This window comes from Actinokineospora baliensis, from assembly GCF_016907695.1.
In the GTDB taxonomy this organism is placed as follows: Bacteria; Actinomycetota; Actinomycetes; order Mycobacteriales; family Pseudonocardiaceae; genus Actinokineospora; species Actinokineospora baliensis.
In genome coordinates, this window is sequence record NZ_JAFBCK010000001.1 from 3,382,501 (window position 1) to 3,440,171 (window position 57,671).

Genomic DNA, 57,671 nt, shown 5'->3' on the forward strand with positions numbered 1-57,671 from the left:
AGGCTAAACCGTCGTCGTGTGATACCCGGCAGGGGTTGCGGCGGCGGGGTCGTGGGACCTTTCAGTCAGTTCTGCCGGACTGGCGCAGAGTAAGAAAATGCTGTTGTTAGTTGAACGCCTTGGGATGGGCGGCCGTAGAGGGTGAGAGCCCCGTAAGCGAAAACATGGCATCTCTGGAGAGTGTTCCCAAGTAGCAGCGTACTCGTGAAATTCGCTGTGAATCTGGCGGGACCACCCGCTAAGCCTGAATACTTCCTGATGACCGATAGCGGACTAGTACCGTGAGGGAAAGATGAAAAGTACCCCGGGAGGGGAGTGAAAGAGTACCTGAAACCGTGTGCCTACAAGCCGTCAGAGCCTTGAGGGGTGATGGCGTGCCTTTTGAAGAATGAGCCTGCGAGTTAGTGCTACGTGGCGAGGTTAACCCGTGTGGGGTAGCCGTAGCGAAAGCGAGTCTGAATAGGGCGCTTGAGTCGCGTGGTCTAGACCCGAAGCGGAGTGATCTACCCATGGCCAGGGTGAAGCGACGGTAAGACGTCGTGGAGGCCCGAACCCACCAGGGTTGAAAACCTGGGGGATGAGCTGTGGGTAGGGGTGAAAGGCCAATCAAACTCCGTGATAGCTGGTTCTCCCCGAAATGCATTTAGGTGCAGCGTCGCATGTTTCTTGCCGGGGGTAGAGCACTGGATGGTCTAGGGGGCCTACAAGCTTACCGAAATCAACCAAACTCCGAATACCGGTAAGTGAGAGTGCGGCAGTGAGACTGCGGGCGATAAGGTTCGTAGTCGAGAGGGAAACAGCCCAGAACACCAGCTAAGGCCCCTAAGTGTGCGCTAAGTGGGAAAGGATGTGGGGTCGCCCAGACAACCAGGAGGTTGGCTTAGAAGCAGCCACCCTTGAAAGAGTGCGTAATAGCTCACTGGTCAAGTGGTCCTGCGCCGACAATGTAGCGGGGCTGAAGCGCACCGCCGAAGCTGTGTCATTCACGCAATACATCCGCATGATCCTTGAGGTCGTGTGCAGTGGTGTGGATGGGTAGGGGAGCGTCGTGTCACCGGGGAAGCGGCGGAGTGATCCAGTCGTGGAGGTGACGCGAGTGAGAATGCAGGCATGAGTAGCGATAGGCGAGTGAGAATCTCGTCCGCCGAATGACCAAGGGTTCCTGGGCCAGGCTGTTCCGCCCAGGGTAAGTCGGGACCTAAGGCGAGGCCGACAGGCGTAGTCGATGGACAACGGGTTGATATTCCCGTACCCGTGTGGACGCGTCCCTGGTGAGGTCGGTGATACTAACCGCCCAAAGCCCTGAGGTTCTTCGGAACCAAGGGGTGGAGCGCGGGATCTGATCCGGTAGTAGCCAAACGATGGGGTGACGCAGGAGGGTAGCTCCGCCAGCTGTTGGTGTCTGGTGTAAGCGTGTGGCCCGAGCGATAGGCAAATCCGTCGCTCATATAGGGTGAGGCGTGATGCATAGCCGATTGAGGCGAAGTAGAGTGATCCCATGCTGCCGAGAAAAGCCTCTAGTGAGTGTCCGTGCGGCCCGTACCCCAAACCGACACAGGTGGTCAGGTAGAGTATACCGAGGCGTTCGGGTGAACTGTGGTCAAGGAACTCGGCAAAATGCCCCCGTAACTTCGGGAGAAGGGGGGCCGCAGCGTTTGAAGCCCTTCGCGGGCTAGGGCGAGGCGGCCGCAGAGACCAGCGAGAAGCGACTGTTTACTAAAAACACAGGTCCGTGCGAAGTCGCAAGACGATGTATACGGACTGACGCCTGCCCGGTGCTGGAACGTTAAGAGGACGGGTTAGTGCGTAAGCGCGAAGCTCAGAATTTAAGCGCCAGTAAACGGCGGTGGTAACTATAACCATCCTAAGGTAGCGAAATTCCTTGTCGGGTAAGTTCCGACCTGCACGAATGGCGTAACGACTTCTCGACTGTCTCGACCACAGGCCCGGCGAAATTGCACTACGAGTAAAGATGCTCGTTACGCGCGGCAGGACGGAAAGACCCCGGGACCTTTACTATAGCTTGGTATTGGTGCTTGGTTCGGTTTGTGTAGGATAGGTGGGAGACTGTGAAGCGCTCACGCCAGTGGGTGTGGAGTCATTGTTGAAATACCACTCTGATCGTACTGAGTGTCTAACTTCGGACCGTGATCCGGTTCAGGGACAGTGCCTGGTGGGTAGTTTAACTGGGGCGGTTGCCTCCCAAAGGGTAACGGAGGCGCCCAAAGGTTCCCTCAGCCTGGTTGGCAATCAGGTGTTGAGTGCAAGTGCACAAGGGGGCTTGACTGTGAGACTGACAGGTCGAGCAGGGACGAAAGTCGGGACTAGTGATCCGGCCATGGCTTGTGGAAGCGTGGTCGCTCAACGGATAAAAGGTACCCCGGGGATAACAGGCTGATCTTGCCCAAGAGTCCATATCGACGGCATGGTTTGGCACCTCGATGTCGGCTCGTCGCATCCTGGGGCTGGAGTAGGTCCCAAGGGTTGGGCTGTTCGCCCATTAAAGCGGTACGCGAGCTGGGTTTAGAACGTCGTGAGACAGTTCGGTCCCTATCCGCCGCGCGCGTTGGAGACTTGAGGAAGGCTGTCCCTAGTACGAGAGGACCGGGACGGACGAACCTCTGGTGTGCCAGTTGTCCTGCCAGGGGCATGGCTGGTTGGCTACGTTCGGAAGGGATAACCGCTGAAGGCATCTAAGCGGGAAGCTCGTTCCAAGATGAGGTCTCCCTCCACCTTTGAGTGGTTAAGGCTCCCAGTAGACGACTGGGTTGATAGGCTGGAGATGGAAGCCCTGTGAGGGGTGGAGTCGACCGGTACTAATAGGCCGAGGGCTTACAACGAAGAGGCTACGCATCCACTGTACGGTGTCTGAGACACCAACCACCCCACCAGGGGCAGACCACACGGTACAAGTGTGGGCGCCTAGGTGGGTTGAGGTTGATTGTTTCATAGTGTTTCGGCGGTCATAGCGGTGGGGAAACGCCCGGTCCCATTCCGAACCCGGAAGCTAAGCCCACCTGCGCCGATGGTACTGCACTCGTGAGGGTGTGGGAGAGTAGGACGCCGCCGGACAATCATTCCCGAAAGGGCCTGTGGTGAGGCACGTGTAACGTGCGTCAGACCACAGGCCCTTTTCGGTGTTGTCGGAGCAAGGTGCGGGTAGCCCGCATGCGGGAGGATCAGGTGTCCGAGTTCGGTCGAGGCAGCGGCGCTGACCGCGGCGACAGAGAACCAGGTCGTCGGCGCGACGCGGGCGACGCCCCCCGACGCGACACGGACCGGGGCGGCGATCGCCGCGACAACAAGCGGGACGACCGGGGTGGATTCCGCTCAGGCGGATCCGACCGGGGCGGGTACCGCCCCACCAGCGGTGCAGGTGGCTACCGCACCAGCGACCGCGACTCCCGCCCAGGCAGTTCCGACCGCGGCGGCTTCCGTTCCGGTGGCCGCTCCGACGACCGAGGTGGTTACCGCTCGGGCAGTTCGGACCGCAGTGGCTACCGCCCCGGCGGGCCCCGCTCGGACGACCGCGATGGTCAGCGTTCCGGCGGTTCCGACCGCGGTGGTTATCGCTCTGGCGGTTCCGACCGTGGCGGCTACAAGTCTGACGACCGCGGCGGTTACCGCTCCGGCGGTTCCGATCGCGGCGGCCGGTCCGATGACCGCGGCGGATTCCGTTCCGGTGGTTCGGACCGCGGCGGCTACCGCTCGAGCGGCTCTGATCGCGGTGGCTACAAGTCCGATGACCGTGGTGGCTACCGCTCGAGCGGTCCTGATCGTGGTGAGCGGTCGAACGACCGTGGCGGATTCCGATCCGGCGGTTCCGATCGCGGTGCCCGGTCCGATGACCGTGGTGGATTCCGGTCTGGTGGTTCCGATCGCGGTGCCCGGTCTGACGACCGTGGTGGATTCCGTTCCGGCGGCTCGGACCGTGGCGGCTACAAGTCCGATGACCGTGGTGGCTACCGGTCGGGTGGTCCTGATCGCGGTGCCCGGTCGGATGACCGGGGCGGATTCCGCTCTGGGGGCTCGGACCGTGGCGGTTATCGTCCCAGCGGGTCGCGCTCCGACGATCGTGGCGGCCAGCGTTCCGGTGGGTCCGACCGCGGCGGGTTCCGCTCGGATGACCGGGGTGGTTCCCGCTCGGGCAGCTCGGACCGCGGTGGCTATAAGTCTGACGATCGTGGTGGTTTCCGGTCGGGCGGCTCTGATCGCGGCGGCCGTTCTGACGACCGGGGCGGTTACCGGTCTGGTGGTTCCGATCGTGGCGGCTACAAGTCCGATGACCGTGGCGGGTTCCGCTCGGATCGTGGTGAGCGGTCGAACGACCGCGGGGGTTTCCGCTCTGGCGGTTCCGACCGCGGCGGCCGGTCTGATGACCGCGGTGGTTTCCGTTCCGGTGCTTCGGACCGTGGCGGTCGGTCTGACGAGCGTGGGGGTTTCCGCTCGGACCGCGGCGCCAGGTCTGATGACCGTGGTGGTTCCCGGTCGGCTGGTTCCGACCGTGGCGGCTATAAGTCCGATGACCGGGGCGGTGCCCGTTCCGGTGGTTCGGACCGCGGGGGTTTCCGGTCTGATCGCGGTGAGCGGTCGAACGACCGGGGCGGGTTCCGCTCCGACGACCGCGGGTCCCGGTTCACCGAGTCCGGTGACCGCGCGGGTTCCCGTGGTGGCAGCCGCACGGATGACCGTGGTGGCTCGCGGTCCGAGGAGCGGGGCGGGTTCCGGTCGTCCGGGCGCGGGCACTTCCGTGCCGACGACGCCGAGAAGCCGAAGGTCGAGAGCACTGATGCGGTCGACACGCCGTCGGTGGAGTCCGATGACGCTGGGCAGGACCGCCGCGTCGTCGAGGTGACCGGGCGGCGGGAGCCGCGGGCGCGGGCCGACGAGCGGGATGTGGAGCCGGTCGAGTTCGGGCCGAAGCTGCCCGAGGGCGCCGACTATTCCGCGCTCGACGTGGAGGCCAGGGCCGGGCTGCGCAGCCTGCCCAAGTCGCTGGCCGAACTGGTCGGCAAGCACCTTGTGGCGGCCGGGATGCTCATCGACGAGGACCCGGAGCGGGCGCTTGTGCACGCCAGGTTCGCGCGTGAGCGGGCGTCCCGGGTCGCCATCGTGCGCGAGGCCGCCGGGCTGACCGCCTACCACGCGGGGGAGTGGGCCGAGGCCCTCTCCGAGCTGCGCGCGGTCCGGCGGATGAGCGGCGGCGACACCCACATCGCGATCATGGCCGACTGCGAACGCGCGCTGGGCAGGCCGGAGCGGGCCTTGGAGCTCGCCAAGGAAGCCGGGCGCGACCTGCCGCCGGACGTGGCCGTCGAGCTGCGGATCGTCAGCGCCGGTGCGCGCCGCGACATGGGCCAGTTGGACGCCGCGGTCGTGGGTCTGCAGGGCCCCGACCTCGAGCCCAAGCGGCGGGACCCGTGGAGCGCGCGGCTGTTCTACGCCTACGCCGACAACCTTGCCGCCGCCGGGCGCACCGAGGAAGCCATCCGCTGGTTCCTCAACGCCGCCCAGGCCGATGACGACGAGGACACCGACGCCGCCGAGCGCGCCTTCGAACTCGGTGCCGACGAGTCCGAGATCGCCGCCGCCCTCCCCGCGGAGACCGTCGAGGTCGACGACTCCGACGAATCTGATGAGGATTCCGCGGAAGCACCCGACGCCGCGGCTGAGAAGTCGTCGAACGGGGTCGCGCTGGATGGGTGATCGACTGCTCGACGGTTACGACGCCCTGCTGTTCGACCTCGACGGCACCGTGTACCGCGGTGGCGAGGCGATCAGCGGGGCGGCCGGGGCCATCGCGGCGGCCAGGGCGGACGGCACCACCGTCCGCTTCGTCACCAACAACGCCTCCCGCTCACCGGCCCAGGTCGCCGACCACCTGGTCCAGTTGGGTGTTCCGGCCGAACCGGGCGAGGTGAGCACCAGCGCCCAAGCGGCTGCCGCCGTGCTCGCCGCTCGGTTGAGCCCCGGCGAGCACGTCCTGGTCCTCGGCACCTCCGCGCTCGCCGCGGAGGTCACCGCCGTTGGCCTGGTCCCCGTCCGCACCGCCGACGGGGTCGCCGCTGTGGTGCAGGGCCTGTCGCCTGACCTGAGTTGGCGCGACCTGGCCGAGGCGGCGGTGGCGATCAACGCGGGCGCGCTGTGGGTCGCCTGCAACGTCGACCGGACCCTGCCCACCGAGCGCGGCCTGCTGCCCGGTAACGGGTCCCTCGTGCACACGCTGCGGTACGCGACCGACCACGAGCCCGAGGTGGCGGGCAAACCCGCGACCCCGCTGATGGCCGAGTCCGTCCGCGCCGCCGACGCCCGGCGCCCGCTGGTGATCGGCGACCGGCTCGACACCGACATCGAGGGTGCCGTGGCTGCGGGCCTGGACTCCCTCCTGGTCCTCACCGGCGTCTGCACCGCAGCCGACCTGCTCGCCGCGGGCCCCGAGGCCAGGCCCACCTACCTCGCCGCCGACCTCACCGCGATCACCGCCCCCGTCGCCGACCTCGAGATCGGCCCCAAACCCGGGTGGCACCTGCGCGAGGAGAACGCCACCCTCACCCCCACCGGCGACGGCGACCCGCTCGACCTCCTCCGCGCCCTCTGCGCCGCCACGTGGGCCGCCCCCACCCCACCCCAAATCCTCGGCGACCACCCCGCCCTCGCCGCCCTCGGCCTCACCCCCCGCTGAGCCTGCTCGACTTGACCCGGCGCAACGCAGCCCAGGCCAACATCGAGAGCGCCTTGTCCGCTGGCGCCGACTCCCCACAGTGCCAGCGCGTCCACCAAGGCCATCGCGGCCCCACCTTCTGCGCGCTGTCCCCACCACGCGCCCCCAGTGGGGCGGCACACACCTGAGCGCGTACACCAAGCCATTTGCGCGGTCCACCGCCGACCACAAGCCCTCCCGCACGCTGCCCCACCACCGCCTTTCACACCCTCATCCACAACCCCCCACCCCATCCACAGCACACCCACACCCCTCTTGACACCCCCTCCCATCGGATAGGCTCGAACAAGGGCACCCAGACCCCGGGTGGGTGGGCGCCACCACGCGAGTTGATCTTGGGCAGTGGTCACCCGTCGGATAGCGTGCAGGAGTGCAGGTGGAGTTCACCCCTACCCCGGGGCCCGTGCCAGGGCCGCCGCGGGAACCGGCTCGGGACGAGGCCATTGACGCGGCGGTGGCCGGGCTCGAGGGGCTCGGGTCGGTGCCGGTGGCCGAGCACGTCGAGCGGTTCGACGCGGTGCACATCGCCTTGACGGCCGCTCTGGCCAGCATCGACAAGGTCTGAGACGGTGCCCAGGAGGGCGCGCTTGGACGCCGAACTGGTCCGCAGGGGCTTGGCCCGTTCCCGCGACCACGCCAGTGAGCTGATCGCCGCGGGGCGGGTCACCATCCGCGGCACCGTCGCCAGCAAGGCCGCGACCGGGGTGGAGACCGACGCCGCCGTGGTGGTCAAGGATGTCGACGACGACCCCAACTGGGCTTCCCGGGGGGCGCACAAGCTGATCGGCGCGCTCGACGCCTTCGCCGTGCCGGTCGAGGGGCGTCGCTGCCTGGACGCGGGGGCGTCCACCGGGGGGTTCACCGACGTGCTGCTGCGCCGCGGGGCCGCCCAGGTCGTGGCCGCCGACGTGGGCCGGGGGCAGTTGGTGTGGCGGCTGCAGAACGACGAACGGGTCGTGGTCAAGGACCGCACCAACGTCCGCGCGATCACCGCCGAGGACATCGACGGGCCGGTGGACCTGGTCGTCGCCGATCTATCGTTCATCTCCGCGCGCCTGGTCATGCCCGCGCTGCACAGCTGCCTGCGCGACGGCGGCGACCTGCTGCCGATGATCAAACCGCAGTTCGAGGTCGGCAAGGAGCGCCTCGGCGCGGGCGGTGTCGTGCGGCAGCCCGAGCTGCGGGTCGAGGTCGTGTCCCGGGTGCTGGTGGCCGCCGGTGAGCTGGGGCTGCGGCTGCACGGCGTGGTGGCCAGCCCGCTGCCGGGGCCCTCGGGCAACGTCGAGTACTTCGCCTGGCTGCGCCGGGGGGAGCCCGTCGCGGACACCGAGGTGACCGCCCTGGTCGAGACCGCCGTGCAGGAGGGACCGCAGTGACGGCACAGCGCGAGATCCTGCTGGTCGTGCACACCGGCCGGGCGGACAACCGGCGGGTGGCCGAGAAGGTGGCCAGCTGCTTCGCCGCGGCCGGGGTGCGGCTGCGGGTGGTCGACGACGAAGCCCCCGACCTGGACCCGTCCTGCTACACGCGGGTCGTGCCGCTGGGCCCGGACGCCGCCGTGGGCACGGAGCTGGTGTTCGTCCTCGGCGGGGACGGGACGCTGCTGCGCGCCGCCGAGCTGGCCCACCCGGCCGGGGTGCCGGTGCTGGGCGTCAACCTGGGCCGGGTCGGGTTCCTGGCCGAGGCCGAGTCCGACGCGCTCGAGGAGACCGTGCGGCTGGTCGTCGAACAGGGTTACCTGGTCGAGGACCGGATGACCGTCGACGTCACCGCGCGGCTGGGTGACGAGGTCCTCGCCGACACCTGGGCGCTCAACGAGGCCAGCGTGGAGAAGAGCAGTCGCGAGCGGATCCTGGACGTGCGCATCGACGTCGACGGCCGCCCGGTGTCGTCCTTCGGCTGCGACGGCGTGCTGTGCGCCACACCGACCGGGTCCACCGCCTACGCCTACTCCGCGGGCGGACCCATCGTGTGGCCGGACGTGCAGGCCATGCTGGTGGTCCCCAGCAACGCGCACGCCATGTTCGCCCGGCCGCTGGCGGTGTCCTCCCGTTCGGTGGTCGGCATCGAGGTCGACCCCGACGGCCAGCCCGCTGTGCTGTGCTGCGACGGGCGGCGGACCTTCGGCATCCCGCCGGGCGCGCGCATCGAGGTGCGCGGCGGTCACCAGCCGATCCGGCTGGCCAGGCTGCGCGACGAGACCTTCACCGAGCGCCTCGTGGACAAGTTCGACCTGCCCGTGCACGGGTGGCGCAGCCGATGATCCTGTGGACGGCCGCTTACCGCTGTCGCCGCGAGCCGCTAGGGTGCGCCCTGTGCTAGCCGAGATGCGCATCCAGGACCTCGGCGTGATCGACGAGGCCACGCTCGAACTGCACCCGGGGTTCACCGTCGTCACGGGTGAGACCGGCGCGGGCAAGACGATGGTGGTCACCGGCCTGCACCTGCTCTCCGGGGGCAGGGGCGAGGCCTCGCGGGTCCGCAGTGGGAAGCCCAAGGCCGTGGTCGAGGGCCGCTTCGAGGAGCTGACCGGTACTCCGGCGGCCGTCGTGGCGACCGAGGCGGGCGCCGAACCCGACGACGACGGCAGTCTGATCACCCTGCGCAGCGTCAGCACCGACGGCCGCTCCCGCGCCCACGTCGGGGGCCGCTCGGTCCCGGTCGGGGTGCTGCAGGACCTGGCCGAGCAGCTGATCGCGGTGCACGGGCAGAACGACCAGCTGCGGCTGCTGCGGCCTGCCGAGCAGCGCGCCGTGATCGACCGGTTCGCCGGTACCGAGATCTCGGGCGTGCTCGCCGAGTACCGGTCGGTGCGCGAGCAGTGGCTCGCGGTCACCGCCGAGCTCGACGACCGCACCAAGCGGGCGCGGGAACTGGCCCGCGAGGCCGAGATCCTGCGGATGGGCCTCGACGAGATCACCGCCGTCGACCCGCAGCCGGGCGAGGACACCGAGCTGGTCGAGCAGGCCCGCAGGCTGGCCGACGCCGACCAGCTGCGCGAGGCCGCGACCGGCGCGAGCTACGCGGTCTCCGGGTCCCCCGACGGCGACCCGGACGTGCCGGGCGCGCTCGGGCTGATCGGCGAAGCGCAGCGGCGGGTGTCCTCCTCGGAAGACCCGAGGCTGCGCGAGCTGGAGTCGCGGCTGACCGAGGCCGCCGTGCTGCTCACCGACGTGGGCGCCGAGCTGACCGCCTACCTCGACGGCCTCGACGCCGACCCGGCCGCGCTGGAGCGGGTGCTGGCGCGCCAGGCCGAACTCAAGTCGCTGACCCGCAAGTACGCCGCCGACGCCGACGGCGTGCTGGCCTGGGCGCGCGACGCGGTCGACAAGCTGTCCGGGCTCGACACCTCCGAGGAGGCGCTCGGCGAGCTGGCCGCGCGCAAGAAGGAGTTGGCTGTCCGGCTCGGTGAGCTGGCCGCGGCGCTGACCGAGGCCAGGTCCGTGGCCGCGGAAGCGCTGGCCAAGGCCGTCACCGACGAGCTCGGCGGCCTGGCGATGGGCCAGTCCAGCGTGCAGATCTCGGTGCGGCCCCGCCCGGCCGAGGCGGGTGACCCGGTGGCGATCGAGGTCAACGGGGTAGCCATGCACGCCGGAGCCGACGGCGTCGACGACGTGGAACTGCTGCTGGTCGCCCACGACGGCGCGCAGCCGCTGCCGGTGCACAAGGGCGCCTCCGGCGGTGAGCTCTCGCGGGTCATGCTGGCCATCGAGGTCGTGCTCGCGCACACCGACCCGGTGCCAACGCTGGTGTTCGACGAGGTCGACGCGGGCGTCGGCGGCCGCGCGGCGGTGGAGATCGGCCGCAGACTGGCCCGGCTCGCCCGCAGCCACCAGGTGATCGTGGTGACCCACCTGGCCCAGGTCGCCGCCTTCGCCGACCGCCACCTCATCGTCGACAAGGGCATCCACGGCGGCGTCACCCGAAGCGACGTCCGCACCCTCGGCGACGACGAACGCGTGGTGGAACTCGCCAGGATGCTGGCGGGCATGGAGTCCACCGAGACCGGCCGAGCCCACGCCGAAGAACTCCTAGGCCTAGCCGACGGCGAAAAACACGACTGGAAACTCACCGGCAAACCCAGGCCACAGCGCAAGAAGCGCCAGTCCTAGCACGGGGCCCAGCCAACGCGAAGAACCAGCCTCGGCCGCTGCTCTCGGAGGCCGCTGCCTCTAACTGCTTGATGGGGCGGACTTGTTTGTGCGGGGCCCCTGCGCCAGTCGTGGCAGGACCGCAAAGCTGGGGCCGAAGAGCGTGGCCCTGCAGCGAGGCAAGGCTACGACTGGCGCTCCCCCGCGCAAAACAAGTCCGCCCCATCGAGCCGCCGCGCCCAGCCCCCCGGGCTGGCCCGCCTCCCGAGTTGGCCCGCCCAGCCCGGCCGCCCGGGCCGGCCCTGCCTGCCTCACCGCTGCTCTCGGAGGCCGCTCGCTCTAACTGCTCGATGGGGCGAACTTGTTTTGCGCGGGGCCCCTGCGCCAGCCGTGGCAGGACCGCAAAGCTGGGGCCGAAAAGCATGGCCCTGCAGCGCGCAACGCTACGACTGCCGCTCCCCCACGCAAAACAAGTCCGCCCCATCGAGCCGTCACACTTAGCCCTCGAGCTGGCCCGCTCAAACCAGCCCCCGAGCCAGCCCGCCCAACTCAGCCCCCCGAGTCAGCCGCGCCAGCCCCGCCACTGCTCTCAGAGGCCGCTCACTCCAACTGCTCGATGGGGCGAACTTGTTTTGCGCGGGGCCCCTGCGCCAGCCGTGGCAGGACCGCAAAGCTGGGGCCGAAAAGCATGGCCCTGTCCGCGCAGAACGCTACGACTGCCGCCACCCCACGCAAAACAAGTCCGCCCCATCGAGCCGCCGCGCCCAGCCCCCTGAGCTGGCCCACCCAACCCAGCCCCCCGAGTTGGCCCGCCTGGCCCAGCCTCCCGAGCCAGCCCGCCCAACTCAGCCCCCCGAGCCGACCCCGCCAGCCTCACCACCGCTCCTCGGAGGCCGCCCGCATGCTCTGCTCGATGGGGTGGACCTGTTTTGTGTGGGGGAGCGGCACCCGTAGCCTGACCGGCGGCTGGCTGGGCCGTCCCTTTGGCCCCCAGCTTTTCAGGCCCAGCATGGGTGTCGCAGGGGCCCCGCACAAAACAGGTCCACCCCATCGAGCCCACCCACACCACCGCGATCCAGAGCAATGCCGCAGGCGAGCCGACCCCCGAAGCCGCCAACGCTGCTCCATTCAGGCGCACCCGGCGTGGCGTTCGGACTATCGCCCGCCGGTTTGTCACCATCGGCCGCATGAGATTCCCGGGATTGCTCAGCCGCTCCCAGTCGCCGCGGCCGGGGATCACCGGTCCAGCCAGGGTCGACCGGCGCACCGGTGACCTGCTGCGACGGCTGTCCCCCGGTGACGTCGTGGTGCTTGACCACCTCGACCTCGACCGGGCCACGGCCGACGCGTTGCTGCGCGCCGAGGTGGCGGGTGTGGTCAACGCGTCGCCGTCGATCTCGGGGCGCTTCCCGAACCTGGGGCCCGAATTGCTGGTCAACGCCGGGGTCCCGCTGATCGACGCGGTGGGGCAGGAGGCGCTGCACACGATCAAGGAGGGCAGCAAGCTCCGGCTGCACGAGGGCGCGGTCTACCACGGTGACCGGGAGGTGGCCAGCGGCACCAGGCAGACCCCGGAGACCATCGCCGACCAGATGATCGAGGCCAAGGCCGGGATGTCGGCGCAGTTGGAGGCGTTCTCGGCCAACACCATCGAGTTCCTCCGCCGCGAGCGCACCATGATCCTCGACGGGATCGGCGTGCCGCAGGTGCCGGTGGCCATGCGCGGCAGGCAGGTCGTGGTGGTCGCCCCCGGGGTGGACCACGTCGAGGACCTGCGCGGCCTGCGCCGCTACATCGCCGAGCACCGGCCGGTGCTGATCGGCGTGGAGTCGGGGGCGGACGCGGTGCGCGCGGCGGGCCACCGGCCGGACGTGATCGTCGGCGACCCCGACGGCATCTCCACCGACACCCTGCGCGGTGGGGCCTGGGTCGTGGTGCCTGCCTACGTCGACGGGCACGCACCCGGTCTCAACCGGGTGCAGGACCTGGGTATCGAGGCGGTCACCTTCCCGGCGTCGGGCAACGCCGAGGACCTGGCGCTGCTGCTGGCCGACGCGCACGAGGCGAGCCTGGTGGTGGTCGTGGGGTTCCAGGCGACGCTGCGCGAGTTCCTCGACCGGGGGCGCTCGGGGTCCAACCCGTCGACCTTCCTGACCCGGCTCAAGCTCGGCGGCAAGATCGTCGACGGCAAGGCGGTGGCCACCCTGCACCGCAGCCGGGTCTCCGCGGCGGCCGTGGCGATCATGGTCGGCGCCGCGCTGCTCGCCATCACCGCCGCCATCGCGGTCTCCGGGGTCGGCGCCGCCTACGCGGGCTGGTTCGCCGACACCGCCGACGCGGTGTTCTCCTGGGTCAAGGGGCTGTTCACGTGATCTCGCTGCGCTACCACATCACCTCCATCGCCGCGGTCTTCCTCGCCATCGCCGTGGGCGTGGTGCTCGGGTCGACCACGCTGAGCCGGTCGCTGCTGTCCGGGCTCACCACGGCCAACACCGACCTGGGCACCCAGGTGACGCGGCTGGAGCAGGACCGCAACGCGCTCAACGCCCGCCTCGCCGACGGCGACTCCTTCGCCGGGGTGGTCGGCCCGCTCGCGGTGCGCGGCGCGTTGGACAAACGAACGGTCGTGCTTGTCACCACCGCCGACGCCCGCCCGGCGGACCGGGACGCGGTGAAGGGCTTGGTGGCCACCGCGGGCGGCAGCGTCACCGGTGAACTGCAACTCACCGACGCCTTCGCCGACCCGGCCAAAGCCGACCAGCTCAAGGAGATTGTCATCAGGTTGCTGCCCGCCGGGGTGCAGTTGCCGACCGCGACCGACCCGGGCACCCTCGCGGGCGGTCTGCTCGGTCCGCTGCTGCTGATCAGCGCGGCGACCAACGAACCGCAGGCCTCGCCGGAGGAAACCGCCGCCGCGTTCGCCGGTCTCACCGAAGGCGGGTTTCTCACCGCGCCGCCGGACGTGAAACCCGCTCAGCTGGCGGTGATCCTGACCGGGGGAACGTCCACAGGGGAAGACGCGGGCGACCGCGCGGCCACGATCGCCCGGTTCGCCGCACAGGTCGACCGCTCCGGTGCGGGCGCGGTTCTGGCCGGTGGCGCGGGATCGGCCGACGGCGCGGGGGCGATCGGCGTGGTGCGCGCGGACACCGCGGCGACCTCGATCTTGTCCACTGTGGACAACGTGGACACGCCTGCCGGTCGCGTGGTGGTCATCCTCGCGCTCGCCGAGCAGGTCGCGGAGAAGGCCGGTCGCTATGGCAGCGCTGGCAACGCGCAAGCCCCGGCGCCCGGCGCGCCCGTCGGGTAACGCCCTCACTCGCGCGAGTGAGACCGTCGCTGGCGGTCATGAGCCTGCCTCACCAACGAGGGAAAGTCAGTCCCGGACGGGTAAGGACCATGATCAGCTGGTCATTTTCCGACCTCCGCGACCGATGTCGCCCGTGGCGGAAGTTCGTTCCGCCACGGGAGGTCAAGGAGTGAACATGGGGCACATCACCTCGGCGCGCGGCGCCATCACCGCGGCGGCCGCGTTCGCCGCGCTCGTCGCGGTCGCCACACCCGCGTCGGCGACGGCCACGTCGCCGGGCACGGCATCGGTCGGCTCGGCCAGCTTCGCCCGGTTGGGCGTTCCGGTCACGGTGGCGCCCATCGCGCAATGCGCGGTCACGGGCCCGACCACGGCCACCTCGGGTGCCGTCACCGCCAGCGGTGTCCGCTTCGGCGGCGGCAACTCCAGTTGCACCACCAGAGTCGTCGACGAGGACGCGGGCCTGACCGAGACCAAGTCGGAGGCCAACGGCACCAACTTCGAGCTCTCCGCGCTGGTGCTGCTCGGCGGACCGCGGCTCAAGATCGGCACGTGGAAGGTGACCTGCGTCGCCGACAACGACGGGTCCACCGCGGGCTGGTCCTTCGGGGGGCTCACCGGCCTGACCGCGCTGCCCAACCCGCTGCCGACCAACTACGTCCGCGAGCTCAAGGGCGCGCTCAACGAGACCCTGGCCACGATCACCTTCAAGGAGGTGACCACGCCGCCGGACGGCAGCATCACGCTGAACGTGGCGCACATCCGGTTCCTGCCGCCGTCGGGCTACACCGGCGACGTCATCGTCGGCGCGACCGCCTGCTCGCCGACGCCGTGACCCGGCCGCGGTCCCGCCGTGGCGACACGGCGGGACCGCGCGGGGGCGTGGGCTCGCCGGAGCGGGCCGCGGCTGGTGTTAGCATGAAACCCCGTGGACCGGCGCGGTCTCGCAAGCCGCGACCAGCGCGACAACACCACCGCGACCTCTGACCACGGGAGCTCTCTTGGCGCAGCACGCTCGGACGACCAAGCACGTCTTCGTCACCGGAGGCGTCGCCTCCTCGCTCGGCAAGGGGCTCACCGCCTCCAGCCTGGGTCAGCTGCTGACCTCGCGGGGTCTTCGGGTGACCATGCAGAAGCTCGACCCGTACCTCAACGTCGACCCCGGCACGATGAACCCGTTCCAGCACGGCGAGGTGTTCATCACCGAGGACGGCGCGGAGACCGATCTCGACATCGGCCACTACGAGCGCTTCCTGGACCGCAGCCTCTCCGGCAGCGCGAACGTGACCACCGGCCAGGTGTACTCCGCGGTGATCGCCAAGGAGCGGCGCGGGGAGTACCTGGGCGACACGGTGCAGGTCATCCCGCACATCACCGACGAGATCAAGGCCCGCATCCGGGCGATGGCCGAGCCGGACGCGCAGGGCAGGGCGCCGGACGTGGTGATCACCGAGGTCGGCGGCACGGTCGGCGACATCGAGTCGCTGCCGTTCCTGGAGGCCTGCCGCCAGGTCCGCCACGACGTGGGCCGCGACAACGTGTTCTTCCTGCACGTGTCGCTGGTGCCCTACCTGGCGCCCTCCGGTGAGCTCAAGACCAAGCCCACCCAGCACTCGGTCGCCGCGCTGCGCAACATCGGCATCCAGCCCGACGCCATCGTCTGCCGCGCCGACCGGGAGATCCCCGACGGGCTCAAGCGCAAGATCGCGCTCATGTGCGATGTGGACACCGAGGCGGTGGTCGCCGCGCCGGACGCCCCGTCGATCTACGACATCCCCCGGGTGCTGCACGGCGAGGGCCTCGACGCCTACGTGGTGCGCCGCCTCGGCCTGCCCTTCCGCGACGTCGACTGGACGGTGTGGGGCAACCTGCTCGACCGGGTGCACAAGCCCAAGGAGACGGTGCGGATCGCGTTGGTCGGCAAGTACGTCGACCTGCCCGACGCGTACCTGTCGGTGACCGAGGCGTTGCGCGCCGGTGGGTTCGCCCACCGGGCCAAGGTCGAGGTCATCTGGGTGCCCTCGGACGCCTGCGAGACGCCGACCGGCGCGGCGGCCGCGCTGTCCGGGGTGGACGGTGTGCTGATCCCGGGCGGGTTCGGGGTGCGCGGCATCGAGGGCAAGATCGGCGCCATCACCCACGCCAGGGTCAACCGGGTCCCGGTGCTCGGCCTGTGCCTGGGCCTGCAGTGCATGGTGATCGAGACCGCGCGCAACCTGGCGGGCATCGCGGGCGCCAACTCCGCGGAGTTCGCCGACGACACCACCGACGCGGTGATCAGCACCATGGCCGACCAGCAAGACGTCGTCGCCGGTGAGCGCGACATGGGCGGCACCATGCGGTTGGGTTCCTACCCGGCGACGCTGGCCGCCGGTTCGGTGGTGGCGGGTGTCTACGGTGAGCGCGAGGTCACCGAACGCCACCGGCACCGCTACGAGGTCAACAACGCCTACCGCGACCGGCTCACCAAGGCCGGCGTGCTGTTCTCCGGCACCTCGCCCGACGGCCGCTTGGTGGAGTTCGTGGAACTGCCCGCCGACACCCACCCGTTCTTCGTCGGCACCCAGGCGCACCCCGAGCTCAAGAGCCGCCCCACCCGCCCGCACCCGCTGTTCGCCGGTTTCGTCGGCGCCGCGCTGACCTACCTGCGCGCCGAGCGACTGCCGGTGGACCTCGACGAGCCGGTGGCGGTGGACGCGTGAGCACCAACCCCGGCAGCCACACCTTCGACGTGGTGTCCACCCGCGACATCCACGTCGGCCGCATCCTGGCCCTGCGCCTCGACGAGGTCGCCATGCCCGGCGGCGGCACCGCCAACCGCGAGGTCGTCGAACACCTCGGCGCGGTGGCCGTGGTCGCCCTCGACGCCGACGGCGCGGTCACCCTGATCCACCAGTACCGGCACCCGGTCAGCGCCCGCCTGTGGGAACTGCCCGCCGGACTGATCGACCACGCCGAGGAAGACCCGCTGGCCGCCGCCAAACGCGAACTGGTCGAGGAAGTCGGCCTCACCGCCACGGACTGGTCGGTACTGGCGGACATCGCGGTCTCCCCGGGCTTCACCGACGAGGCGGTACGCGTGTACCTGGCCACTGGGCTGTCCACTGTGGACCGTGTGGTGCTTGGGGAGGAGGAGGCCGACCTCGTGGTGGCCAAGGTGCCCCTCGCCGAAGGCCTCCGCCGGGTGCTGGCCGGTGAGATCACCAACGCGGCGGCGGTGGCTGGGCTGCTCGCGGCACACGCGGTGATCACGGGTGCGGTCGAGGCGCGGCCTGCGGACGCACCGTGGGATGGCCGCCCGGAGGCGTTCGCACGTAGGCGCTGACCGCCGCGGTGGGGCGGTGTCGCTTCGGCGACGGCACGGGTTTGCGGCGGTGGCTGGCCTTCCTGCTCGCCGCGCACGCGGTGATGACGACGGGTGTCGTTGAGGCTTGGGCTGCGGACGCGTGGTGGGAGGCGCGGCCGGAGGCGGTCGCGTGCAGGCGCGACTTGGCCGCGGGGTGGGTTGCGATTGCGGGTGATCGCCCGGGCGTGGACGCACGACTGGTTTGTGCCGCGGTGGCCGGGTTGCTCGCGGCGCATGCGCTGATGACGGGTGGTCGAGGCGCGGCCTGCGGACGCACCGTGGGAGGGCCGCCCGGAGGCGCTGACCGCTGCGGTGGGGCGGTGTCGCTTCGGCTGCGGCACGGTTTGCGGCGGAAGCGTTGATCGCTTGGGTGCGTGGTTCGCACGACTGATCCGGTGCGGCAGTCGCTGGCCCGCTCGCCGCGCACGTGGTGACGACGGGTGCGGTTGGGGCGTGGCCTGCGGACGCGTCGTCGAAGGCCGGCCGGAGGCGTCGCACGCAGGCGCTGGTCGGTGCGGTCGGGCGGCGGCAACGCGACTGCGCTGCCGGGGTTGCGGTGCGGATGTCGCGAAGTCGAGTCGGCAGGAGCCGGTGACGGCTGGGTGCTTGGCCACCCGGTCGAGCCAGTGTGGCGGCGGTCGCCGGGCTGCTCGCCACGCGCGTGGGGACTGCGGGTGTGGTTGAGGCGCGGGCTGCGGACGCGCCGTGGGATGGCCGCCTGGAGGCGTTCGCGCGGGCACTGATCGCTGCGATGGGACGGTGTCGCGCTGCTCTGCCTGCGGGGGCGAGGCGGTGGCGGTGGTTGGCTGGCCGCGTGACTGATTCGGTGCGGCGGTCGCCGGACTGCTCGCCGGACTGCTCGCCGGAGTGCTTGGCCGCGAGGCCGGGCCTGCGCCGATGCGGTGGTGGTGTCGCTTGTGGCGGCGGTCGCCGCGCTTGTGGGACTGCGGGTGTGGTCGAGGCGTGCCCAGCGCGCACGGAGGCCCGGTTGCGCTGGCACCGACCGTGGCGGGTCAGTCGCGGAGGCGGCGGCCTTCGGCGTCGTGGCCGCCGTTGGCCAGGAGGATCACGCCGTCTATCAGGCACCAGATGCCGAAGCCGCCGCAGGTGAGGAGTTGGGCTATGGCCATGCCGTAGTGGCCTGTGTAGAAGCGGCCCGCGCCGAAGGGGAGCAGGATCTGCAGCAGGCCCGCGACCACCTTGGACCGGTACGAGTACACCTCGACGTACGGGGTCGGGGCGTGCTGCGGGTAGGCGGGCATCACGACCGGGGCCGGTGTGGCCCAGGTCGGGGGCACCAGGAACGGCGGGTGCGGTGCGGGCAGGTCGGCGAACAGCACCCGCAGGTCGGCCCTGGTCACCGCGGCCGAGGCGTCACCGACCCGCTGTTCGTACTCGTCGATCGGTAACCGGCCCTGGGCGAAGTGCTCCCCGAGCGCGCGCATCGCGTCTTCGCGTTCGGTCGTGCCGACGCGCACGCCGTCGGGGCCACCTGGTGCGCTCACGCCGTCCACCATACGTGGTCATCTCCGGCCTGTTCGGCGGTTGCGACTAGGCTCCCGGCATGGTGAGGGGCAACCCGGTGGAGTCGGTGCTGCGCGGCTACCTCGACCACCTCGCCATCGAGCGCGCCACCGCGGCCAACACCCTCGACAGCTACACCCGCGACCTGCTGCGCTACCTCGACCACCTGGCCGCGCAGGGGGTTGGTGAGCTGGGTGCGGTCACCGAGCGGCACGTGCTGGACTTCCTGGTCCTGCTGCGCGAAGGCGACCCGGACCACCCCCCGCTCGCCGCCTCCTCCGCGGCGCGGGCCGTGGTGGCGGTGCGCGGGCTGCACCGCTTCGCGGTCCGGGAAGGACTCGTGGAGCACGACGTGGCGCGTGCGGTGAAGCCGCCGACCCCGCCGCGGCGGTTGCCCAAGGCGCTGCCGGTCGACGACGTGTTGCGCCTGCTGGAGACCCCGCCCGGTGATGGGCCGGGGACCCTGCGCGACCGGGCGCTGCTGGAGGTCCTCTACTCCACCGGCGCCCGCATCTCGGAAGCCGTCGGGCTCGACCTCGACGACATCGACACCACCGAGCGCACGGTCCTGCTCGACGGCAAGGGCGGCAAGCAGCGGCTGGTCCCGGTCGGACGGCCCGCGCTGGCCGCGGTCGACGCCTACCTGGTGCGCGCCAGGCCGGAGCTCGCGGCCGCTGGCCGGGGCACCCCGGCGGTGTTCCTCAACCGGCGCGGTGGGCGGCTGTCGCGGCAGAGCGCGTGGACCGCGCTGAAGGTCGCCGCCGAGCGGGCGGGCATCACCTCGCCGGTCTCGCCGCACACGTTGCGGCACTGCTTCGCCACGCACCTGCTCGAGGGCGGGGCCGACGTGCGGGTGGTGCAGGAGCTGCTCGGGCACGCCTCGGTGACGACAACCCAGATCTACACGCTCGTGACGGTGACCACCCTGCGTGAGGTCTACGCCACCGCGCACCCGAGGGCGCTCGGCTAGTCGAGCCCCGCTGGCAGCGGTTGAGGTGAAAACCGCGGAAGTCAACCTGTTTTCGATGATCCTTCCCCTACTCTGTTCGGCCGGAGGTGCGCGATGGGCGCGATGGGCGAGGTGGACGAACCTGGGACGCTGCGGCTGACCCTGCCGGAGGTGCTGCACGCGCTCAGCGACCCGACCAGGCTGGCCGTGGTGGCGCAGCTGGCGGGCGCGGGGGAGCTGTCGTGCGGCACCCTGCACGTCTCGGTGGCCAAGTCGACGCTGTCGCAGCACCTGCGGGTGCTGCGCGAGGCGGGGGTGACCCGCACCCGCCGCGACGGCAACCAGCGTTGGCTCTCGCTGCGCCGCGACGACCTGGACCTGCGGTTCCCCGGTCTGCTGGAGTCGGTGCTGGGGTCGGTGGCCCGGGCCGAGCGCTGATCCGCGGTCGCCGGTGGGGCTTGACAGGTCACGACGGGTGTGGCGTGTCGCGGCGAGCCGCGTTGGTCGCTGACCGGCGCCCGCTTACGCTGCGCGTGACAGCAACGCAGGCGACAAGGAGCTAGATCGCCATGTCGACACTTCCGCACGGGCGGGTGGTGGACCACGGCGCGGTGGAGCTGAGCATCGCCCCCCGGGCCGCCTCCGACGCCGACGACGACGGACCGGAGGAGCTCGCCGCCGGGGCGGGCCCTACCGGCCGCCCCAAGCGGCACATCCCCGAGCCCGCGCTGCTCGAGCACCACGGCCCGGCGCGGGTGCTGGCGATGTGCAACCAGAAGGGCGGCGTCGGCAAGACGACCTCCACGATCAACCTGGGTGCCGCGCTGACCGAGTTCGGCCGCCGGGTGCTGCTGGTCGACTTCGACCCGCAGGGCGCGCTGTCGGTCGGCCTCGGCATCCCGGCGCACCAGCTCGACCGCACCATCTACAACGTGCTCATCGAGCGTTCGGTCGGCATCGAGGACGTGGTCCTGCGCACCGGCGTGGAGAACATGGACCTGCTGCCCAGCAACATCGACCTGTCCGCCGCCGAGGTGCAGCTGGTCTCCGAGGTCGGCCGCGAGCACTCGCTGCTGCGCACCATCCGCCCGGTGCTCGACGCCTACGACTACATCCTGGTCGACTGCCAGCCCTCGCTCGGCCTGCTCACCGTCAACGCGCTGGCCGCCGCCGACGGCGTGCTGATCCCGCTGGAGTGCGAGTTCTTCAGCCTGCGCGGGGTGGCGCTGCTGATCGACACCATCGACAAGGTGCGCGAGCGGCTCAACCCGAAGCTGGAGATCACCGGCATCCTGGCCACCATGTTCGACCCGCGCACGCTGCACTCGCGCGAGGTGATGGCGCGCGTGGTGGAGGCGTTCAAGGACACCGTGTTCGACACCGTGATCAACCGGACCGTGCGCTTCCCGGAGACCACCGTGGCTGGCGAGCCGATCACCACCTGGGCGCCGCGCTCGGCCGGGGCCAAGGCCTACCGCCAGCTCGCCCGCGAGGTGATCGCCCGGTGACGCAGCTGTTCGACCCGGTCCCCCACGGCACCCCCAGGCAGAAGCACAGCTCGAAGATCACCGTCTACGTCTCCGACGAGGAGTTGCTCGCCCTGGAGCAGGCCAGGCTCACCCTGCGCGCGGGCTTCGGCGTCGCCGTCGACCGGGGTCGGGTGGTGCGCGAGGCGGTGGCCACCGCGCTGGCCGACCTCGCCGAGAACGGCGCCGACTCGGTCCTCGTGCGCAGGCTGCGCCAGGACGGCGGCCGGTGACCGAGCTCGACCCGGCCGCCGGAACCGGCCGCTTCACCGTGCGGCTGTCGAACTTCGAGGGACCGTTCGACCTGCTGCTGCAGCTGATCTCCCAGCACCAGATGGACGTCACCGAGGTCGCGCTGCACCGGGTCACCGACGACTTCATCGCCCACATCCGCTCGCTGGGCGAGGACTGGAACCTCGACGAGACCACCGAGTTCCTCGTCGTCGCCGCGACCCTGCTCGACCTCAAGGCGGCCAGGCTGCTGCCCGCGGGCGACGTGGAGGACGAGGACGACCTGGCGCTGCTGGAGGCCCGCGACCTGCTGTTCGCCCGGCTGCTGCAGTACCGGGCGTACAAGCAGGTCGCGGCGCTGTTCAGCGAGCTGGAGGCCGGGGCGCTGCGCCGCTACCCGCGCTCGGTGGCCCTGGAGGACCGCTTCCAGCAACTGCTCCCGGAAGTCATGATCGGCGTCGACCCGGCCCGCTTCGCCCAGATCGCGGCCGCGGTGTTCCGCCCCAAACCACCGCCCGCGGTGTCGCTGGACCACCTGCACATGGGCAAGGTGTCGGTCCGCGAGACCGCCGCCCTGCTGCGCGCCCGGCTGGCGGAGGTGGGCCGCGCCACCTTCGCCGACCTGGTGGCCGACTGCGAGCACACGATCGAGGTCGTCGCCCGGTTCCTGGCCCTACTGGAGCTCTACCGGGAGGCGACCGTGCTGTTCGAACAGGACGACCCCCTCGGCGAACTGCGCGTGGAGTGGACCGGCGGCGCCCTGACCGAGGTGGCGGCGACACCGGTGTCGACCGAGGACGAGGACTATGGCTGACGACAAGACCCCGACCGACTCCGAGCTGGGAGTTGTGGTCATATCCGACACCCCGGTGCACCCGGCGGTCGAGCACCCTGTGGGGGAGGAGCCGCTCGGGGGTGGGGCAGGAGCCGAGGAGCCCGCGGCTGTTGATCATGTGATCGTGGACTCAGCGGAGGCCGGGCAGGCCGGGGCTGATCCGGCTGTCGTGCGGGACCACCCCGAGGCGGAAGGCGACCAGGGCGACCAAGGCGCGACAGGCGCTGAGGGGGAGCCTGACGCTGATCTGGTGCAGACCGGGGCGGGGTTTCCCGATCTGACCGAGGACGCGGACTTCGAGGCCGCGTTGGAAGCGTTGTTGCTGGTCGTGGACTCCCCGGCGGAAGAGGAGTTGCTGGCCACCGCGACCGAGCAGCCGGTTCGGCGGGTGCGGGAGGCGCTGCGGCGGATCGCGGGGCGCTACACCGAGGCGGGCAGCGGGATCGACCTGCGCCGGGTCGGTGAGGGGTGGCGCTTGTTCACCAGGGACCGGTTCGCGCCCGTGGTGGAGAAGCTGTTGCTCGACGGGCAGCGGGCGAAGCTCACCAGGGCCGCTTTGGAGACATTGGCGGTCATCGCCTACCGTCAGCCGGTGACCCGGTCCCGGGTCGCCGCGGTGCGCGGGGTCAACGTCGACGGTGTCATCCGCACGCTGGTGGTGCGCGGGCTGATCGAGGAGACCGGGACCGATCCCGAGACGGGTGGGATCCTGTACCGCACGACCGAGTTGTTCCTGGAGCGGTTGGGCTTGTCCTCGCTGGAGGACCTGCCGCCCATCGCCCCGTTGCTGCCAGAAGTGGATGCGATCGACGATGTCAACTAGCCAGGACGGTGTCCGGCTGCAGAAGGTCCTCTCCAGTGCCGGGGTGGCCTCGCGCCGGGCCGCCGAGGACCTCATCGACCAGGGCCGGGTGAGTGTCGACGGCGAGGTCGTGCGCGAGCAGGGCATGCGGGTGGACCCCGACCAGGTCGTCATCCACGTCGACGGGGTGCGGGTGGTGGTCCGCGAGGACCGGGTCTACCTCGCGCTGAACAAGCCGCGCGGGGTGCACAGCACCATGGAGGACGACCGCGGTCGCCCCTGCGTCGGCGACTACCTGCGCGGCCGCGCCGACAAGCTGTTCCACGTGGGGCGGCTCGACGCCGAGACCGAGGGCCTGCTGCTGTTCACCAACGACGGCGACCTCGCGCACCGGCTCATGCACCCCTCCTTCGAGGTGCTCAAGACCTACCTCGCCGAGGTGCCCGGCCCGGTCGCCCGCGACGTGGGCAGGCGGCTGCGTGAGGGCGTCGTGCTCGACGACGGTCCCGCGCGGGTCGACTCGTTCCGGATGGTCGACAGCTACGCGGGCAAGGCGCTGGTCGAGTTGGTGCTGCACGAGGGGCGCAAGCACATCGTGCGGCGGATGCTCGAGGAGGTCGGCCACCCGGTGCTCAAGCTGGTGCGCACCCAGATCGGCGAGGTCCGGCTGGGCAACCAGCGGCCGGGGTCGATGCGGGCGCTCAACCGCACCGAGGTCGGCGCCCTCTACTCCGCCGTGGACCTCTGAGTCCGGTCGAATCGGACACACGCGACAGCGCGGGCGCGGGATCCGGTCGTGCCGCGCCGCCCGGTGATCACCGATGGGGCACGATGATCGGTATGACCGAGTGGGTTCGCCCGATCACACGGGGGTGGCTGGTCCGGGCCGAGGTGCCGGGACCGGACGTCGACGAGTTCGCTGACGCCGACCGGGTGGTGGCGGCGCTGGCGCGGCCGGGGACCGGTGGGTCCCTGCTGGCCGTGCAGCACCCGCACCGCACACCGGCCGCGCTGGCCGCCGGGCGCGGGCTGCTCGACGTGCTCGCCGAGGCGAGGCGGACGTTGCGGGACCTGGAGCGCACCGCGTACCGGCCGGTCGTCGACGTGATCGCGCCCTACCGGGTGGACGGTCCGGACGGGTCGGCGACCGGGGTGCTGTGCATGGTGGACCCCGCCGCGGTCGGCGCCGACGGCGTGTCCTGGGTGCGCCACAGCGAACAGGTCTACCCGGACGTCGTCGCCGAGCGGGCCGCCGTCCTCACCGGACTCGGCTGCGCCACCAGCGCCGCCCTGCTGATCCCGGTCACCGACGGGGAGTTGCTCACCGACACCGTCGACCAGGCGATCGCCGCGGCCGGGGCGCCCGCCGTCTCCACAGTGGACTCAGCCGGGCGGCGGCACCGGGTGTGGCTGCTCGGGCCGGGTCCCATCCGCGACGCCGTGCTGTCGGTGGTGGCCGCGCGGCCGTTGATGGTCGCCGACGGCAACCACCGGGTCGCCGCCGCGGCCGCGGCCGATCTGGGTGGGCTGCTCGCGTTGGTCACCGCCGGTCCCGGCTTGCGCATCGGCGCTTACCACCGCGTCCTCACAGGTACCGGGCTCGACGCGGACGCGTTGGCCACCGCCTGGCGCTCGGTCGGTGTGGAGGTTCGCGAGGTGCCCGCGGCGGACCCGCCCGCGCACCCCGGTTCGGTGGTCGTCGAGTCGCACGGCCGGTTCCTGTGCCTGGACCTTCCACCGTCCACAGCGCTCGACCACGCCCAGGTCGAACAGCTCCTGCTGCACGACGCGCTGCGCCTGGACCCGGAAGGACCGCACGTGCGGCCGCTGCCGGAAGGGCGCACCCCGGACGTCGAGGTCGACGCGGTGCTGCGGTTGGCGCCCGTCCCGCTCGCGCAGGTGCTCGCCGTGCACGCCGCCGGTGGGCGGATGCCGCGCAAGAGCACCTACTTCACGCCGAAACCGCGCAGCGGCCTGCTGCTGGCCGACCTGGACCGCTAGGCCGTCGCCGGTCGCGGCTTGCCCATGAACACCCGGGTGACCGGCTCGACCACGCGGGCCGCGACCGGGCCGAGGATGGCCATCAGCAGCACGTAGGCGGTGGCCAGGGCGGCCAGTTGCTTGTCGACGGCGCCCGCGCTGACCGCCAGGCCCGCGATGACGATGGAGAACTCGCCGCGGGCCACCAGCGCGGCGCCCGCCCGCGCTCTGCCGAGCGTGGAGATGCCCTGCCTGCTCGCGGCGAACCAGCCGGTGCCGATCTTGGTGGCGGTGGTCACCACGGCCAGCGCGATGGCGAAGCCCAGCACCGGCGGGATGCTGCTGGGGTCGGTGTTGAGGCCGAACACCACGAAGAACATCGCCGCGAACAGGTCCCGCAGCGGTTCGAGGAGCTTGGTGGCGTTCTCCGCCGTGGACCCGGAGATCGCGATGCCCAGCAGGAACGCGCCCACCGCCGCCGACACCTGCAGCTGCGAGGCCAACCCGGCCACCAGAAGCGCGGCACCGAGCACGCGCAGCAGGAACACCTCCGGCTCGGGACTGTCCACCAGCACCGAGACGTACCGGCCGAACCGCAGCGCCACGACGAGGACAACGGTCACGGCCACCAGCGCCACACCGACGGCGGTGAGGCCGCCGAGCAGCGTCGCCCCGGCCAGCAGCGCGGTGAGGATCGGCAGGTACACCGCCATCGCCAGGTCCTCGAACACCAGGATCGACAGGACCACCGGGGTCTCCCGGTTGCCCAGCCTGCCCAGGTCGCCGAGGACCTTCGCCACGATGCCCGACGACGAGATGTAGGTGACGCCCGCCATCGCCAGCGCGCCCACCGGCCCCCAGCCCAACCACAGCGCCACCGCGGCGCCGGGCAGGGCGTTGAGCACGATGTCGACCACGCCCGCCAGCCAGGACCGCTTCAACCCGGTGACCAGCTCGGCCGCCGAGTACTCCAGGCCCAGCAGGAGCAAGAGCAGGACGACGCCGATCTCACTGGCGATCGCGGTGAAGCCCTCGATGCCTTCTAAAGGGACCAGCCCGCCCGCGCCGAACGCGAGCCCGCCGATCAGGTACAGCGGGATCGGGGACACGCCGATGCGCCAGGCCAGCCTCCCGAGCACACCCAGCCCGAAGAAGACCGCACCCAGCTCGATCAACGAGATGGAGGAATCGTGCAACTGCCTGACCCCGTCAGCCGCGTTCGAGGACTTCGGCGGCCTTGGCCAGGCCGTCGGCGGTGCCGACCGTGACTAACAGGTCGCCCCCGCCCAACGCGAAGTCCGGCTGCGGCGACGGGTGCACGGTGCCCGCGCGGACCACCGCGACCACCGAGACCGCCGTGCGCGTGCGCAGCGCCGTGTCGCCGAGCGTGCGCCCGTCGTAGGGCGAGTTCGGGGCGATCGGCAGCTGCCGGGTGCTGACCCCGGGCGCCTGGTCGCGCAACTGGGCGACCAGGTTCGGCGCGCCGAGCAGGTTGGCCAGCGCGGCCGACTCCTCGACGGTCAGCGGGATCGACGCGACGCAGGAGTCCGGGTCGTCCTGGCGGGACACCACCAGGTCGAAGTGCCCGTCCCGGTGCGTGATCACCCCGATCCGGCGCCCGGTCCTGGACACGAAGTCATGACGGGTCCCGATACCCGGCAGCGGGGTCACCTCGACGTTCACCACACCACCGTAACAAGCGAAGTGCCCGTTTCGTTCCCTCAGCCCCTGGCGCGCCCCGGTCCGAACAGCTCCCACAGCCGCGGCAGCCTGGCCCGCACCTGCGCCTCGTCCTCGATGTCCCACTCGGCGTCGGCCGGGCGCCCCTCCCGCGCGGGCGGCACCGCCAGCTCGCGGCCGGTGACCTCCTGGTGCGCCTCGTGCGCGGCGAAGTCCAGGCTCTCCCACTCCGGCCAGTCCTGGTCGGACCACTCCCGCATCGGCCTGGCCGCCAGCGCCCGCACCGCGGGCACCTCCGCCAGGCTGTCCGGCTCGACCACGGCCCGCTCGAACACCCCGCGACCGAGCGTCAGCAGCCACAACTGGAAGTAGCAGAACCCGTCGCCGGAGCACCCCTCCTCGATCAGGTGCGCCGCCGCCCACATCGTCCAGGTGTCGGCCGACCGCCGAACCCCGGCCAACCGACCGGCGAAGTCCACCACCTCCGCCACCGGCAACCGGGTCAGCTCCTCGGCCAACCACTCGCTCTGCTCATCACGATCCCCCGGCTGCTCCGTCGTCCTGCTGATCAACTGCCAGAACGCCTCGTCGGTCATGGGGTGATCATGCCGGTCCACCCCGACACCGGGGAACGACCATGATCATCGAGGCTGGGCGGCGGGTGTCAGCGGAAGAGGTGGCGGGCGATGATCTCGCGTTGGATCTCCGAGGCGCCCTCGTAGATGCGGGGGGCGCGGACCTCCCGGTAGAGGTGTTCGAGGAGGTGGCCGCGTTCCAGGGCTCGGGCACCGTGCACCTGGATGGCCAGGTCGACGGCGGTTTGGGCGGTTTCGGTGGCGAAGAGCTTGGCCATCGCGGAGAGGTGGCCGGTGGTGCCGGGGGCGGTGTCGTAGGCGGTGGCGGCGTTGTGCACCAAGAGGCGGGCGGCGTGGATGCGGGTCGCCACGTCGGCCAGTTGGTGGGAGATCCCCTGGAAGGCGGACAGCGGCTTGCCGAACGCCTGGCGGGCGGCGGCGTGCGCGACGGCGGCGTCGAGGGCGGCCTGGGCCATGCCCACGGCGAAGGCGCCGACGCTGGGGCGGAACATGTCGAGGGTGCGCATGGCCACCGACCAGCCGCCGTTGACCTCGCCGAGGACGTTGGCGCGCGGGACGCGGACCCCGGTGAAGCGAAGACGGCCGATGGCGTGCGGGGCCAGCAGGTCCAGCGGGTCGCCGTCGAGGCCGGGGGAGGTGCCGGGGACGGCGAAGGCCGTGATGCCCTTGGCGCCGGTGTCGGCGGTGCGGGCGAACACGGAGTAGACGTCGGCCTCGGGGGCGTTGGAGATGTAGGTCTTCTCCCCGGTGAGGACGAAGTCGTCCCCATCGGCCGTGGCCAGCAAACCCAGGTGGGCGGCGTCGGAGCCCGCGTCGGGCTCGGTCAGCGCGAACCCGACGGCCGCGTCACCGGCGGCGATGCGGGGGATCCAGGTGTCGACGGTCTCCGGGGAGCCCGCGAGCAGGATCGGGTACGCGCCTAGGCCCTGCAGAGCGAACGCGGTCTCTGCCTCGGTGCAGTACCTGGCCAGCGCCTCGCGGATCTCGCACAGGGCCATGGCCTTGGCGGGGCCGTCGCCGAAGATCTCGGCGAGGACGCCGTGGTCGGCGAGTGCTTTGAGCAGGGGTCGGTTCAGGCGGCCGGGGGCGCCGGTTTCGGCTGCTACTCGGAGTGGGCCTTGGGCGAGGTGTTCGCACCGGGTGCGGAGGTCAGTCACGGGGATCACCGCCGTTCCGGAGAGTTCGTTGAGCTATCGGGGATGCCGCCCTCGATCGCTGTCCGAAGTGGAGTCTGGTCGGGTCGTTCGCGCCGGGTGCGGAGGTCGGTCACGGGATCACCGCCGTTCCGAGGAGTTCGATGAGCGCTTCCTCGTCGAACAGCGACGTGACGCCGAAGAGGGCCACTGCTGGGTAGTGGCGGCCGAAGTGCTTGCGCCACAACGGGCCCAGCTCGGGCAGGGCCGCCTTGTACGCACGCACGTCGGTGACGTAGATGAGCAGTGAGACCAGGTGTTCCGCTGTCGCGCCGGAGGCCGCGAGCGCGGCGACGACGTTGGCTGCCGCCTGGTCGAATTGGTCGGCCATGGTGGTGCCGACGATGGCGCCGGTGCTGTTCTGGGCGGTTTGGCCGCCGAGGTGCACGGTGCTGCCGGGGGCGGCGACGACGGCGTGGGCGAAGCCGACCGGGGGGGCCAGGTCGGGCGCGGTGACGATCCGGTGCGGGGTCATCGGCCGGTCCACTTGGGTGCGCGGCCCGCTTGCCACGCCGCGTAGAACTCGGCGTGGTCGGCTGACTTCATCAGCAGGGCCTGGCTCACGGCCTCCAACTCGATGGCCGTCGCGAGGTCCACGTCCTGCTCCCTGGTCAGCAGCACCTTGGTCGTCGAGTACGCCAGCGCCGGGCCGTCGGCCAGGCGCCGGGCCAAGGACGTCGCCGCCGCGGGGAGGTCGTCGACGATGGTGCCCAGGCCCAGTTGTTCGGCCCGGACGGCGTCGACCTTGTCGCCGAGGATGAGCAGCTCCGTGGCGCGCCCGAGCCCGATCAGCCGGGGCAGCAGGTACGCCGAGCCCATGTCGGCGCCCGCGAGGCCGACCTTGGTGAACAGGAACGCGAACGCCGCTTCCCTTGCCAGCAGGCGGAAGTCCGCAGCAAGTGCCAGCACAGACCCCGCGCCCGCGGCGATCCCGTTGACCGCGGCGATCACCGGCATCGGGCACTCCCGCAGCGCCCGCACCACGGCCCCCGTCATCCGGGTGAACTCCAACAACTGCGCGGCGTCCATGGCCCGCAGCGCGCCGATGATCTCCTCGACGTCGCCGCCCGAGCAGAACCCTCGGCCGTTGCCGCGCAGCACCAACACCTTCGCGTCACCCCGGTGCGGCAACTCGGCGACGAGGTCCCGCAGGTCCGCGTACGCCTCGAAGGTGAGCGCGTTGAGCTTCTCCGGCCGGTCCAGCGTCACGGTCGCGACCCCGTCCTCGACCGAGAACCCGAAGTGCGACCACGACCCGGTGACACCAGCCGACGCCCGGAAGGGGCTCATCGCTGACCTCCGCTCACTGAACTCCTCCTCCGTCGAGCACCAAAGACTGCCCGTTGACCGCCCCCGCCTCGGCCGAGGCCAGGAACCACACCGCGAACGCGACCTCTTCCGGCTCCAGCAACCGCCCCAGCGGCGACGCCCCGGCCAGGGCGGCCTCCGCGTCGACCGGGGACCGGCCAGTGCGCTCCGCGATCACCCGGGTCGCCTCCGCCACGATGTCGGTGCGGGTGAACGTCGGGCACACCGCGTTCGAGGTCACGCCCGTGCCCGCCACTTCCGCGGCCACCGCCCGCATCAAGCCGACGGCGGCGTGCTTGGCGGCGGTGTACGCCGCCGTGTAGCGCTGCCCGACCTTGCCCGCGGTGGACGCGACGAACACGATCCGACCCGTGTCACGGGCCAGCATCCCCTCCAGCACGGCCCGCGTGCACAGGAAAGCGCCCAGCGCGTTGACGTCCTGTTGGTCCCGCCACTGGTCGAGCGTGGTCTTCACCAGGGGGGCGCTGGAGGCGATACCGGCGTTGTTCACCAGCACGTCCACCGGCCCGATCCCGGCGAACACCGCACCCACCGCGGCCTCGTCGGTGATGTCGCAGTCGGCCCGGCCCAGGGCGATGACCTCGTCACCGGCGGCCCGGAACCGGGCGGCGACGGCCGCGCCGATGCCCCTGGTGCCGCCGGTGACCACAACACGTCTCATGTGGACACATCCAACGTGCGCAGCGCCCTGCGGTCCAGCTTGCCGTTGGTGGTCCTGGGCAGTTCGGTCACGAACACCACCCGTTCGGGGGTTTTGTGCGGGGAAAGCCGCTCCCGGACGTGGCGCCGCAGGTCGTCCTCGGTCACCCCGCCAGAGCTGACCACGAACGCGTGCGGCCGGATCAGCCCGCCCCGCTCGTGGCCGAGCACCGCGCACTCCACCACCTCCGGGTGGCCGATCAGGCAGTGCTCGATCTCGCTGGGCGCCACCCAGATCCCGCTCACCTTCAGCAGGTCGTCCGCGCGGCCGCGGTAGTGGAACGCGCCGTCGGGGTCCCGCACCACCAAGTCTCCCGTGTGGACGGTGCCGCCGCCGGGGAAGGTGACCGCGGAGCGCTGGGGGTCGCCGACGTACTCCGTGGCCGCGGTGTCACCGGTGATCTCCAGGGTGCCCACCTCGCCGTCGGGCAGCGTGGCTCCGTCGGGGTCGACGACGCGCGCCGAGTAGCCGGGGACCAGGGTGCCGATGCTGCCCGGGACCGTCGCGCCGGGGCGGTTGGAGATGTAGATGTGGTAGGCCTCCGACGAGCCGATGCCGTCGACGACCTCAACGCCGAACGTGGTGTCCCACTTGCGGTGCAGTTCCGGGGGTAACGCCTCGCCTGCCGAGGTGCACAGCCTCAGGCAGCTCAGGTCCTGCTCGGCGGCCAACGGGTGCGCCACCATCGCGGCCATCATCGTCGGGACGTTCACCAGGACCGTCGGCCGGTGCTCGGCGATCAACGCGAACACCCGCTCGGGCGTGGTGCGTTCGGGGAACACGATCCCGGCGCCGCCGACCCCGAAGGGGAACAGCGCGGTCAGGTCCCTCGCGTAGCCGAAGAACAACTTCGGTACGGGTAACACGATGTCGTTCTCGGTGAGCCCCAGCACTTGTTCGGCGTACCAGTTGTGGCTGTTGAGCGGGCTGCGGACGGTGTGCGGGCACGCCTTCGGGGTTCCCGTGCTCCCCGTGGTGAACTTCCACAGCACCACGTCGTCCTGATCGCGCGGCACAGCGTCTAAAGTGGACTCAGCATTGGCCGCCAGTGCGTCGAAGTCGTGCTCGTTGGCCTGTAACTCCAGGTCGGCTGCACCGACGACGAGCACGTGCCGCCCCTGAGTACCCGCTTCCCGTAACCGATCCAGGGTCAGGGGGTCGGCTACCACCACGGAAGCTTCCGTATAGCCGAGGAAGTAGGCGTAGTCCTTTGCTGTCAAGAACGTGTAGACCTCTGCCGTCACCGCGCCGATCTTCTGCGCCCCGAACCACGTCGCGACGAACTCGACGCCGTCGGACAGGGCAAGGAGCACGCGGTCGCCCGGGCGCACCCCGAACGACAGCAGGACGTTGCCGACCCGGTTGGTCGTGGCGGCGAGGTCGGCGTAGCTGCAGTGGCCGGTCGGGCCGAGCAGGGCTGGGCGGTCCGACCGGCCGAGGTCGATGTTGCGGTCGAGGAAGTGGCTCGCGAGGTTGAGCTGGTGGGGCACCGGACTCCTCTCAACGCACCTGGTCGTGGATGGCCTCGACCAGCAGGGCTGTCAGGCTCTCGAACGTCTCCCGCCCCTCCGCGGCGGTCGCTTCGGCCGGGGCGCCGCAATAGGCGTCGACCATGCCCATCTCGACGAACCCGGTTGTTCCCGCTCCCATCGCCGCGGGCATGTCCACCCGCAGCGCGGGCAGAGCGGCCATGGTGTCGGTGTCGACCAGTTCGGGGCGGTCGGCCAGGACGAGCGAGGTCTCGTAGCGGCCGGCGTGGCAGGACCCGGACTGGAACTCCTCGGTCAGCCGCGCGACCGCGGCGCGGCGCAGCAGGTCGAGGTACCCGGTCCGGATCCCCTTGTCCGCCAACGTCTTCACCGCCGCCCGCAACGCGCCGACGTGGGCGGGCTCGAAGTGGTTGTTCACCACGACCACGCGGGTGAACCCCTGCGCGGCCAGCGATGAGCAGATCTCGACGACCAGCGAACCCAGTGTCGTGGCGCTGATCCCGACCGCCCCGGCGAACGCAGAGCCGAACTCCGTCACCCCGTAGGACAACGCGGGCAGGATCTTGACCGTGACCACCGGGTCGTCGGCGAGCCGGTCCGCCGCCCGCTGGCACATGCCCGCGGAGATGAGCGGATCGGTGTCCAGCGGCGCGTGCGGGCCGTGCGGTTCGACCGCCCCCACGGGCAGCAGCAACACGGGTGTCCGCTCGCGCAGCGCGGCCGCCTGTGGCGAGGTCAAGTCGGCGAACCGGTGGCTCATGGCCCCTCCGTCAGCACGCACAGGTCCGCCCGTCCCGCCGCGACGATCGTGTTGACCTCGTCGAACGTGGTCAGGTAGCCGCCGACCAGCGTCGGGATCCCCGCCTCGTTGCGCACCCGGTCCGACAGTGTGGTCAGGTAGCCGCGGCGGTAGTCGGGCCGGAAGTCCGGCAGGGTGTGCCCCGCGCGGACGTGCACGAGATCGGTGCCGTGCGCCCGCAGTTGCGCGGCGAAGGCGATCCCGTCGGCGACGGTCGTCCCGCCCGGCGCCCAGTCCGTCACCGCCAGCCGCACCGACAGCGTGTGCGGGAACGCGGCGCGCACGGCGTCGAGCACGGCCAGCGGGAACCGGTGCCGCTCACCCCACTCGTCGGTGCGCCGGTTGGTCAGCGGCGAGAGGAACCCGGCCAGCAGGTGCCCGTCGGCCATGTCCAGTTCCAGCAGGTCGAACCCGTCCTCGGCGGCCCGCGTGGCGTGCTCGACGAACGACCGCAGCACCGCGTCGAGGTCGGTCAACTCGGTCGGTACGGGCGCGAAGGGGCCGTAGGGGACCGGCGAGGCCGCCACGCAAGGCGCACTCGCCCTGGCGCCAAGGTGTGTGAGCCGCAGCCCCAGGTGCGCGTCGGTCTTCGACCGGACCGCGCTCGACCAGACATGGGCCGCGGTCGTGTCGCCGACGTCCACCGGCCCGGCAAGCACCAGCCCGAACCCGTCGGCCGCCCGCGCGGTCGCTTCGTCCGGTGTGGACACTTCGGCGACCACCCGGTTCGGCAGGTCGCCGAATGGCGCGAACACCGGCGGCGCGGCGATCGCCCGGCCCGCGAACCACGAGTCGATCCGGCGGACCAGGCCCGGGTCGCGCTGCGCCAGGTTCGCGTGCGTGACCCTGCCGCTGCGGGTGAGCAGGTTGACCGCGAACTGGATCGGCTCGAACCCGGTGTAGTGCGCCGTGCGGCTGAAGTACCCCGCGCTCTCGGCCGCCGCCTGCTGGAACCGCTCCACCACCGGCTGCCGCTGCAGTTCGTAGTCGGTCAACGCCGCGTCCAGCGTCGGCTCGGTCGCCAGCGAGGCGGCCAGCGCGATCGCGTCCTCCATCGCCAGCTTGGTGCCGGAGCCGATGGAGAAGTGCGCCGTGTGCGCGGCATCGCCCAGCAGCACCAGGTTGCCCTTGTGCCAGGTCGGCGTGTGCACCAGCGGGAAGTCCAGCCACAGCGACCGGTTGGACCGCAGCCGCGCGCCACCCAGGTCTTCGGCGAAGAGCCGTTCGCAGAACGCGATGCTCTCCGCCTCGGTCGCGGTGTCGAGCCCGGCGCGCTGCCACACCGGCTGCGCGCACTCGACGATCCAGGTGCTGGTCCGCTCGTCGAACGGGTACGCGTGCGCTTGGAACAGGCCGTGTTCGGTGTCGCGGAAGGCGAAGGTGAACGCGTCGAGCACCAGGTCGGTGCCGAACCACACGTACTTGCAGCCCTGCGGCGTCACCTTCGCCCGGAAGTGCCGCTGCCGGGTCTTGCTGTTGGCCCCGTCGGCCGCGACCCGCAGGTCCGCCTCCGGCGGCTCCTCGAGTTCGCTGCCGAAGCGCAGGTCGGCGCCCAGTTCGCTGGCCCTGGTGCGCAGGATCGACAGCAGGTGCCTGCGGGCGATGGCGGTGAACGAGTGCCCGCTCGAGCGGACCACCTCGTCGCGGTAGCGGATGTCGATGCGCGACCAGCGGGCGAACGAGTCGGTGATCTCCGCGTGTGTCTGCGGGTCCGCGTCGCGCAGCGCCTCCAGCGTTTCCTCCGAGAACACCACGCCCCAGCCGAACGTCGCGTCCGGGGCGTTGCGCTCGTGCACCGCGACCGCGTGGCCCGCTTTGCGCAGCAGGATCGCCAGGTACAGCCCCGCCGGGCCCGCGCCGAGGATCGAGACGTCCATCAGAGCGCCTCGATGAGCCGGTCGAGGTCGGCCAGGTCGAGCGTGGTGGGGAACAGGACCAGCTCGTCGCAGCCCGCTTCCTCGTAGCCGCGCAGGTAGTCCTTGATGGCCCGCTCGCTGGTCAGCGCGCCCGCCGCGATCTTGTCGGCGAACGGCCCGGTGAAGGCGTAGTAGTCGCGCAGGTAGTCCTGCCCGCGGTCGGGCTCGCTCAACGCGAGATATCCCTGCCCCCACAACGCGGGGGTGCCGGTGCGGCCGTGGTCGTACCAGGCGGCCCTGGCCTTGGTCGCCGCGGAGGCGAACGCGCGCGGCGGACCACCGCCGTGGGCGTACCCGTCGGCGTAGCGGGCCATCCGCGCCAACGCGGTGCCGGATCCGCCGCCGACCAAGATGTCCACATCGGACAGACCGCCGTCGCGCAGGTGGGCCAGTTGCGTGGACAGGGCCGCGCCCCTGGTCTTCGGGTCGACCCCCGCCGCCGCGTAGTCGTCCTGCCTGGCGCCGATGCCGAGACCGAGGGTGAACCGCCCGCCGGAGACCTCGTGCAGCGACTGGGCCTGCTTGGCCAGCACGCCGGGGGAGCGCAGCGGGCCGATGGCGATCATCGTCGCCAGCCCGATCCGCTCGGTCACCGCCGCCGCGGCGGCCAGCGTGATGAACGGGTCCACGCTGTCGTAGCGCAGCCGGTCGAGCACGGCCAGCGTGCTGAAACCGCCCGCCTCCGCGCGCCGCGCCCACTCGAGCAGCACGCCGCGATCACGGGCGGGAACCGTGTTGGGGAGTCCGATACCGACCTTCACCAGCGTCACACCCTCGTGGCCGTGGTCACCGGGGCAAAACGTTACGGTTGACCCGGCTGAGGTGTCAACTAAGCTCATCCCCGTGTTCGACGCAGCCCCGCAGGACCTCGTGCTGACCATCCTCGGCGCCCACCTGCGCCCCCGCGAGCGCACCACGGTGTGGTCCGGCGGCCTGGTGGCGCTGCTCGGCGAGTTCGGCTCCACCCCCGGCGCGGCCAGGGTCGCGCTGACCCGGCTCGTCCAGCGCGACCTGCTGGAACGGGTCCGCGACGGCCGGATGGTGCACTACCGGGTGACCCCCCGCGCGGCCGCCGTGCTCGCCGAGGGCGACCGGCGCATCTTCACCCTGGGCACCCGCTCCGGTGCCCCCGGCCAGTGGACCGTGCTCTGGCACGCCATCCCCGAGGACCAGCGCCTCGCCCGCGCCCGCCTGGTCCGCAGGCTGCGGTTCCTCGGCTTCGGCTCGGTGCAGGACGGCACCTGGCTGGCCCCCTACGACCGGGCCGAGGAGGTCGCCGCGCTGCTGGCCGACCTCGGTGTCACCGCGCACGCGGGCGTGCTGGTCGGCGCGCCCGCCGCGGTCCCGCGCTTCGCCGACTTCATCAGCCGCGTGTGGGACCTCGCCGCGCTGGAGCGGCGCTACCGCGACTTCGTCACCGACTTCAGCGGCCGACCGGCCGCCGACCCGGCCACCGCGTTCGGCTTACGCGTGCGGCTCACGCACACCTACCGCCAGTTCGCGCTGCTCGACCCGGAACTGCCCGAGGACCTCGTGCCGCCGCCACCGCACCGCGCGGCCGCGGTCGAGCTCTTCCACACCGCCTACCCCGCGCTGGCCGAGCAGGCCCAGCGCCACTTCGACGGAGCGATGACCCCGTGACCGCACCCCAGCACACCACCCCTGACAGCACCGGCCCCGCCGACACACAGGCGGCGCTGACGTACACGTCGTACCTGGCCCTCGACGAGGTCCTCTCCGCGCAGCGCCCGCGCTCCGACGAGCACGACGAACTGCTGTTCATCGTCATCCACCAGGTCTACGAGCTGTGGTTCAAGCAGATCCTGCACGAGCTGGCCCGGCTGCAGGCGGTGCTGGCCAAGGGCGACACCGCCCACGCCACCCGGGTGCTGCGCCGGGTGCTGACCATCCTCAAGGTGATCGTCGCCCAGATCGACGTGCTGGAGACGATGACCCCGCGCCAGTTCACCACCTTCCGCGCCCGCCTCGACGCCTCCAGCGGCTTCCAGTCCGCCCAGTTCCGCGAGCTGGAGGCCGTGCTGGGCCGCCGTGACCGGCGGGCGTTCGCGCACTACCCCGAGGGCGGCGACCAGCGCGCCGCCATCGCCGACGCGATGGCCAGGCCGTCGCTGTTCGACTCGTTCCTGGCCTACCTCGCCATCCACGGCTACCAGGTCCCCACCGACCTGCTCGACCGCGACGTGAGCGAGGCGTCGGTGCCCTCGCCCGAGCTGCAACAGGTCCTGCTCGCCGTCTACGCCGACGACTCGGGGCCCTCCACCGTCGCGGAGTACTTGGTCGACCTCGATGAAGGTCTACAGGAGTGGAGGTACCGGCACGTGAAGATGGTCGAGCGCACGATCGGCGCCAAGCAGGGCACCGGTGGGTCGGCGGGAGCGGCGTACCTGCGCGGCACCCTGTTCGACCCGGCTTTCCCGGACCTGTGGGCCGTGCGGAGCGAGCTGTGAGCGCCGCGGACCTCGCCGCCCACTACACCCGGTTCGGGGTGGCCGACCGGCTGCTGCTGACTGGGCACTCGCACCAGGCGTGGCCGGATGTGGCGCTGCAGGGGCAGATCGAGGCCTTCGACGACGCCGCGCTCGCCGTGGACGAGAAGTGGGGGCGCGCCTTCGCCAAGGCGGACCGGCTGCGCGCGGCCTACGGTGAGCTGGTCGGCGACCCCGGCGGCGACATCGCGCTGGGCGCCAACACCCACGAGCTCGTCGTCCGGTTCCTGTCCGCGACCGACATCACCGGCCGCCCCAAGCTGGTCACCACCGATGGCGAGTTCCACACGCTGCGCAGGCAGTTGGGCAGGCTCGCCGAGGAGTTCGTCCGGATCGTGCGGGTTCCGGCCGAACCGGCGGACACCCTCGCCGAGCGCCTGGCGTCCGAAGTGGACGACCGCACCGCCGCCGTTCTGGTGTCCTCCGTGCTGTTCGAGACCGCGCGGATCGTGCCGGGACTGGCCGCCGTGGCGACCGCCTGCGAGCGGCACGGCGTCGAGCTGCTGGTCGACGCCTACCACGCGCTCGGCGTCGTCCCGTTCAACCTCGACGGCCTCGCCGACGCGTGGGTGGTCGGCGGTGGCTACAAGTACCTGCAACTGGGTGAGGGCAACTGCTTCCTGCGGCTGCCGCCGCACGCCCAGCACACCCGTCCCGTGATCACCGGCTGGTACGCCGAGTTCGCCGCGCTCGCCGACGAACGGGACCCCACCCTCGTCGCCTACGGGCCGGGCGCGACGCGCTTCGCCGGGGCCACCTACGACCCGACCAGCCACTACCGGGCGGCCAGGGTGCTGGACTTCTTCGCCGAGCAGGACCTCACCCCGACCCGGCTGCGGGAGATCTCCCTGCACCAGAACGGCGTGCTGGCCTCGGCGTTCGACGAGCTGGGGCTGCCCGACGAGGTCGTCACCCGCGACCGCGACACCCCGCGCACCGCGTTCGCCGGGTTCCTGTCACTGCGCGCGCCGCGAGCGCAGGAGTTCCAACGCGCGCTGGCCGAGCGCGGTGTCCTCACCGACAGCCGGGGCGAGCACCTGCGGTTCGGGCCCGCGCCCTACCTGCGCGACGACCAACTGCGGGCGGCGGTGGCCGCGCTGGGGGAGATCGCGAGCTGAGCGGGCCGCCACCCGGCGACTTAGGATCGCCGGGTGGCACCAGACACCCAGTCCCACGGCGGGGAGAGCACGCTCACGGTGGTGCTCGCCGGATCGGTGAACCTGCTGATCGCGGTGCTCAAACTGGTTGCCGGGCTGATCACCGGCTCGGCGGCGATGCTCTCGGAGGCGGTGCACTCGGTCGCCGACACGATCACCGAGGTGCTGCTGCTCACCGCGCTGAAGGTCTCCCGGCGCCCGGCCGACCGCACGCACCCGTTCGGCTACGGCAAGGCCCGCTACTTCTGGTCCCTCCTCGCGGCGGTCTCGATCTTCGCCTCCGGCTCGATGTTCGCGCTCTACGAGGGCGTCGCCACCGTGTTCGGCGCGGAAGAGGACCAGACCGCGCCCGTGGTGGCCTACGTCGTGCTGGCCGCCGCGTTCGCCCTGGAATCGGTGTCCTGGGCCCAAGCCCTGCGCCAAGTGCGCCGCGACGCCGCCGACCAGGGCCGGACCCTACGCGCCCAACTGCGCCACAGCGACGACCCCACGGCCACCACCGTGTTCTACGAGGACTCCGCCGCGCTATCGGGCCTCCTGCTCGCCTTCGCCGGCGTAGGCCTGCATCACCTCACCGGCGACGCCATCTGGGACGGCATCGCCTCCATCGCCATCGGCCTGCTGCTCGCCGGGGTGGCGTTTCTGCTCGGCAGGGCAAACGCCGCACTGCTCATCGGCCGCCAAGCCGCCCCCGACCTGGTCTTCGGAGTGCGCGACCACCTCTCGGCCGCCCCCGAGATCGACGCGGTGGTGGACCTGCAAACCATGCTGATCGGCACCGACAGCGTGCTCGTGTGCGCCCGCGTCGACTTCGACGACACCCTCACGGCGGGGGAGCTGGAACGGGTCTGCGTGCGGCTGGCGGCGGAACTACGGGAGAAGCACCCGGACGTCAGTGAGGTGTTCCTCGAACCGGTGCCGCGCTCGGACGCCGACCTGCGCGCGGCGGTGCTCGCCCGCTACGGCCCCAGGAAGGGGCAGTCGGGCCGGTTGAGCCAGTAGGTCCGACAGTCCACAGTGGAGTTGACTCAACCGCCTCCGCGGTTTCGGTCCGCCCTGTTGTCCACAGTGGAGTGATCGGGTATCGCGGGCTGGTCGGTTGGCGCTGCGGTCGACGGTGGGGTGGTCGGGTGATGTCTCCGCGCTGGTTCGCCCGCTGGGGTCTCCGGGCCAGTCAGACCGGTCAGTCGGTGCTGCGGTCGGCGGTGGAGTGGCCGGAGCGGTCGCTGGTGGTGTCTTCGCGGGCGAACCAAGCCGTGAACGTCGTGCGGCCGTCGGTCACCGAGAGGTTCACCTCCTCGGCCAGTGCCCGCACGATCGCCATCCCGCGCCCGGCCAGCACCACCCCCGACGCCGGTACCCGCCAGCCGATCTCGTCGACCACGGTCACCACGACGACCTCGTCGTCGACGTGGGCGCTCACCCCGAGCACCGCGGTGCGTTCACCGCCGCGGCCGCCGTTGGCTATCGCGTTGCTCATCGCCTCGTCGGCCGACCACACCGCGTCCTCGCACGTGCCTTCAGGCACCCCTGCCGTGGTCAACCAGTCCCGCAGCGCGTGCCGCGCGAAGTGCAGCTGCCCCGGCTCGGCGGGCACCGTCACCGCCCACACCGCCACATCCGTCATGCATCGGGAATACCTCGACCGCCGGGGGTGAAACGGTCGCGTGGTGGTGAACCCGTCACGCGGCGTCGGTGCCGACCAGTTCCGAGCGGTGTTCGCGCAGCGCCAGCAGCAGCCCCTGGGTGGTCGACCACGGGCTGACCACGACCGCGTCGTGCCCGGTGACCTCCATCAACGCCCGCGCGGCCACCGCGCCCGCCAGCGACTGCTCGGCGCGGTGCCGGGAGATGCCCGGCAGCTTCGCCCGCCGCCGCGCCGACAACCGGGCCAGGCGCGGGATCCAGCGGTCCAGGTCGGTCACCCGCAGGGTGCGCCTGCCCGCGAGCTTGGCCAGACCGCCGAACACCTTCGAGCACCCCACCGCGCGGCCCCGGTGCAGCGCGGCCAGGTCGTCTTCGGTGAGCGCGCGCCGGATCAGCTCGGCCACCTCGGCTTCGCGGTGGACCAACCCCAGCGCGGTCAGCGTGCGCGCCCCGTAGGGCAGCGACTCGGCGACCAGCGGCTCGTCCGCGGCCCCGGTGGCCACCTCCACGGTCCCGCCGCCCACGTCGAGCACGGTCAGCGTGCCCTCCTTGCCCGACCAGCGGCGCGCCGCCAGGTAGGCGAGCTGTGCCTCCTGCTGGCCGGTGAAGGTCCGCAGCACCACCCCGGTGCGCCTGGCGATGCGCCGCACCACCTCGTCGGCGTTGGCCGCGTCGCGGACCGAGGAGGTGGCGAACGGCACGAACTCGCCGATCGGCAGCCCAGCGCGCCGCGCCCGGCCGCGCACCGCCGCGATCGCCGCGGCGATGGCGTCGACGCCCTCGGCGCGCAGCCGCCCGGAGGCGTCGAGGCCGCGGTCGAGGCGCAGCCGGACCTTGTCCGAGTACAGCGGGGTCAGCGGGGCGTTCTGGTCCGCCGCGACGACGAGCAGGTGCGCGCTGAAGCTGCCGACGTCGAGCACACCGACGGTGTCGAGCTGTGGGCGCATCGCTGCTTCCTGTCCGGGTCCGGCGTTGGTGATATGCCTCTTATGTCAGTGGTATGGGGGTAATTGTTACTCGCCGCCGCGAGTTGGCAAATCCACCGAACCTGTACGGGTGTCGTCGACCAGTGTAAACGGGCCTTCCGGACACCGCCGAAACCCGATCGGGCGAGGTCGGTCGCGGTATACAGTGGAATTCCGCCGTCACCCCTGTGGCACAGTGGGTGGGTGACGAGCGACGAGAACCGCGACGGTGTGTCGCTGACCAACCTCGACCAGCCCCTGTTCGACGGAGCGGACGCCACCAAACGCACCCTCGTCGACTACCTGACCGCCGTGGCCGAGCGGATGCTGCCCGGCCTGCGCGAGCGGCCGCTGTCGGTGGTGCGGATCCGCCCGGGGCAGCCGCCGTTCATGCAGAAGAACACCCCGAAGTACACCCCGGAGTGGGTGCGCACCACCCGGCTGTGGGCCGAGAGCAGCAAGCGCGAGATCAACTACGTGGTGTGCGATGACCGCAAGACCCTGGTGTGGCTGGGCAACCAGCGCGCGGTCGAGTACCACGTCCCGCTGTTCCGCTCCGACGACAACCGCCAGCGGCACCTCGTGCTCGACCTGGATCCCCCACCGGAGGCCGGTTTCGACGCGGTCGTCGCCGCGGCCGCCTTGGTGCGCCAGGCGTTGACCAACGACGGGCTCGCCGCCGCCGTGAAGACCAGTGGCTCCAAGGGTGTCCACATCCTGGTACCCCTGAACCCCGCCGACGCCGACGACATCGCCGCCGCCACCCGCGCCCTGGCCGCCCGCGCCGAACGCCTCGACCCCACCACCGCCACCACCGCCTACATCAAGGACGACCGCCACGGAAAGGTCTTCCTCGACTCCACCCGGGCCTACGGCGCCACCATCGCCGCCCCCTACAGCCCCCGAATCCGCCCCGGCGTCCCGGTCTCCTTCCCCGTCCCGTGGGACGACCTCGACCGGGTCACCCCCGCCGACTTCACCATCCGCACCGCCCTGGACCTCCTCGGCGACACCGACCCCTGGTCCGAGCTGATGCCCACTCCCCAATCCCTCCCGGAAGACCTGGTCGCCGAAGGCCACACCATCCCGGTCGCCCGCGTCCAAGCCATGCACGAGGGCAAACGCCGCGCCAAAGCGCGCGAGGCGGCGGAGAAAGAGAAGTAGTCAGGGCGCCGACTCGTTGGCGACCGCCCGCACGACCGGAACCAGTTCAGACCGCAACAGCCCACCCACGAACAACGACGCGACCCGATGCTCCCTATCGAGCACAAGCGTCGTCGGCACGGCCACGCTGCGGTACTTCTTCAGCTTCAGCATCGTGCGCGCGGCCGGATCGTAGATCGAGCCGTACGGCACCCCTCGGTCCCGCACGAAATCCACAGCGAACCCCCGATCGTTGTCCCGGACATCAATCCCGAGAAACTCCACCGGCAGATCCGCCACCTCCTCCCGAGCCCCGATCAGGTGCTCGGTCTCGCCCCGGCAGGGACCGCACCAGGCCCCCCAGATGTTGACCACCACGACCTCGCCGGAGAAGTCCCCCAACGACACAGCCGTCCCCGGGGACAACAGGCTCTCGCCACTGAGCTCCTCGATGGCAACCCGGTCGCCCGCAGGGATGATCGCACCATTGACGTTGCCCACGCGCGCAGTTTCCGATTGCGTCGACGAACAACCTGAAACAACCGCCAAAATCGCCAATGCGACTACCCGCGCTCGCATTGCCCCCCGAACTGATCCCATTTCTCACATTCTAGCGGACGCCAGAAGTTCCGGTACCAACCCAGCCCCCGAGCCGGCCCGCCCAAACCCAGCCCACCGAGCCAACCCCGCCAACCCACCCCACCGAGCCGACCCACCCAGCCCAACCACCGCCCCCGGAAGTCGCTGGTGCCAACTGCTCGATGGGGTGGACCTGTTTTGTGTGGGGGGACGATAGTCGTAGCCTTGCCTCGCTGCAGGGCCATGCTTTTCGGCCCCTGCTTTGCGGTCCTGCCACGACTGTCGTAGGGGCCCCACGCAAAACAGGTCCACCACATCGAGCCTGCACTCAAATCGCGGATCGGCGCGCGATGCCGAAGGCGAGCCGACGATCCGATGCAATGCCGAAGGCGAGCCGACCAGGACCCCGAATCACCCGCGCGACACATCCCGATAATGGAGCCAGAACGTGTGGGCGTCGAGCACGTGCAGCCCCTGCCTCCCGAAGACGAGGAACCCGCTCAAGCGCAGCGGATGAGCGCCGGTCTGGTCGGTGAGGACGCCTGTTGGGGGGTGGTCTGTGGTGTCGATGCCGAAGGTGACCTCTGGGGCGACCTTTCCCTGTTGGCGCAGGGCGGTGACCCACTGGCTGATGGCGGGCAGGGTCGACGGATCGGTGTAGTGCGCTGCCTGGACCGGGGTGGGCCAGGGTAGGTAGTACCTGGCCACGGTCCCCTTGGAGCCTCTCACGGACCCGAGTCTAGCAGCTCACTCGAACACGTGTTCGAACGTCAGGCCAACTTGCGGATCTCCCCGGCCAGCGCGGGCAGCTCCTCCGCCGGGTCCCGGTACCGGTGCAGGGCCGCACGCCCGGCCTCGCCGCGCAGCACCGTGGCCAGGCGGGCGGGGACGGCGATGGTGAACAGGAGGCCGCGGTTGTCGAACCCCTCCACGACCCAGGCGACCCAGGGCAGTTGCAGGTTGGAGGTGGGGCTGAAGAACACCGGCTGCTTGCCGTCGAAGGTGACGTCGTAGATGCCGAAGCGGCTCCAGTTGGTGATGGTGAAGGTGCGCTGGTCGGGGTCGAAGCCGACCGGGACGCACTCGCCGAGCCGGGAGCGGCCGATGGACTCCAGGAACGCCCGGTTGGCCCGCAGGTTGAGCTGCGCGCGCGGGAAGTCGGCCACCGCGTCGCGGATCAGCCCGGCGATGACCTCGGCGGGGGCGTCGGGCGGGCAGGTCACGAACATCTCGCCGACGAGGTTGCCGATGACGCCCTCGTCGAGGCCGAGGAAGCGGCGGACGTTGACCGGCATCGCGATCGACCGCGCGGCCCCGGTGTCGCCCGCCAGCGCGCGCACCGCGTTCGTCACGTGGCCGCACAGCACGTCGTTGACCGACAGCCGCCGCCCCGCCGCCGCGCTGACCTCCTCGCGCAGCCGGGCGATCTCGGCGTCGGTGAAGTACACCTGGACCGTGCGGTTGGCCCGCACCGCGCCCTGGAACTCCGCGCCGATCCGCTCGGCCTGCTCCGGGGTGGGCAGCCGGAACCCGGGGCGGCCGGAGTCGGTCGGCGGCAGCACCTCGTCGAGGAAGCCGTCCGGGTCGGTGAGCAGGGTGATCGCGGGCGGCTCGGTGCCCTCGGTGGCCGCCGACCAGGCCCGGACCAGGAACATGAAGCTGGCCAGGTCGCCGACGGAGTGGTGGAACGAGCAGCCCAGGGCCGAGGTGCCGTCGGCGAGCACGGTCAGCCGGACGGTCAGCAGCGGGTGCCCGCCCTGGCGCGCCTCCCGCGCCTGGACGTGGTCGACGAAGTCGGCGCCGGGCAGCGTCACCCGGCCGATCGCCTTGGGCAGGGTCTCGTCGAGGTCGTAGACCTCCAGCGGGATGCCCGAGTCGTCGCAGACGATCTCCAGGACGTCGCCGGTGGTGCGCAGCCGCCCGGCGAAGGCGGGCACCGCGGCCAGCGCCCTCGCCAAGCCGTCGGCGAGGCGGTCGGGGTCGGGCGTGTGCGGGAAGAAGAACACCACCGACACCGGGACGTCGGCGATGACGGTGTCGGTCACCCCGCAGGTGATCACCGTCCCCGGTGCCGATCCGACCCGGACGGTCCGCGTCGAACGCAGGTGGGGCCATCCGCTCATCGCTCGGGTCCTTTCCCAGGTGGGTTGGGGGAACCGTAGATCAGCGGGACCCGGCCCGACAGACTCCATTCGTCCTACGCGGCAAGGGGTCCCCGGCGGCATCCGCCGGGGACCCCGTTACGCCACTTGTCCTAACAGGACAGTTCGCGGTGCAGTGCCTTGATCAGTTCGCCGTCGCTGGTGTCGGCGTCGAGCGACCAGATCATCGCCCCGCCCAGGCCCTGGGAGTTGATGTAGCGGGCCTTGCGGCGCATCTCGGTCGGGTCGTCGTAGGTCCAGAAGTTGGTGCCGTCGTAGAGCCAGGCGTGCCCGGCCTTCTCGTCGCGGTAGACCTTGTAGCCGCCGATGCCGACCTTGGTCTTGAGGACCTTGTAGTCCTCGCTGCCCGCCTCCCAGGTGGCCGGGGCGGGCCCGGTCGCCTTCTGGTAGAGGCCGTTGTTGACGTTGGCGACGCCGGTCCAGCCGCGCCCGAAGAACGGCACGCCGAGCACGAGCTTGTCGCGCGGGGCGCCGCGGGAGACGTAGGCGTTGACCACGACCTCGGTGCTGAAGCCGGGGGCCGGGGTCGGGTCGCCCTTGCCGGTGCGCAGTGCCGACTGCTGGTTGGTGGTCGGGTCCCAGGTGCCGTGGTAGTCGTAGCCCTGCAGGTTCCCGAAGGTCAGCAGTCGCAGCACCTTCGCCACCTCGAAGCCGGAGTTGATCTCCCGGGTGTTCGCGGGCAGGTACGCGGTCAGGTCGGCGCCCTTGGGCAGCTGGCGGCGGTACTCCTCCATCAGCTTGGTGTAGTTGGCCTTGTCCTCGGGCCTGCTGATGTTGCCGGGGTCGCCCGCGGTGCTGTTGGGCCACTCCCAGTCCAGGTCGATGCCGTCGAACACGCCAGCGGCGGCGCCGCCCGGCGCGACGTTGCCCTTGATCCACTGGTCGACGCAGGACTTCACGTGCGCCTTGCGCGACTCGGGGGTGAGCGCGGCGTTGGAGAAGTACTTCGAGCCCGACCAGCCGCCGAGCGAGATCAGCACCCGCAGCTTCGGGTACTTCTTCTTGAGCTTGCGGATCTGGTTGAGATTGCCCGACAGCGGCTGGCCCGCGACATCGGCCACCCCGTCGACGCTCTGCGCGGCCTCGAACGGCTTCTGGTAGTCGGCCCAGGCGTCCGAGGCGACGCAGTTGCCCTGCGCGTCGAGGAACCCGAACGCGTAGTTGAGGTGGGTCAGCCGGGCGGCGGTGCCGCTGGTGTCCAGGTCGCGGATGGTGAAGTTGCGGCCGTAGATGCCCCAGTTGGTGAAGTACCCGATCACCCGGTCCTTGCTGTGGCCGTGGCCACCGCGGTGGTCGGGGTGCGCCTGGGCCTGGGGCGCCACCACCACCGCGGTGGCCACGGCCACCCCGGTGAGCAGCGCCGCGGCGCGCCATCGTTTCGCCGACATAGTTCTCCCTCGCTGACGAGCGGTCCGGACACCGCCATGTGGTCTGGACCAAACTAGGGGCAGTCGGAGTGCGCAGCTACGGCCGAACGGCGCAATTCGGGCGCGGGCACCAATCCACTGTGGACCACCTGAGGAAATCCCAGGGTTTCGGTACCCCTGTGGGGGGACGAGGCGGACTGGGGTTCGACCTACCTTCGTTTCCCATGGTGCAACGGGGAGTTGTGGGAATGGTGTCGCAGGTGTGGGCGGCCGTGCGGCCGCAGGGGGGTGCGCAGCGCTTCCTCTGGTGGTGCGGTGCGCTGCTGCTGGCCTCGGCGGTGGTGCACTCGGTGGTGGCCGTCGTGGACGGCACGCCGTGGCTGGGCTCGGTCAGCTGGCGCAAACCGATCGTGTTCGGCGCGTCGTTCGGGTTGCTGGCGTGGTCGGTGGTGTGGGTGTTGCGCAACATGCGTGAACGGTGGCTGAGGTGGCCGGTGGTGGTGCTGCTCGGCGGGTTCGCGCTCTTCGAGGTCGGACTCATCTCGATGCAGGTGTGGCGCGGTCAGCCCTCGCACTTCAACAACCACTCGCCCTTCGACGAGAAGGTGTTCGAGCTGATGGGCCAGAGCGTGCTCGCGATCGCCACGGCGATCGGCTTGCTGCTGGTGTGGGCGGTGTTCGACCTGCGCGGCTCCGCCGTCGTGCGCGTCGCGGCGTTGGCGGGCATCGTCGCGCAGGTGGTGGCCGGGTACATCGGGACCCAGCTCATCGCCGAAGGGGACAAGGTGGTCGCCGCGACCGGCCACGTGCCGGAGGACTTGGTGTTCGGGGCGGCGGGTAGCGCGAAACTGGCCCACGCCATCGGCATCCACGGCATCCAGGTGCTCGCGGTCCTGGCGATCTTGTTGGAGGGCACCAGGTTGGCGCCGCGGGCCAGGCTCGCGGCCATGCTGATCGCGACGGTCGGCTACACCGCCGCCTACGCCGCGGTCACCCTGACCGCCTACGACGGTCGACCGTGGACGGACCCGACCGTGGCGCTCGGCGCGCTGGGCCTGTTCGGCGTGGTAGGAGTTGCGGTGGGGTACCTGCGGGCCTTGATGGCTAGGGATGTGGCGGATGAGCGGTCGGTGGTGGTTGCTTGACGGGGCCTTGGCCGTCGCGGCGTTCGCCGCGATGGCCGCGGTCGGTCCCGGACCGTGGTGGCTGGCCGCCGCGGTCGCGGCGGGTCTGGCGCTGCGCAGGCGGATGCCCCTGATCGGGTATCTGCTGGGCACCGCGGCGCTGATGGGCGGGGGACTGCTCGGCGTGGCGGACCCGATCGCGCCGTACGCGAACCTCCTGGGTATGCACGCGCTGGGCGCCTACGCGCCGGTCCGGCGGGCGTTGTGGGGTCCGGTGCTCGTGCTGCCCGGGGTGCTGGCCTACTACGCGCACCTGTCCGAGCCCGCGGTGACGGTCACGGGCACGATGTTCTTCTGGCTGCTGGCCTGGGCGGTCGGGTTCGGGACGGCGCGCTCGCGCGAACGCGCCTCGCTGATGCGGCGGGCCGCGGTGGCCGAGGAGCGGACCAGGATGGCGCGGGAGCTGCACGACCTGGTCGGGCACACGGTCAACGTGATGCTGGTGCAGGCGGGGGCGAGCCGGGTCGTGCTGGACAAGGACCCGGACAAGGCGCGGGAGTTGCTGGCCGGGGTGGAGCGCACCGGCCGGGAGGCGCTGGAGGAACTCGACCGGGTGCTCGCCGCGCTGCGCACCGAGGACCCGGACCTGGGCAGGCTGGCGGCGCGGATGGCGGAGGTGGGGATGGCGGTGGACCTGCGGGTCGAGGCGGGCGGCCTGCCCGGTCCGGTGGAGTTCGCGGTGTACCGGATCGTGCAGGAGGCGCTGACCAACGCGCTGACCCACGGCGGGGCCAGGTCGGCGACGGTGTCTGTGGTGTCCTCCGGGGCCGGGGTGGCCGTCGAGGTGTGCGACCGGGGGCGTGGCCCGCGGCCGGGGTACCGGGTCGGGCGCGGCCTGACCGGGATCACCGAGCGCGCCGAGGTGTTGGGCGGGACGGTCGTGCACGGAGGGGGTGACGGGGGCGGGTTCACCGTGCGGGTCCTGCTCCCGCTCGCGTGAAGGGGGATGGCGTGATCAAGGTCGTGCTCGCCGACGACGACCCGCTGCTGCTCGCGGGCGTGCGGGTGGTGCTGGGCACCGCGGGCGACATCGAGGTGGTCGGCGAGGCCGGTGACGGGGTCGCCGCGGTGGCGGCGGCCCGCGACCTGGAGCCGGACGTGCTGCTGGTGGACGTGCGGATGCCCGGCCACGACGGGGTCGAGGTCACCAGGCGGGTGGTGTCGGCGAACCCGTCGACCGCCGTGCTGGTGCTCACGACCTTCCGGCACGACGAGTACGTCTGGGGCGCGTTGCGCGCGGGCGCGCGGGGTTTCCTGCTCAAGCGCGCCTCCCCGGAGCGGCTGATCGACGCGGTGCGGGTGGTGGCGCTGGGGGAGACCGTGCTGGACCCCGCGGTCACCGGCGACCTGGTGGACCGCTTTGTGCGGCGGGTGCCCGCGCCGGTGACCGATGCCCGGCTGGCCAGGTTGACCGACCGCGAGACCCAGGTGCTCAAGCTGATCGCGTTGGGGCACAGCAACCCCGAGATCGCCGTGGCCCTGGTGATCGCGGAGTCGACGGCCAAGACGCACGTCAAGCGGGTGCTGGCCAAGATCGGCGTCCGCGACCGGGCCAGCGCGGTGGTGCTGGCTTACCGGACCGGGCTGGTGGTGCCCGGCGAATCCACGGCGTAGCGGTCTAGGGCCGCCTGCTTGAGGCGGTCGAACTCCGCGCTGCCCGTGTGCCCGGCGTCCTCCACCACGACTAGTTCCGCGTCGGGCCACGCCTTCGCCAGCGTCCACGCGACCTCCACCGGTCCGCCGATGTCGTGGCGGCCGTGCAGGATCGTGCCGGGGATGCCCGCCAGCCGGTGGGCGTCGCGCAGGAGTTGACCGTCTTCGAGCCACGCCCGGTTGGACCAGTAGTGGGTGACCAGCCGGACCATGGTGTGCTGGGCCGCGGTCGGTCGGCTGCTGTAAGGCAGGGTGTCGCCGCGGGGTTCCAGTGAGACGACGGTGTCCTCCCACGCGGTCCAGTCCCGCACGGCCTTCTCGCGCACAGCGGGGTCCGGATCGGACACCCGCTCGAGGTAGGCGGCGATCACGTTGTCGGCGTGGGAGACGCCCGCGCGGAAGCGTTCCAGCGCTTCGGGGAAGAACACCCCGACGCCGGCGGTGATCCACTCGAAGTCGGCGTACCGGGAGGTCGTCGCCGCGCTCAGCACGATCTCCGTGACGCGCTCCGGGAACCGTTGCGCGTAGGCGAGGATCAGTGTGGACCCCCAGGAGCCGCCGGAGAGCAGCCAGCGGTCGATGCCCAGGTGCTCGCGCAGCAGTTCCATGTCGGCGACGAGGTGGTGGGTCGTGTTGTGCGTGAGGTCTGTGGTGTGGTCGCCCGCGTCGGGTGTGCTGCGGCCGCACCCGCGCTGGTCGAACTGGACGATCCGGTAGCGGGCGGGGTCGAAGTAGTCGCGGCTGTGGCGGTTGAGCCCTGATCCCGGCCCGCCGTGCACGATCAGCGCGGGCTTGCCGCCGGGGTTCCCGGACTCCTCCCAGTGCACCTGGTGGCCCTGGCCGACGTCGAGGAGTCCGTGCGCGCGTGGTTCACCGTGGGGGTACGACACCCCGTCAATCTAACAGCACTGTTGCATCTAGGGTCACACCAGTGTCGACCCCTCCAGGGTGAGCAGGTGCCGCTTGGCGGGCAGGCCGCCGCCGTAGCCGATGAGGTCGCCGGTGGCGCCGATGACCCGGTGGCAGGGGATTATGATCGAGATCGGGTTGCGGCCGTTGGCCATGCCGACCGCGCGCGAGGCCGTCGCGGTGCGCCCCAACTGGTGGGCGAGCCCGCCGTAGGTGGTCGTGTGGCCCCACGGGATGGTCGTCAGCGCCTGCCACACCTGCCGCTGGAACGGTGTCCCGCGCGGCGCCAAGGGCAGGTCGAACTCGCGCAGTTCGGCGCCGAAGTACGCCGCCAGCTGGGCCTTCGCCGCGCCGAACTGGCCGGCGTCGGACACCCAGTCCGCGCCGATCCCGGCGAAGTGCCGGTGCTCGACCCCCATGTACAGACCGGTGATCGCCTCCCCGTCGCCGGTCAGCAGCAGCTCGCCGACGGGGGAGTCGACCGTGCAGTAGCGGGTCGGGCCCGTCAGCGGGTCGGCCAGGGTGACGGGGTGGGACAACGGCACGGAGGTCCTCGTTTCGACTGCGGTCTTCAAGGTCAGCCTGGCAGGAAGTTGATCGGGTGGTCGCCGGTGGCCCACAGGTACTGCACCGCGTAGGAGCGCCACGGCCGCCACGCCGCCGCGCGGGCGGTCAGAGCGGCGGGCGCGGTGGGTAACCCCAAGGCTTCGGCCGCTACCCGGATCCCCAGGTCGCTGGCGACGAACGCGTCCGGGTCGCCGAGCGCGCGCATGGCGATCGTCTCGACCGTCCACGGTCCGATCCCGGGCAGCGCCGCCAGGTCCTCGCGCGCGGCCAGCCAGTCGCCGCCCGGCGACAGGTCGATGCGGGGCAGCGCCGCGACCAGCCCCAGCAGCGTCGCCCGGCGCGACCGGGGGAAGGCCAGCGTCTCCGGGTCGATCTCGGCCAGCGCCGCCACGTCCGGGAACAGGTGCGTCAGGCCGCCGCCCGCGTCGGTGATCGGCTCGCCGTGCGCGAGCACCAGCCGCGCTGCGTGCGTGCGGGCCGCCTGGGTGGACACCTGCTGACCCAGGACCGCGCGCACCGCCATCTCGTCGCCGTCGACCGTGCGCGGGACCCGCCTGCCCGGCGTGCCCCGCACCAGCGGCGCCAGCACCGGATCGGCGGCGAGCAGGTCGTCGACAGCCACCGGGTCGGCGTCGAGGTCGAGCAGGCGCCTGCACCGGCTGATCGCGACCGACACGTCGCGCAGGTCGGTCAGGGCCAGTTCGCAGCGCACGTGGTCGGCGGCGGGCCGCAGGCTCACCACCCCCGGCCCGTTCGGCAGCCGGACCGTGCGCCGGTAGGCACCCTCGCGCCACTCCTCGACCCCGGGGACGGCGGTGGCGGCGAGGTGGCCGAACACGTTGTCCGGGGCGAACGGCGCCCGCACCGGCAGCCGCACGGTCAACCCGCCCGACACCGGCACCGCATCGCGCGCGGCCCGCCTGCGCAGGTCGGTCGGCGAGAGCGCGAACACCTCGCGCACGGTGTCGTTGAACGTCCGGATGCTGCCGAACCCCGAGGCCATCGCCACCTCGGTCATCGGCAGCGCGCTGGTCTCGATCAGCACCCTCGCGGTCTGCGCGCGCTGCGCCCTGGCCAGCGCCAGCGGCCCGGCGCCCAGTTCCGCCCGCAGCTGCCGCTCCACCTGCCGCACGCTGTAGCCCAGCCGCGCCGCCAGGGCGGGCACCCCGCCGGTGTCCACCACGCCGTCGGCGATCAGCCGCATCGCCCGGCCGACCAGGTCCGCTCGCTCGTTCCACAGCGGCGACCCCGGCGAGGCGTCGGGCCTGCACCGCTTGCACGCGCGGAACCCGGCCCCCTGCGCGGCGGCCGCGCTCGGGTAGAACCGCATGTTGCGCGCCTTGGGCGGCACCACCGGGCAGCTGGGCCTGCAGTAGATGCCGGTGGTGAGCACGGCGGTGAAGAACCAGCCGTCGAACCGCGCGTCCCGCGACTGCACGGCCCGCACGCACCGCTCGGTGTCGGAGTGCATGTGCCCAGCATCGCCGGTCGCCACCGCCGACTCCAGCGGGAAAACGACATCATGCTCGTCCGCGCTGCGCCGCCCGGGTGGCAGGTGCCCCCGGAATACCCTTTTGGCCCAGCGGAACACCATTTCCGGCTACCGAACGTGCGGAACTTCGGCCCGTTCCTGGAATTCCGCCACAACCATTGTCGGTGGTGGACTTGGGAAACGGATCGCGGGTTTGTCGCTGGATCGTGTCGCGGTCGACGGGAATGGGTAACGGGGCCCGCCGGGGTCACGATGCCTTCTCGAACGAAAGGAGACGCGGTGACCCGAGAACAGGTGCTGCTGGTGCACCCGGGAATCTACGACGAGGGCAATCCGCTCGCGTTCCCGCCGTGGGGCGCGATCACGATCGGGCACGCCGTGCGCGCCGCCGGGCACGACGCGCGGGTGCTCGACCTCAACGGCGCCGACCCCGCCGCCCACCTCGACGCCGCGCTCGCCGCGCAGCGGCCCACCGTCGTCGGGGTGACCGCCAAGCAGGGCGTGGCCGCCCGCCGGTTCCGCGCCGTGGTCGACCACCTCGCCAGGGTCGCTCCGGACATCCCCGTCGTCGCCGGTGGACCGCTGGTCAGCACGTTCCCCGACCCCAGGGCGCTGATCTGGACCGGCGTGCACACCCTGGTGCTCGGCGACGGCGAGCAGGCGATGGTGTCCTGGCTGGCGCGCCGCCCGCGCCCCGGCGGGCTCGTGCACGGCGCCGAACCGCCCACCCTCGACGACGTCGGGCTGCCGTCGTGGTGGCCGGGGCTGGCCGACTACGTGCACCCGGCGAGCAGCTGGCCGAACATGGCCGTTCCGGGAATCCACGTGGCGTCGGCGCGCGGCTGCACCAGGCGCTGCACCTTCTGCTACCTCAACGCGCAGTACCCGAACGCGCGGTTCCGCTACGTCTCCGCCGGGAAACTGCACGACGACCTGGTGGAACTGAACGCGGTGACCGGCGCCCGCGGATTCTACTTCGTCGACGACTGTTTCATCGACGCCCGGCAACGGCGGGTTCGCGACTTCTGCGCCCGCGCGATCACCCACGGCGGCGGATTCCGCTTCGGCTGCGACGTCCAGTTGTCCGATCTCGACCGGTATCCCGACCTGCTCGCGCTCATGCACCGCGCGGGCTTCCGCGCCCTTTATGTCGGGATCGAGTCCGCCTCGGCGCGGACCAGGACCCGGTTGGCCAAGGGGCGGCTGCGCGGCGAGATCACCGACGTGCTCAACCGCGCGATCGACCTCGGGTTCGTGCTGCGCGCCTCGATCGGCATCGGCTGGCCGGGTGAGGACGCCGCCGACGCCCGCGCCACCCTGGACCTGATCGACGCGGTGCCCCGGCTGGCCTTCGACGCGTTCCGCTACTACCCGCTGCCGCACACCCCGCTCGGCGAGCTCTCGCACTGGGCCCGCGCCCGCAACCGGATGAGCCCGGTCGAGGTGTCGGCGACGGCGCTGCAGGACTACTCCGACCACAACGACAACCACTCCGCGATCCCCACCGCCGACTACGAGGCGCTGTGGACCCAGTTGCGCCACCGCGAGGACGAGCGCCTCGCCGCCTACTTCGCCACCGAGCGCTGAAGGGGACACCGGTGTCGACCACCCCCACCGTCGTGCTGTCCGGCGTGCACTCCGGCCCCAACCCCTCACCCGGCCTCGGCCTGGCCAGGTCGCTGCGGCTGGCCTGGCCCCGGCTGCGGCTGGAGGCGCTGGACTACTCGCCGCGCTCGACCGGGCTCAGCGCCTCGGAGTTCGACCGCACGCACATCCGCCCCGGCTGGCACACCGCCGACCTCGGCGCGCTGTGCACGGGCCTGGTGTCGATCGTGGAGTCGACCGGCGCGGTCTTCCTGCCGGGGCTGGACCTGGAGGCCGCGCTGCTCGCCGAGCGCGTCCCCGGCCACCCGGCGCTGCTGCTGCCGCCCGCCGCCGCGTTCGACGTGGTCGCCAAGCCGGGGGAGACCGCCGCGTCGCTGCTGGGCCTCGCGGTGCCGGAGCACCGCTTCGCCGAGGGCGTCGAGGACGCCGCGGACTTCGCCGCCAGGCACGGGTGGCGGATCTGGGTCAAGGGACCGCGCTACGAGGCCGTCGCCGCCACCACCCGCGCCGAGTTGGCCGCCGCGCTCGAGCGGGTGCGCGCCACCTGGGGCGCGGAGTGCCTGCTGCAACGGCACGTCGCGGGCACCGAGGAGTCGGTGGTGTTCGCCGCGCTCGACGGTGAGCTGCTCGGCGCCTGCGCGATGCGCAAGACGATGGTCACCAGCGAGGGCAAGACCTGGGCGGGCGCGGTCGACCACCTCGACCACGCCACCCGCGCCCGGTTGATCGACCTCGTCCGGGTGACCAGGTGGACCGGCGGCGGTGAGGTCGAGTTCGTCCGCGAGACCGACACCGGGATCCCCTACCTGCTGGAGGTCAACCCGAGGTTCCCGGCCTGGATCCACGGCGCCACCCTGGCCGGGGTCAACCTGCCCGCCCGGCTCGTCGCCGCCGCGACCGGCATCCCCCGCGGCGAACGGGAGAAGGCGCACTCCACCGGGTTCGTCCGGGTCGTCGAGGAGATCCCGGCGGGCCCGCACGCCACCGGTGCCGTCCCGCTGGCCCACCGCGTCGTCGCCTCGGAACCCGCCGCGCTCGGCAAGCACCCGTCCGGCATGCCGGTGCTCTCCCGCAGGCTCACCCCGGCCCGACCGCGGCCGAGACCCACCCCCGTCGACCCGGTCCGCGCCGCCGACATCGCCGCCGCGCTGGTGGTCGACCCGTACGAGTCGCCAGCCAGGGTCCTGTTCGGCGGGGTGCTCGACCGGGGCCTCGACCGGCTCGCCGCGGTGTGCCGCGACGTCGAGGACGCCACCGGCGTGCCGACCCGGTTCGCCTACTCGGTCAAGACCAACCCGGACCCCAGGGTGCTCGACGCGGTGCTGCGCCGGGGCGCGCTGGTCGAGGCGATCTCGCAGGCCGAGGCCCGCCGCTGCGCCGAGGCCGGGTTCCCCGGCGACCGGGTGGTGCTCGGCGGCCCGGCGAAGTGGTGGCGCTTCGACGGCGGCCCGGTCAAGTTCGGCGCGGTGTTCTGCGACTCGGTCACCGACCTGGAGCGCACCGTCGACCTGCTCGCCCAGGGCGCGGTGTACGCCGACGTGGTCGGTCTTCGTCTGGCCCCGCCCACGGTCGCCTCCCGCTTCGGCGTCGACCTCACCTGCCCGCGCGCCTACCGGCGCGTCGCCGAGGTGCTGCGCGCCGCCCCCCTCGGCCGCATCGGGCTCCAGTTCCACCACGCCGCCAGCCAGATCGGGCTGCGCGCCTGGCTGCGCGAGTACACCGCGGCGATCACCGTCGCCGCCGATCTGCTCGCCCGCGTCGACGTCCGAGCCCGCTGCGTCGACCTCGGCGGCGGCTGGCCACCCGGCCTCTCGCGCGCGGAGCTGGGCAGCCAGCTGACCAGGGCGAGCCGGGTGGCGGTGCGCGAACTCGGCTCGCTGGACCAGGTGCTGTTCGAACCGGGCAAGTACCTGGTCGAGCGGGCGATGGCGGTGTTCACCACCGTGCTCGACGTCCGCGACGGCACGCACGGGCGCGCCGCGGTGGTCGACGCCTCGATCGCCGAACTGCCCGACTGGGTGTCGCACCCGCACCCGGTGCTGTGGCGGGCCCCCGGAGCCGGTTGGCGCAGGTTGCCCGCCGGGGACGAGTCGGTCCTCGGTCGGCTGTGCATGGAGCACGACCGGCCGCGCGCCGGAATCACCCTGCCCGAGGGCATCGCCCCGGGCGACCACCTGCTGTTCCTCGACGCGGGCGCCTACGACGCCAGCATGAGCTACCGGTTCGGAGTGTGAGATGACCCGACCAGGCCACCCGCCGCGGGCGAAGGTGCCCGACCAACCGCCGTCCACCCTGACCGAGCACCCGGACTGCGTCGCCTGCGCCGACACCAGGTCCTGGCTGCTGGCCCACGACCGCGCCGAGGCGACCCCGGCCCGCGAGTGGGACACCACCACGTTCGGGCTGGGCTGGCTGTTCCGCTACTTCCGCTGGGGGCCCAGCCGCTGGCCGTTCGCCTGGTGCGACGTGCCGGGCGCAGCGCACCTGGACTGCGGCGTGCTCGCCTGCGTCGCGGGCATGGTGCTCACCGCGCGCGGGCTGCGCGTCGAACGGGTCCAACTGGTCGAGCGGGCCGCGGTGGAGGAGACGGCGCTGTGGCGGGCGAGGTGGCGCGCGGCGGGGTGCCCGCACGACTGGATCCTGTCCGACCGCGAGGTCTACCACGAGGTCCTGCTGGTGCACGCCGAGCAGGAGCCGGTGCTGTTCGACCCCACCGAGCTGCGCCAGGTCGGCCAGGGCCGCGACCGTCCACTGTGGATGCGTCAATGGGTGTGGTGACGCCCGTGGCGCGAAAGGTGGGACACCCGTCGTTGACGACTTCGCCGGGCACCGAACACGATGGATCACGTGCACAACGTCCAGCTGATGCTCTACGACGGCGTCAAGGGCCTCGACGTGGTCGGCCCGGCCGAGGTGTTCGCCTCGGCCAACGGCGTGCTCGCCGAGCGCGGCAGGGCCCCGGCGTACGCGATCAGCACCGGCAGCCTGGGCGCGGTGACCGTGCGGACCTCCTCGCGGCTGCGGCTGACCCCCGACATCGACCTCGACGGCGCGCCCGCGCCGGACACCCTGCTGGCCCCCGGCGGCTGCGTGCCGGGTGAGCTCGACCTGTCACTGGTGTCGTGGCTGCGGACCGCCGGATCCCGCGCCGGTCGGCTGGTGTCGGTGTGCACCGGGGCTTTCGTGCTCGCCGAGGCCGGGCTCCTCGCCGGGCGCCGGGCCACCACGCACTGGGCCTACTGCGCGGACCTGGCCGAACTGCACCCGGACGTCACGGTGGTCGCGGAGCCGATCTTCGTGCGCGACGGCCACATCGCCACCTCGGCCGGGGTGACCGCGGGCATCGACCTGGCGCTGGCGCTGGTGGAGGACGACCTCGGGCGCGAGGTGGCGCTCATGGTCGCCAGGCACCTGGTGGTGTTCCTGCGCCGACCGGGCAACCAGGCCCAGTTCAGCGCCCAGATGTCGGCGCAACTCGCCCACCGCGAGCCGTTGCGCGACGTGCAGCGCTGGATCACCGAGCACCCCGAGGCCGACCTGTCGGTGGCCGCGCTGGCCAGGCACGCCAGGCTCTCCCCGCGCCACTTCACCCGGGCGTTCACCCGGGAGGTGGGGGTGGCGCCCGGCCGCTACGTCGACCAGGTCCGGCTGCAGGCGGCCAGGCTGCTGCTGGAGGACACCGACGACAGCGTCGCCAGGGGCGCCCGCGCCTGCGG

52 protein-coding genes and 2 rRNA genes (2 of these 54 only partly in view) are annotated in these 57,671 nt (G+C 71.6%); 33 read left to right on the forward strand and 21 right to left on the reverse strand.

What is annotated here, in order from left to right; all coding sequences use genetic code 11:
• From JOD54_RS16225 to JOD54_RS16285, 13 genes are all read left to right on the forward strand, one after another.
• A 23S ribosomal RNA gene (locus JOD54_RS16225) occupies positions 1–2,840 on the forward strand (it extends 267 nt beyond the left edge of the window).
• 115 nt (positions 2,841–2,955) lie between these two features.
• Positions 2,956–3,072, forward strand: a 5S ribosomal RNA gene (gene rrf, locus JOD54_RS16230).
• A gap of 1,737 nt (positions 3,073–4,809) precedes the next feature.
• Positions 4,810–5,706, forward strand: a complete 897-nt coding sequence (locus tag JOD54_RS16235) for a tetratricopeptide repeat protein (RefSeq protein WP_307860100.1) — start codon at positions 4,810–4,812, stop codon at positions 5,704–5,706.
• Positions 5,699–6,682 (forward strand): HAD-IIA family hydrolase, encoded by a 984-nt coding sequence (locus JOD54_RS16240; protein WP_204451332.1) that lies wholly within the window; start codon positions 5,699–5,701, stop codon positions 6,680–6,682. Before JOD54_RS16235 ends, JOD54_RS16240 begins: the two co-directional genes overlap by 8 nt.
• Positions 6,683–7,091: 409 nt before the next feature.
• On the forward strand, positions 7,092–7,286 hold the full coding sequence (locus tag JOD54_RS16245; RefSeq protein WP_372440321.1) for a hypothetical protein: 195 nt from the start codon (positions 7,092–7,094) through the stop codon (positions 7,284–7,286).
• A 4-nt stretch (positions 7,287–7,290) separates the two neighbouring features.
• Complete coding sequence (locus JOD54_RS16250; RefSeq protein WP_204451334.1) at positions 7,291–8,097, forward strand: TlyA family RNA methyltransferase; 807 nt, start codon at positions 7,291–7,293, stop codon at positions 8,095–8,097.
• Positions 8,094–8,984 (forward strand): NAD kinase, encoded by an 891-nt coding sequence (locus JOD54_RS16255; protein WP_204451335.1) that lies wholly within the window; start codon positions 8,094–8,096, stop codon positions 8,982–8,984. The genes JOD54_RS16250 and JOD54_RS16255 overlap by 4 nt, the downstream gene beginning before the upstream one ends.
• Before the next feature lie 64 nt (positions 8,985–9,048).
• Positions 9,049–10,833: a DNA repair protein RecN gene (recN, locus tag JOD54_RS16260; RefSeq protein ID WP_239573395.1), complete on the forward strand. Its 1,785-nt coding sequence runs from the start codon at positions 9,049–9,051 to the stop codon at positions 10,831–10,833.
• Positions 10,834–11,999: 1,166 nt separating this feature from the next.
• Positions 12,000–13,184, forward strand: a complete 1,185-nt coding sequence (gene steA, locus JOD54_RS16265; protein WP_204451337.1) for a putative cytokinetic ring protein SteA — start codon at positions 12,000–12,002, stop codon at positions 13,182–13,184.
• Positions 13,181–14,122, forward strand: a complete 942-nt coding sequence (locus tag JOD54_RS16270) for a copper transporter (RefSeq protein ID WP_204451338.1) — start codon at positions 13,181–13,183, stop codon at positions 14,120–14,122. The genes steA and JOD54_RS16270 overlap by 4 nt, the downstream gene beginning before the upstream one ends.
• 175 nt (positions 14,123–14,297) lie before the next feature.
• Positions 14,298–14,957: a hypothetical protein gene (locus tag JOD54_RS16275; protein ID WP_204451339.1), complete on the forward strand. Its 660-nt coding sequence runs from the start codon at positions 14,298–14,300 to the stop codon at positions 14,955–14,957.
• A gap of 166 nt (positions 14,958–15,123) precedes the next feature.
• A complete protein-coding gene (pyrG, locus tag JOD54_RS16280) occupies positions 15,124–16,824 on the forward strand; it encodes a CTP synthase (RefSeq protein WP_204451340.1) in 1,701 nt (566 codons plus the stop codon).
• Complete coding sequence (locus JOD54_RS16285; protein ID WP_307860101.1) at positions 16,821–17,447, forward strand: NUDIX domain-containing protein; 627 nt, start codon at positions 16,821–16,823, stop codon at positions 17,445–17,447. Before pyrG ends, JOD54_RS16285 begins: the two co-directional genes overlap by 4 nt.
• A gap of 1,034 nt (positions 17,448–18,481) precedes the next feature.
• On the opposite strand, the gene JOD54_RS16290 is transcribed toward JOD54_RS16285, so the two are convergent.
• Positions 18,482–18,973: a DUF1707 domain-containing protein gene (locus JOD54_RS16290; RefSeq protein ID WP_307860102.1), complete on the reverse strand. Its 492-nt coding sequence runs from the start codon at positions 18,971–18,973 to the stop codon at positions 18,482–18,484.
• Positions 18,974–19,032: 59 nt separating this feature from the next.
• Between JOD54_RS16290 and xerD the strand changes: the two genes are divergently transcribed.
• The 8 genes from xerD (at position 19,033) to JOD54_RS16330 (ending at position 25,336) form a co-directional block, all read left to right on the forward strand.
• Complete coding sequence (gene xerD / locus JOD54_RS16295) at positions 19,033–19,962, forward strand: site-specific tyrosine recombinase XerD (protein ID WP_204451342.1); 930 nt, start codon at positions 19,033–19,035, stop codon at positions 19,960–19,962.
• A 93-nt stretch (positions 19,963–20,055) separates the two neighbouring features.
• A complete protein-coding gene (locus JOD54_RS16300; RefSeq protein ID WP_372440322.1) occupies positions 20,056–20,379 on the forward strand; it encodes an ArsR/SmtB family transcription factor in 324 nt (107 codons plus the stop codon).
• Between the two features lie 131 nt (positions 20,380–20,510).
• Positions 20,511–21,449, forward strand: a complete 939-nt coding sequence (locus JOD54_RS16305; RefSeq protein WP_204451343.1) for a ParA family protein — start codon at positions 20,511–20,513, stop codon at positions 21,447–21,449.
• The gene (locus tag JOD54_RS16310) at positions 21,383–21,700 is read left to right on the forward strand and encodes a hypothetical protein (RefSeq protein WP_239574660.1); all 318 of its coding nucleotides are present in this window, start codon (positions 21,383–21,385) and stop codon (positions 21,698–21,700) included. The genes JOD54_RS16305 and JOD54_RS16310 overlap by 67 nt, the downstream gene beginning before the upstream one ends.
• Complete coding sequence (locus JOD54_RS16315) at positions 21,697–22,512, forward strand: segregation and condensation protein A (RefSeq protein ID WP_204451345.1); 816 nt, start codon at positions 21,697–21,699, stop codon at positions 22,510–22,512. Before JOD54_RS16310 ends, JOD54_RS16315 begins: the two co-directional genes overlap by 4 nt.
• On the forward strand, positions 22,505–23,356 hold the full coding sequence (gene scpB / locus JOD54_RS16320; protein ID WP_204451346.1) for an SMC-Scp complex subunit ScpB: 852 nt from the start codon (positions 22,505–22,507) through the stop codon (positions 23,354–23,356). The genes JOD54_RS16315 and scpB overlap by 8 nt, the downstream gene beginning before the upstream one ends.
• Positions 23,346–24,083, forward strand: a complete 738-nt coding sequence (locus JOD54_RS16325) for a pseudouridine synthase (RefSeq protein ID WP_204451347.1) — start codon at positions 23,346–23,348, stop codon at positions 24,081–24,083. Before scpB ends, JOD54_RS16325 begins: the two co-directional genes overlap by 11 nt.
• A 92-nt stretch (positions 24,084–24,175) precedes the next feature.
• A complete protein-coding gene (locus JOD54_RS16330) occupies positions 24,176–25,336 on the forward strand; it encodes a DUF1015 family protein (RefSeq protein WP_204451348.1) in 1,161 nt (386 codons plus the stop codon).
• Here the strand turns inward: JOD54_RS16330 and JOD54_RS16335 are convergent.
• The 11 genes from JOD54_RS16335 to JOD54_RS16385 all read right to left on the reverse strand — a co-directional run bounded on the left by JOD54_RS16335 (position 25,333) and on the right by JOD54_RS16385 (position 35,779).
• Positions 25,333–26,511 carry a cation:proton antiporter gene (locus tag JOD54_RS16335; RefSeq protein WP_204451349.1) on the reverse strand — a complete coding sequence of 393 codons (1,179 nt, stop codon included), beginning with the start codon at positions 26,509–26,511 and terminating at the stop codon, positions 25,333–25,335. The two genes, JOD54_RS16330 and JOD54_RS16335, sit on opposite strands and share 4 nt — an antisense overlap.
• 13 nt (positions 26,512–26,524) lie before the next feature.
• Positions 26,525–26,998: a cation:proton antiporter regulatory subunit gene (locus tag JOD54_RS16340; RefSeq protein WP_204451350.1), complete on the reverse strand. Its 474-nt coding sequence runs from the start codon at positions 26,996–26,998 to the stop codon at positions 26,525–26,527.
• 38 nt (positions 26,999–27,036) lie between these two features.
• Complete coding sequence (locus tag JOD54_RS16345) at positions 27,037–27,591, reverse strand: DUF4240 domain-containing protein (RefSeq protein WP_204451351.1); 555 nt, start codon at positions 27,589–27,591, stop codon at positions 27,037–27,039.
• Positions 27,592–27,659: 68 nt separating this feature from the next.
• Positions 27,660–28,748, reverse strand: coding sequence for an acyl-CoA dehydrogenase family protein (locus tag JOD54_RS16350; protein ID WP_307860103.1), 1,089 nt, complete (start codon positions 28,746–28,748; stop codon positions 27,660–27,662).
• Positions 28,749–28,857: 109 nt separating this feature from the next.
• Positions 28,858–29,259 carry a RidA family protein gene (locus JOD54_RS16355; protein WP_204451353.1) on the reverse strand — a complete coding sequence of 134 codons (402 nt, stop codon included), beginning with the start codon at positions 29,257–29,259 and terminating at the stop codon, positions 28,858–28,860.
• Positions 29,256–30,074 carry an enoyl-CoA hydratase family protein gene (locus JOD54_RS16360; protein ID WP_204451354.1) on the reverse strand — a complete coding sequence of 273 codons (819 nt, stop codon included), beginning with the start codon at positions 30,072–30,074 and terminating at the stop codon, positions 29,256–29,258. Before JOD54_RS16360 ends, JOD54_RS16355 begins: the two co-directional genes overlap by 4 nt.
• 13 nt (positions 30,075–30,087) lie before the next feature.
• Complete coding sequence (locus JOD54_RS16365; protein WP_204451355.1) at positions 30,088–30,774, reverse strand: SDR family NAD(P)-dependent oxidoreductase; 687 nt, start codon at positions 30,772–30,774, stop codon at positions 30,088–30,090.
• Positions 30,771–32,303, reverse strand: a complete 1,533-nt coding sequence (locus JOD54_RS16370; RefSeq protein WP_204451356.1) for a benzoate-CoA ligase family protein — start codon at positions 32,301–32,303, stop codon at positions 30,771–30,773. Before JOD54_RS16370 ends, JOD54_RS16365 begins: the two co-directional genes overlap by 4 nt.
• Before the next feature lie 10 nt (positions 32,304–32,313).
• Entirely contained in the window at positions 32,314–33,063 is a 750-nt protein-coding gene (locus JOD54_RS16375) for a creatininase family protein (RefSeq protein ID WP_204451357.1), read from the reverse strand.
• Positions 33,060–34,979, reverse strand: a complete 1,920-nt coding sequence (locus JOD54_RS16380) for an FAD-dependent monooxygenase (protein ID WP_204451358.1) — start codon at positions 34,977–34,979, stop codon at positions 33,060–33,062. The genes JOD54_RS16375 and JOD54_RS16380 overlap by 4 nt, the downstream gene beginning before the upstream one ends.
• Complete coding sequence (locus JOD54_RS16385) at positions 34,979–35,779, reverse strand: LLM class flavin-dependent oxidoreductase (RefSeq protein WP_307860104.1); 801 nt, start codon at positions 35,777–35,779, stop codon at positions 34,979–34,981. Before JOD54_RS16385 ends, JOD54_RS16380 begins: the two co-directional genes overlap by 1 nt.
• A gap of 82 nt (positions 35,780–35,861) precedes the next feature.
• On the opposite strand from JOD54_RS16385, the gene JOD54_RS16390 reads away from it, so the two are divergent.
• The 4 genes from JOD54_RS16390 to JOD54_RS16405 are packed head-to-tail and all read left to right on the forward strand — an operon-like array spanning position 35,862 to position 39,684.
• Positions 35,862–36,659 carry a PaaX family transcriptional regulator gene (locus tag JOD54_RS16390; protein WP_204451360.1) on the forward strand — a complete coding sequence of 266 codons (798 nt, stop codon included), beginning with the start codon at positions 35,862–35,864 and terminating at the stop codon, positions 36,657–36,659.
• Entirely contained in the window at positions 36,656–37,486 is an 831-nt protein-coding gene (locus tag JOD54_RS16395) for a tryptophan 2,3-dioxygenase (RefSeq protein WP_307860106.1), read from the forward strand. Before JOD54_RS16390 ends, JOD54_RS16395 begins: the two co-directional genes overlap by 4 nt.
• Complete coding sequence (locus JOD54_RS16400) at positions 37,483–38,643, forward strand: aminotransferase class V-fold PLP-dependent enzyme (protein ID WP_204451361.1); 1,161 nt, start codon at positions 37,483–37,485, stop codon at positions 38,641–38,643. Before JOD54_RS16395 ends, JOD54_RS16400 begins: the two co-directional genes overlap by 4 nt.
• A 33-nt stretch (positions 38,644–38,676) precedes the next feature.
• Positions 38,677–39,684 carry a cation diffusion facilitator family transporter gene (locus JOD54_RS16405; RefSeq protein WP_204451362.1) on the forward strand — a complete coding sequence of 336 codons (1,008 nt, stop codon included), beginning with the start codon at positions 38,677–38,679 and terminating at the stop codon, positions 39,682–39,684.
• A gap of 181 nt (positions 39,685–39,865) precedes the next feature.
• Here JOD54_RS16405 and JOD54_RS16410 read toward each other — a convergent pair whose 3' ends face one another.
• Both JOD54_RS16410 and JOD54_RS16415 read right to left on the reverse strand, forming a co-directional pair.
• A complete protein-coding gene (locus JOD54_RS16410; protein ID WP_204451363.1) occupies positions 39,866–40,309 on the reverse strand; it encodes an ATP-binding protein in 444 nt (147 codons plus the stop codon).
• Between the two features lie 55 nt (positions 40,310–40,364).
• Positions 40,365–41,276: a Ppx/GppA phosphatase family protein gene (locus tag JOD54_RS16415; protein ID WP_204451364.1), complete on the reverse strand. Its 912-nt coding sequence runs from the start codon at positions 41,274–41,276 to the stop codon at positions 40,365–40,367.
• 222 nt (positions 41,277–41,498) lie between these two features.
• Between JOD54_RS16415 and JOD54_RS16420 the strand changes: the two genes are divergently transcribed.
• Positions 41,499–42,458, forward strand: a complete 960-nt coding sequence (locus tag JOD54_RS16420; RefSeq protein ID WP_204451365.1) for a DNA polymerase domain-containing protein — start codon at positions 41,499–41,501, stop codon at positions 42,456–42,458.
• Here JOD54_RS16420 and JOD54_RS16425 read toward each other — a convergent pair whose 3' ends face one another.
• The 4 genes from JOD54_RS16425 to JOD54_RS16440 form a co-directional block, all read right to left on the reverse strand.
• Entirely contained in the window at positions 42,459–42,995 is a 537-nt protein-coding gene (locus tag JOD54_RS16425) for a TlpA family protein disulfide reductase (protein WP_204451366.1), read from the reverse strand. It abuts the gene before it with no gap.
• Positions 42,996–43,427: 432 nt separating this feature from the next.
• The gene (locus tag JOD54_RS16430; protein WP_204451367.1) at positions 43,428–43,745 is read right to left on the reverse strand and encodes a hypothetical protein; all 318 of its coding nucleotides are present in this window, start codon (positions 43,743–43,745) and stop codon (positions 43,428–43,430) included.
• Positions 43,746–43,786: 41 nt separating this feature from the next.
• Positions 43,787–45,139, reverse strand: a complete 1,353-nt coding sequence (locus JOD54_RS16435; protein WP_204451368.1) for an acyltransferase — start codon at positions 45,137–45,139, stop codon at positions 43,787–43,789.
• 131 nt (positions 45,140–45,270) lie between these two features.
• Positions 45,271–46,566, reverse strand: a complete 1,296-nt coding sequence (locus JOD54_RS16440) for a glycoside hydrolase family 18 protein (protein ID WP_204451369.1) — start codon at positions 46,564–46,566, stop codon at positions 45,271–45,273.
• Positions 46,567–46,769: 203 nt separating this feature from the next.
• Here JOD54_RS16440 and JOD54_RS16445 point away from each other — a divergent pair, with 203 nt between their 5' ends.
• The 3 genes from JOD54_RS16445 to JOD54_RS16455 are packed head-to-tail and all read left to right on the forward strand — an operon-like array spanning position 46,770 to position 49,343.
• A complete protein-coding gene (locus JOD54_RS16445) occupies positions 46,770–47,690 on the forward strand; it encodes a hypothetical protein (protein WP_204451370.1) in 921 nt (306 codons plus the stop codon).
• Positions 47,665–48,669 (forward strand): sensor histidine kinase, encoded by a 1,005-nt coding sequence (locus JOD54_RS16450; RefSeq protein ID WP_204451371.1) that lies wholly within the window; start codon positions 47,665–47,667, stop codon positions 48,667–48,669. The genes JOD54_RS16445 and JOD54_RS16450 overlap by 26 nt, the downstream gene beginning before the upstream one ends.
• 11 nt (positions 48,670–48,680) lie before the next feature.
• Complete coding sequence (locus tag JOD54_RS16455) at positions 48,681–49,343, forward strand: response regulator (protein ID WP_204451372.1); 663 nt, start codon at positions 48,681–48,683, stop codon at positions 49,341–49,343.
• Here the strand turns inward: JOD54_RS16455 and pip are convergent.
• From pip to JOD54_RS16470, 3 genes are read right to left on the reverse strand one after another with little or no spacing between them, the layout of a single operon-like run.
• The gene (gene pip / locus JOD54_RS16460) at positions 49,301–50,272 is read right to left on the reverse strand and encodes a prolyl aminopeptidase (protein ID WP_204451373.1); all 972 of its coding nucleotides are present in this window, start codon (positions 50,270–50,272) and stop codon (positions 49,301–49,303) included. The genes JOD54_RS16455 and pip overlap by 43 nt on opposite strands.
• A 33-nt stretch (positions 50,273–50,305) precedes the next feature.
• Positions 50,306–50,830: a methylated-DNA--[protein]-cysteine S-methyltransferase gene (locus tag JOD54_RS16465; protein WP_239574669.1), complete on the reverse strand. Its 525-nt coding sequence runs from the start codon at positions 50,828–50,830 to the stop codon at positions 50,306–50,308.
• A 38-nt stretch (positions 50,831–50,868) separates the two neighbouring features.
• Positions 50,869–52,329: an AlkA N-terminal domain-containing protein gene (locus JOD54_RS16470; RefSeq protein ID WP_204451374.1), complete on the reverse strand. Its 1,461-nt coding sequence runs from the start codon at positions 52,327–52,329 to the stop codon at positions 50,869–50,871.
• Positions 52,330–52,629: 300 nt separating this feature from the next.
• Between JOD54_RS16470 and JOD54_RS16475 the strand changes: the two genes are divergently transcribed.
• From JOD54_RS16475 to JOD54_RS16490, 4 genes are all read left to right on the forward strand, one after another.
• Positions 52,630–53,937 carry a B12-binding domain-containing radical SAM protein gene (locus tag JOD54_RS16475; protein ID WP_204451375.1) on the forward strand — a complete coding sequence of 436 codons (1,308 nt, stop codon included), beginning with the start codon at positions 52,630–52,632 and terminating at the stop codon, positions 53,935–53,937.
• An 11-nt stretch (positions 53,938–53,948) separates the two neighbouring features.
• Positions 53,949–56,189, forward strand: coding sequence for an ATP-grasp domain-containing protein (locus JOD54_RS16480; protein ID WP_204451376.1), 2,241 nt, complete (start codon positions 53,949–53,951; stop codon positions 56,187–56,189).
• Position 56,190: 1 nt separating this feature from the next.
• Positions 56,191–56,733 carry a hypothetical protein gene (locus JOD54_RS16485; RefSeq protein ID WP_204451377.1) on the forward strand — a complete coding sequence of 181 codons (543 nt, stop codon included), beginning with the start codon at positions 56,191–56,193 and terminating at the stop codon, positions 56,731–56,733.
• Between the two features lie 69 nt (positions 56,734–56,802).
• Positions 56,803–57,671 carry the 5' portion of a GlxA family transcriptional regulator gene (locus JOD54_RS16490; RefSeq protein WP_307860109.1) on the forward strand. Its footprint extends 100 nt past the window's final position, so the window shows 869 of its 969 coding nt (coding positions 1–869); its start codon is at positions 56,803–56,805; its stop codon lies beyond the right edge, outside the window.

Excerpts from the sequence above, each read along its gene's own strand:
- JOD54_RS16240 (WP_204451332.1), top strand. The coding sequence starts at position 5,699 with ATGGGTGATCGACTGCTCGACGGTTACGACGCCCTGCTGTTCGACCTC.
- recN (WP_239573395.1), top strand. The coding sequence starts at position 9,049 with ATGCGCATCCAGGACCTCGGCGTGATCGACGAGGCCACGCTCGAACTG.
- steA (WP_204451337.1), top strand. The coding sequence starts at position 12,000 with ATGAGATTCCCGGGATTGCTCAGCCGCTCCCAGTCGCCGCGGCCGGGG.
- JOD54_RS16275 (WP_204451339.1), top strand. The coding sequence starts at position 14,298 with ATGGGGCACATCACCTCGGCGCGCGGCGCCATCACCGCGGCGGCCGCG.
- xerD (WP_204451342.1), top strand. The coding sequence starts at position 19,033 with ATGGTGAGGGGCAACCCGGTGGAGTCGGTGCTGCGCGGCTACCTCGAC.
- JOD54_RS16300 (WP_372440322.1), top strand. The coding sequence starts at position 20,056 with ATGGGCGCGATGGGCGAGGTGGACGAACCTGGGACGCTGCGGCTGACC.
- JOD54_RS16305 (WP_204451343.1), top strand. The coding sequence starts at position 20,511 with ATGTCGACACTTCCGCACGGGCGGGTGGTGGACCACGGCGCGGTGGAG.
- scpB (WP_204451346.1), top strand. The coding sequence starts at position 22,505 with ATGGCTGACGACAAGACCCCGACCGACTCCGAGCTGGGAGTTGTGGTC.
- JOD54_RS16325 (WP_204451347.1), top strand. The coding sequence starts at position 23,346 with ATGTCAACTAGCCAGGACGGTGTCCGGCTGCAGAAGGTCCTCTCCAGT.
- JOD54_RS16330 (WP_204451348.1), top strand. The coding sequence starts at position 24,176 with ATGACCGAGTGGGTTCGCCCGATCACACGGGGGTGGCTGGTCCGGGCC.
- JOD54_RS16345 (WP_204451351.1), bottom strand. The coding sequence starts at position 27,591 with ATGACCGACGAGGCGTTCTGGCAGTTGATCAGCAGGACGACGGAGCAG.
- JOD54_RS16355 (WP_204451353.1), bottom strand. The coding sequence starts at position 29,259 with ATGACCCCGCACCGGATCGTCACCGCGCCCGACCTGGCCCCCCCGGTC.
- JOD54_RS16360 (WP_204451354.1), bottom strand. The coding sequence starts at position 30,074 with ATGAGCCCCTTCCGGGCGTCGGCTGGTGTCACCGGGTCGTGGTCGCAC.
- JOD54_RS16365 (WP_204451355.1), bottom strand. The coding sequence starts at position 30,774 with ATGAGACGTGTTGTGGTCACCGGCGGCACCAGGGGCATCGGCGCGGCC.
- JOD54_RS16375 (WP_204451357.1), bottom strand. The coding sequence starts at position 33,063 with ATGAGCCACCGGTTCGCCGACTTGACCTCGCCACAGGCGGCCGCGCTG.
- JOD54_RS16380 (WP_204451358.1), bottom strand. The coding sequence starts at position 34,979 with ATGGACGTCTCGATCCTCGGCGCGGGCCCGGCGGGGCTGTACCTGGCG.
- JOD54_RS16410 (WP_204451363.1), bottom strand. The coding sequence starts at position 40,309 with ATGACGGATGTGGCGGTGTGGGCGGTGACGGTGCCCGCCGAGCCGGGG.
- JOD54_RS16415 (WP_204451364.1), bottom strand. The coding sequence starts at position 41,276 with ATGCGCCCACAGCTCGACACCGTCGGTGTGCTCGACGTCGGCAGCTTC.
- JOD54_RS16435 (WP_204451368.1), bottom strand. The coding sequence starts at position 45,139 with ATGAGCGGATGGCCCCACCTGCGTTCGACGCGGACCGTCCGGGTCGGA.
- JOD54_RS16440 (WP_204451369.1), bottom strand. The coding sequence starts at position 46,566 with ATGTCGGCGAAACGATGGCGCGCCGCGGCGCTGCTCACCGGGGTGGCC.
- JOD54_RS16445 (WP_204451370.1), top strand. The coding sequence starts at position 46,770 with ATGGTGCAACGGGGAGTTGTGGGAATGGTGTCGCAGGTGTGGGCGGCC.
- JOD54_RS16450 (WP_204451371.1), top strand. The coding sequence starts at position 47,665 with ATGAGCGGTCGGTGGTGGTTGCTTGACGGGGCCTTGGCCGTCGCGGCG.
- JOD54_RS16470 (WP_204451374.1), bottom strand. The coding sequence starts at position 52,329 with ATGCACTCCGACACCGAGCGGTGCGTGCGGGCCGTGCAGTCGCGGGAC.
- JOD54_RS16485 (WP_204451377.1), top strand. The coding sequence starts at position 56,191 with ATGACCCGACCAGGCCACCCGCCGCGGGCGAAGGTGCCCGACCAACCG.